The 56,716-nt window shown below is 75.3% G+C and carries 54 protein-coding genes, 2 tRNA genes and 1 pseudogene (1 of these 57 cut by a window edge); 35 read left to right on the plus strand and 22 right to left on the minus strand.

Annotated elements, in window-relative coordinates; translation table 11 throughout:
* Positions 1-68: 68 nt before the first annotated feature.
* Complete coding sequence (locus ACQPYN_RS22955) at positions 69-2,177, minus strand: cytochrome c oxidase assembly protein (protein WP_433028098.1); 2,109 nt, start codon at positions 2,175-2,177, stop codon at positions 69-71.
* Between the two features lie 62 nt (positions 2,178-2,239).
* Here ACQPYN_RS22955 and ACQPYN_RS22960 point away from each other — a divergent pair.
* A tRNA-Arg gene (locus tag ACQPYN_RS22960) sits at positions 2,240-2,312 on the plus strand.
* Positions 2,313-2,315: 3 nt separating this feature from the next.
* On the opposite strand, the gene ACQPYN_RS22965 is transcribed toward ACQPYN_RS22960, so the two are convergent.
* Both ACQPYN_RS22965 and ACQPYN_RS22970 read right to left on the minus strand, forming a co-directional pair.
* Positions 2,316-2,675, minus strand: a complete 360-nt coding sequence (locus ACQPYN_RS22965; protein WP_433028101.1) for an alpha/beta fold hydrolase — start codon at positions 2,673-2,675, stop codon at positions 2,316-2,318.
* Positions 2,651-3,142 (minus strand): alpha/beta fold hydrolase, encoded by a 492-nt coding sequence (locus tag ACQPYN_RS22970; protein ID WP_433028104.1) that lies wholly within the window; start codon positions 3,140-3,142, stop codon positions 2,651-2,653. Before ACQPYN_RS22970 ends, ACQPYN_RS22965 begins: the two co-directional genes overlap by 25 nt.
* A 24-nt stretch (positions 3,143-3,166) precedes the next feature.
* On the opposite strand from ACQPYN_RS22970, the gene ACQPYN_RS22975 reads away from it, so the two are divergent.
* The 4 genes from ACQPYN_RS22975 to ACQPYN_RS22990 all read left to right on the plus strand — a co-directional run bounded on the left by ACQPYN_RS22975 (position 3,167) and on the right by ACQPYN_RS22990 (position 6,346).
* Positions 3,167-3,712, plus strand: coding sequence for a TetR/AcrR family transcriptional regulator (locus ACQPYN_RS22975; protein ID WP_433028107.1), 546 nt, complete (start codon positions 3,167-3,169; stop codon positions 3,710-3,712).
* Between the two features lie 146 nt (positions 3,713-3,858).
* A complete protein-coding gene (locus ACQPYN_RS22980) occupies positions 3,859-4,215 on the plus strand; it encodes an ArsR/SmtB family transcription factor (protein ID WP_433028110.1) in 357 nt (118 codons plus the stop codon).
* Complete coding sequence (locus tag ACQPYN_RS22985) at positions 4,215-4,826, plus strand: SRPBCC family protein (protein ID WP_433028113.1); 612 nt, start codon at positions 4,215-4,217, stop codon at positions 4,824-4,826. The genes ACQPYN_RS22980 and ACQPYN_RS22985 overlap by 1 nt, the downstream gene beginning before the upstream one ends.
* A gap of 95 nt (positions 4,827-4,921) precedes the next feature.
* A complete protein-coding gene (locus ACQPYN_RS22990; protein WP_433028116.1) occupies positions 4,922-6,346 on the plus strand; it encodes a WS/DGAT/MGAT family O-acyltransferase in 1,425 nt (474 codons plus the stop codon).
* Here ACQPYN_RS22990 and ACQPYN_RS22995 read toward each other — a convergent pair.
* Positions 6,343-7,824, minus strand: coding sequence for a gluconokinase (locus tag ACQPYN_RS22995; RefSeq protein WP_433028119.1), 1,482 nt, complete (start codon positions 7,822-7,824; stop codon positions 6,343-6,345). The two genes, ACQPYN_RS22990 and ACQPYN_RS22995, sit on opposite strands and share 4 nt — an antisense overlap.
* Positions 7,824-9,287 carry an SLC13 family permease gene (locus tag ACQPYN_RS23000; RefSeq protein WP_433028122.1) on the minus strand — a complete coding sequence of 488 codons (1,464 nt, stop codon included), beginning with the start codon at positions 9,285-9,287 and terminating at the stop codon, positions 7,824-7,826. Before ACQPYN_RS23000 ends, ACQPYN_RS22995 begins: the two co-directional genes overlap by 1 nt.
* A gap of 89 nt (positions 9,288-9,376) precedes the next feature.
* Here ACQPYN_RS23000 and ACQPYN_RS23005 point away from each other — a divergent pair.
* The 8 genes and pseudogenes from ACQPYN_RS23005 (at position 9,377) to ACQPYN_RS23040 (ending at position 20,634) form a co-directional block, all read left to right on the plus strand.
* Positions 9,377-9,472 (plus strand) — tRNA-Sec (locus ACQPYN_RS23005).
* Between the two features lie 70 nt (positions 9,473-9,542).
* A complete protein-coding gene (gene fdh, locus ACQPYN_RS23010; RefSeq protein ID WP_433028125.1) occupies positions 9,543-12,824 on the plus strand; it encodes a formate dehydrogenase in 3,282 nt (1,093 codons plus the stop codon).
* Positions 12,821-13,927, plus strand: coding sequence for a 4Fe-4S dicluster domain-containing protein (locus ACQPYN_RS23015; RefSeq protein ID WP_433028128.1), 1,107 nt, complete (start codon positions 12,821-12,823; stop codon positions 13,925-13,927). The genes fdh and ACQPYN_RS23015 overlap by 4 nt, the downstream gene beginning before the upstream one ends.
* On the plus strand, positions 13,924-14,967 hold the full coding sequence (gene nrfD, locus ACQPYN_RS23020; protein WP_433028131.1) for an NrfD/PsrC family molybdoenzyme membrane anchor subunit: 1,044 nt from the start codon (positions 13,924-13,926) through the stop codon (positions 14,965-14,967). The genes ACQPYN_RS23015 and nrfD overlap by 4 nt, the downstream gene beginning before the upstream one ends.
* Before the next feature lie 59 nt (positions 14,968-15,026).
* Complete coding sequence (locus ACQPYN_RS23025) at positions 15,027-16,115, plus strand: permease (RefSeq protein ID WP_433028134.1); 1,089 nt, start codon at positions 15,027-15,029, stop codon at positions 16,113-16,115.
* 41 nt (positions 16,116-16,156) lie between these two features.
* The gene (gene selA, locus ACQPYN_RS23030) at positions 16,157-17,458 is read left to right on the plus strand and encodes an L-seryl-tRNA(Sec) selenium transferase (RefSeq protein WP_433028137.1); all 1,302 of its coding nucleotides are present in this window, start codon (positions 16,157-16,159) and stop codon (positions 17,456-17,458) included.
* Positions 17,455-19,259 (plus strand): annotated as a pseudogene (selB, locus tag ACQPYN_RS23035) (selenocysteine-specific translation elongation factor). The gene selA and the pseudogene selB overlap by 4 nt, the downstream one beginning before the upstream one ends.
* A gap of 118 nt (positions 19,260-19,377) precedes the next feature.
* A complete protein-coding gene (locus tag ACQPYN_RS23040) occupies positions 19,378-20,634 on the plus strand; it encodes a cytochrome P450 (RefSeq protein WP_433028140.1) in 1,257 nt (418 codons plus the stop codon).
* Between the two features lie 62 nt (positions 20,635-20,696).
* Here ACQPYN_RS23040 and ACQPYN_RS23045 read toward each other — a convergent pair whose 3' ends face one another.
* From ACQPYN_RS23045 to ACQPYN_RS23055, 3 genes are all read right to left on the minus strand, one after another.
* Complete coding sequence (locus ACQPYN_RS23045) at positions 20,697-21,434, minus strand: RNA polymerase sigma factor SigF (RefSeq protein WP_274192502.1); 738 nt, start codon at positions 21,432-21,434, stop codon at positions 20,697-20,699.
* A gap of 89 nt (positions 21,435-21,523) precedes the next feature.
* Complete coding sequence (locus ACQPYN_RS23050) at positions 21,524-21,985, minus strand: ATP-binding protein (protein ID WP_433028143.1); 462 nt, start codon at positions 21,983-21,985, stop codon at positions 21,524-21,526.
* A 102-nt stretch (positions 21,986-22,087) separates the two neighbouring features.
* Positions 22,088-22,453, minus strand: coding sequence for an anti-sigma factor antagonist (locus ACQPYN_RS23055; RefSeq protein ID WP_274192486.1), 366 nt, complete (start codon positions 22,451-22,453; stop codon positions 22,088-22,090).
* Positions 22,454-22,751: 298 nt separating this feature from the next.
* Here ACQPYN_RS23055 and ACQPYN_RS23060 point away from each other — a divergent pair, with 298 nt between their 5' ends.
* Positions 22,752-23,081 carry a WhiB family transcriptional regulator gene (locus ACQPYN_RS23060; protein ID WP_328305892.1) on the plus strand — a complete coding sequence of 110 codons (330 nt, stop codon included), beginning with the start codon at positions 22,752-22,754 and terminating at the stop codon, positions 23,079-23,081.
* Positions 23,082-23,104: 23 nt separating this feature from the next.
* On the opposite strand, the gene ACQPYN_RS23065 is transcribed toward ACQPYN_RS23060, so the two are convergent.
* The gene (locus ACQPYN_RS23065) at positions 23,105-23,581 is read right to left on the minus strand and encodes a proteasome activator (protein ID WP_433028147.1); all 477 of its coding nucleotides are present in this window, start codon (positions 23,579-23,581) and stop codon (positions 23,105-23,107) included.
* 118 nt (positions 23,582-23,699) lie between these two features.
* On the opposite strand from ACQPYN_RS23065, the gene ACQPYN_RS23070 reads away from it, so the two are divergent.
* Positions 23,700-24,509, plus strand: coding sequence for an ATP-binding protein (locus ACQPYN_RS23070; RefSeq protein ID WP_433028150.1), 810 nt, complete (start codon positions 23,700-23,702; stop codon positions 24,507-24,509).
* Here ACQPYN_RS23070 and ACQPYN_RS23075 read toward each other — a convergent pair.
* Complete coding sequence (locus tag ACQPYN_RS23075) at positions 24,506-25,588, minus strand: DNA topoisomerase IB (RefSeq protein WP_433028153.1); 1,083 nt, start codon at positions 25,586-25,588, stop codon at positions 24,506-24,508. The two genes, ACQPYN_RS23070 and ACQPYN_RS23075, sit on opposite strands and share 4 nt — an antisense overlap.
* A 113-nt stretch (positions 25,589-25,701) precedes the next feature.
* Here ACQPYN_RS23075 and ACQPYN_RS23080 point away from each other — a divergent pair, with 113 nt between their 5' ends.
* Genes ACQPYN_RS23080 through ACQPYN_RS23090 form a run of 3 tightly spaced genes read left to right on the plus strand, consistent with a single transcriptional unit; the run spans position 25,702 to position 28,008 of the window.
* On the plus strand, positions 25,702-26,013 hold the full coding sequence (locus ACQPYN_RS23080) for a hypothetical protein (RefSeq protein WP_433028156.1): 312 nt from the start codon (positions 25,702-25,704) through the stop codon (positions 26,011-26,013).
* Between the two features lie 43 nt (positions 26,014-26,056).
* Positions 26,057-27,157: a 4-alpha-glucanotransferase gene (locus tag ACQPYN_RS23085; RefSeq protein WP_433028159.1), complete on the plus strand. Its 1,101-nt coding sequence runs from the start codon at positions 26,057-26,059 to the stop codon at positions 27,155-27,157.
* Positions 27,106-28,008, plus strand: a complete 903-nt coding sequence (locus ACQPYN_RS23090; RefSeq protein ID WP_433028162.1) for a 4-alpha-glucanotransferase — start codon at positions 27,106-27,108, stop codon at positions 28,006-28,008. The genes ACQPYN_RS23085 and ACQPYN_RS23090 overlap by 52 nt, the downstream gene beginning before the upstream one ends.
* Before the next feature lie 13 nt (positions 28,009-28,021).
* Here ACQPYN_RS23090 and ACQPYN_RS23095 read toward each other — a convergent pair whose 3' ends face one another.
* From ACQPYN_RS23095 to rfaE2, 3 genes are all read right to left on the minus strand, one after another.
* The gene (locus tag ACQPYN_RS23095; RefSeq protein ID WP_433028165.1) at positions 28,022-28,972 is read right to left on the minus strand and encodes a type IV toxin-antitoxin system AbiEi family antitoxin domain-containing protein; all 951 of its coding nucleotides are present in this window, start codon (positions 28,970-28,972) and stop codon (positions 28,022-28,024) included.
* An 84-nt stretch (positions 28,973-29,056) separates the two neighbouring features.
* Positions 29,057-29,881: a glycosyltransferase family 2 protein gene (locus tag ACQPYN_RS23100; protein ID WP_433028168.1), complete on the minus strand. Its 825-nt coding sequence runs from the start codon at positions 29,879-29,881 to the stop codon at positions 29,057-29,059.
* The gene (gene rfaE2 / locus ACQPYN_RS23105; RefSeq protein WP_433028171.1) at positions 29,878-31,434 is read right to left on the minus strand and encodes a D-glycero-beta-D-manno-heptose 1-phosphate adenylyltransferase; all 1,557 of its coding nucleotides are present in this window, start codon (positions 31,432-31,434) and stop codon (positions 29,878-29,880) included. Before rfaE2 ends, ACQPYN_RS23100 begins: the two co-directional genes overlap by 4 nt.
* Positions 31,435-31,577: 143 nt before the next feature.
* Here rfaE2 and ACQPYN_RS23110 point away from each other — a divergent pair, with 143 nt between their 5' ends.
* Positions 31,578-31,973 (plus strand): STAS domain-containing protein, encoded by a 396-nt coding sequence (locus tag ACQPYN_RS23110; protein ID WP_433028174.1) that lies wholly within the window; start codon positions 31,578-31,580, stop codon positions 31,971-31,973.
* An 8-nt stretch (positions 31,974-31,981) separates the two neighbouring features.
* Here the strand turns inward: ACQPYN_RS23110 and ACQPYN_RS23115 are convergent, their stop codons facing one another.
* The 7 genes from ACQPYN_RS23115 to ACQPYN_RS23145 form a co-directional block, all read right to left on the minus strand.
* Complete coding sequence (locus tag ACQPYN_RS23115) at positions 31,982-32,668, minus strand: SDR family oxidoreductase (protein WP_433028177.1); 687 nt, start codon at positions 32,666-32,668, stop codon at positions 31,982-31,984.
* Positions 32,665-34,065 carry a PfkB family carbohydrate kinase gene (locus ACQPYN_RS23120; protein ID WP_433028180.1) on the minus strand — a complete coding sequence of 467 codons (1,401 nt, stop codon included), beginning with the start codon at positions 34,063-34,065 and terminating at the stop codon, positions 32,665-32,667. The genes ACQPYN_RS23115 and ACQPYN_RS23120 overlap by 4 nt, the downstream gene beginning before the upstream one ends.
* Entirely contained in the window at positions 34,062-34,673 is a 612-nt protein-coding gene (locus ACQPYN_RS23125) for a D-sedoheptulose-7-phosphate isomerase (RefSeq protein WP_433028183.1), read from the minus strand. The genes ACQPYN_RS23120 and ACQPYN_RS23125 overlap by 4 nt, the downstream gene beginning before the upstream one ends.
* The gene (locus ACQPYN_RS23130; protein WP_433028186.1) at positions 34,670-35,914 is read right to left on the minus strand and encodes a glycosyltransferase; all 1,245 of its coding nucleotides are present in this window, start codon (positions 35,912-35,914) and stop codon (positions 34,670-34,672) included. The genes ACQPYN_RS23125 and ACQPYN_RS23130 overlap by 4 nt, the downstream gene beginning before the upstream one ends.
* A 112-nt stretch (positions 35,915-36,026) precedes the next feature.
* Positions 36,027-37,094 carry a glycosyltransferase gene (locus ACQPYN_RS23135; protein ID WP_433028189.1) on the minus strand — a complete coding sequence of 356 codons (1,068 nt, stop codon included), beginning with the start codon at positions 37,092-37,094 and terminating at the stop codon, positions 36,027-36,029.
* Between the two features lie 52 nt (positions 37,095-37,146).
* Entirely contained in the window at positions 37,147-38,211 is a 1,065-nt protein-coding gene (locus ACQPYN_RS23140; protein WP_433028192.1) for a glycosyltransferase family 9 protein, read from the minus strand.
* Positions 38,208-38,741: an HAD-IIIA family hydrolase gene (locus ACQPYN_RS23145; RefSeq protein ID WP_433028195.1), complete on the minus strand. Its 534-nt coding sequence runs from the start codon at positions 38,739-38,741 to the stop codon at positions 38,208-38,210. The genes ACQPYN_RS23140 and ACQPYN_RS23145 overlap by 4 nt, the downstream gene beginning before the upstream one ends.
* A gap of 234 nt (positions 38,742-38,975) precedes the next feature.
* Between ACQPYN_RS23145 and ACQPYN_RS23150 the strand changes: the two genes are divergently transcribed.
* The 5 genes from ACQPYN_RS23150 (at position 38,976) to ACQPYN_RS23170 (ending at position 43,327) form a co-directional block, all read left to right on the plus strand.
* Entirely contained in the window at positions 38,976-39,446 is a 471-nt protein-coding gene (locus ACQPYN_RS23150; protein ID WP_433028198.1) for an ATP-binding protein, read from the plus strand.
* A 245-nt stretch (positions 39,447-39,691) separates the two neighbouring features.
* Complete coding sequence (locus ACQPYN_RS23155) at positions 39,692-40,429, plus strand: SigB/SigF/SigG family RNA polymerase sigma factor (protein ID WP_274191699.1); 738 nt, start codon at positions 39,692-39,694, stop codon at positions 40,427-40,429.
* Complete coding sequence (locus tag ACQPYN_RS23160) at positions 40,426-41,427, plus strand: glycosyltransferase family 9 protein (protein WP_433028201.1); 1,002 nt, start codon at positions 40,426-40,428, stop codon at positions 41,425-41,427. Before ACQPYN_RS23155 ends, ACQPYN_RS23160 begins: the two co-directional genes overlap by 4 nt.
* Before the next feature lie 192 nt (positions 41,428-41,619).
* A complete protein-coding gene (locus ACQPYN_RS23165; RefSeq protein WP_433028204.1) occupies positions 41,620-42,429 on the plus strand; it encodes a DUF2127 domain-containing protein in 810 nt (269 codons plus the stop codon).
* A 52-nt stretch (positions 42,430-42,481) separates the two neighbouring features.
* A complete protein-coding gene (locus tag ACQPYN_RS23170; protein ID WP_433028207.1) occupies positions 42,482-43,327 on the plus strand; it encodes a DUF1206 domain-containing protein in 846 nt (281 codons plus the stop codon).
* Here the strand turns inward: ACQPYN_RS23170 and ACQPYN_RS23175 are convergent.
* Positions 43,309-44,370, minus strand: a complete 1,062-nt coding sequence (locus ACQPYN_RS23175) for an MFS transporter (RefSeq protein ID WP_433028209.1) — start codon at positions 44,368-44,370, stop codon at positions 43,309-43,311. The genes ACQPYN_RS23170 and ACQPYN_RS23175 overlap by 19 nt on opposite strands.
* A gap of 255 nt (positions 44,371-44,625) precedes the next feature.
* On the opposite strand from ACQPYN_RS23175, the gene ACQPYN_RS23180 reads away from it, so the two are divergent.
* From ACQPYN_RS23180 to ACQPYN_RS23200, 5 genes are all read left to right on the plus strand, one after another.
* Positions 44,626-45,513: a YhjD/YihY/BrkB family envelope integrity protein gene (locus tag ACQPYN_RS23180; RefSeq protein WP_433028211.1), complete on the plus strand. Its 888-nt coding sequence runs from the start codon at positions 44,626-44,628 to the stop codon at positions 45,511-45,513.
* Positions 45,510-46,328 carry a carotenoid biosynthesis protein gene (locus ACQPYN_RS23185; RefSeq protein ID WP_433028213.1) on the plus strand — a complete coding sequence of 273 codons (819 nt, stop codon included), beginning with the start codon at positions 45,510-45,512 and terminating at the stop codon, positions 46,326-46,328. The genes ACQPYN_RS23180 and ACQPYN_RS23185 overlap by 4 nt, the downstream gene beginning before the upstream one ends.
* Positions 46,325-47,491, plus strand: a complete 1,167-nt coding sequence (locus ACQPYN_RS23190) for a glycosyltransferase (protein ID WP_433028215.1) — start codon at positions 46,325-46,327, stop codon at positions 47,489-47,491. Before ACQPYN_RS23185 ends, ACQPYN_RS23190 begins: the two co-directional genes overlap by 4 nt.
* Positions 47,488-48,234 (plus strand): NAD(P)-binding protein, encoded by a 747-nt coding sequence (locus tag ACQPYN_RS23195; protein ID WP_433028217.1) that lies wholly within the window; start codon positions 47,488-47,490, stop codon positions 48,232-48,234. The genes ACQPYN_RS23190 and ACQPYN_RS23195 overlap by 4 nt, the downstream gene beginning before the upstream one ends.
* Before the next feature lie 181 nt (positions 48,235-48,415).
* Positions 48,416-49,366, plus strand: a complete 951-nt coding sequence (locus ACQPYN_RS23200; RefSeq protein WP_433028219.1) for a phytoene desaturase family protein — start codon at positions 48,416-48,418, stop codon at positions 49,364-49,366.
* A gap of 264 nt (positions 49,367-49,630) precedes the next feature.
* On the opposite strand, the gene ligD is transcribed toward ACQPYN_RS23200, so the two are convergent.
* A complete protein-coding gene (ligD, locus tag ACQPYN_RS23205) occupies positions 49,631-50,629 on the minus strand; it encodes a non-homologous end-joining DNA ligase (protein ID WP_433028221.1) in 999 nt (332 codons plus the stop codon).
* Positions 50,630-50,658: 29 nt separating this feature from the next.
* On the opposite strand from ligD, the gene ACQPYN_RS23210 reads away from it, so the two are divergent.
* The 6 genes from ACQPYN_RS23210 to orn all read left to right on the plus strand — a co-directional run.
* Positions 50,659-50,847 (plus strand): hypothetical protein, encoded by a 189-nt coding sequence (locus ACQPYN_RS23210; protein ID WP_433028223.1) that lies wholly within the window; start codon positions 50,659-50,661, stop codon positions 50,845-50,847.
* Positions 50,848-50,917: 70 nt separating this feature from the next.
* Positions 50,918-52,954 carry an SDR family oxidoreductase gene (locus ACQPYN_RS23215; RefSeq protein WP_433028225.1) on the plus strand — a complete coding sequence of 679 codons (2,037 nt, stop codon included), beginning with the start codon at positions 50,918-50,920 and terminating at the stop codon, positions 52,952-52,954.
* A complete protein-coding gene (locus tag ACQPYN_RS23220; protein WP_433028227.1) occupies positions 52,951-54,576 on the plus strand; it encodes an AMP-binding protein in 1,626 nt (541 codons plus the stop codon). Before ACQPYN_RS23215 ends, ACQPYN_RS23220 begins: the two co-directional genes overlap by 4 nt.
* Positions 54,577-54,699: 123 nt before the next feature.
* Positions 54,700-55,206, plus strand: coding sequence for a PH domain-containing protein (locus ACQPYN_RS23225; RefSeq protein WP_433028229.1), 507 nt, complete (start codon positions 54,700-54,702; stop codon positions 55,204-55,206).
* Positions 55,203-56,675 (plus strand): PH domain-containing protein, encoded by a 1,473-nt coding sequence (locus tag ACQPYN_RS23230; protein WP_433028231.1) that lies wholly within the window; start codon positions 55,203-55,205, stop codon positions 56,673-56,675. Before ACQPYN_RS23225 ends, ACQPYN_RS23230 begins: the two co-directional genes overlap by 4 nt.
* Positions 56,676-56,685: 10 nt before the next feature.
* Positions 56,686-56,716: the start of an oligoribonuclease gene (gene orn / locus ACQPYN_RS23235; RefSeq protein WP_433028233.1), read on the plus strand. Its footprint extends 644 nt past the window's final position; 31 of the gene's 675 nt are visible here — the first part of the coding sequence; the start codon lies at positions 56,686-56,688; the stop codon falls past the right edge of the window.

A 56,716-nucleotide genomic window follows, 5' to 3' on the forward strand; every position in this document is an offset into this window, starting at 1 on the left:
GATCGCGTCCGTTCCCCGGTGCGTCGTCTACTGTACGCGACCCCGTGGGAGGGGTCGGCGACCCGGGGTCAGTGTCGGCGTCGTCCCAGGTCGGCGGGCGCGTCCTCGTCCCCCGGCACCGCCCGGGGCTCCGACGTCTCCTCGGCCGTCTCCGCCGGCGCCGGCCGCCCGGTGGTGGCGAGCGACTTCAGCATCGCGTTGTAGGCGTTGAGGTCGCGGTCTCCGTCACGGTCGGCACGGCGGTCGTCCCGGCGGGCGGTCCGCTCGTCGGCGCGCGACCACTGCACGAGCAGGGCGATCAGCACGATGAGCATCGGGAGCTCGCCCGTGGCCCACGCGAGGCCGCCGCCGGTGGTCTGGTCGGCGAGCCGGTCGACCCACGGCATCTCGAGCTGCTGGTAGAAGCCCGCACCGATCACCGTCGCGGAGCTCATCACCGCGATGCCGAAGAAGGCGTGCAGCGGGATGGCGACGAAGAGCAGGCCCAGGCGCCCGATGGGGGGCAGCTGCCGGGGGCTGGGGTCGATGCCGACGATGGGCCAGAAGAAGATCAGGCCGACGAGCAGGAAGTGGATGTTCATCGCGATGTGGGCCCAGTGGGACTCCAGCGCGACGTCGAACAGCCCCGAGAAGTACAGGGCGTAGAAGCTGCCGACGAACAGCGCCAGGGCGACCAGCGGCTGGGTGAGCACCCGCGCGACCGGCGAGTGGACCGCGGCGAGCACCCACTCGCGGGGACCCGGAGGTGCCCCGGCACCCGCCGGGGGCAGGGCCCGCAGCAGCAACGTCACCGGACCGCCGAGCACCAGCAGGATCGGGACCAGCATGTTCAGGATCATGTGCTGGCCCATGTGCACGCTGAACGTCACCGGCGCGTAGCGACCGATGCCCGACGACGTGGCGATGAGCAGGGCCAGGCAGCCGAGGAGCCAGGACAGGGTGCGGCCCACCGGCCACGCGTCGCCCCGGGCGCGCAGTCGCCGCACCCCGGTGACGTACAGACCGGCGAGGACGAGCGCGAGCGTGCCGAACAGCAGGTCGAACCGCGACTGGGTGAGCAGGCCCGCGACCGTCAGGGGCTCGTCCACGGCGTAGCCGACGAGCGCCTCGATGCGCGTGGGCTCGGGGGCGGGCGCCGCGGGCGGTGGAGTGCGCCCGAGGGCGACGGCGACACCCATCGTCGCCGCCATGAGGAGGACCTCGAGCCCACCGAAGCGGATCATCGCGGCAGTGCTGCCCGCCTCGATGCCGGGGAGCGCGTGGCGCCGGTGCCAGGCACCGAAGGCTCCGAGGGCAACGAGGGCGAGGGCCTTGACCAGGACGAGGACGCCGTAGGTGCTCGTCAAGAGGTCGGCCGGGGAGATCCGGACCAGGACGTTCAGCACGCCCGAGAGCGCGAGCACCACCCAGCAGACGAGCGCCACCGCCGAGAACCGGCGGGCTGCGAGGGCCGGGTGCCGGCCGCCGGCCACGAGATGGGTCACGACCGCGGCGAGCCCGCCCACCCACACGGCCGCGGCGAGCACGTGCAGCAGGAGGCTGTTGGTGGCGACGTCGTGGTCGCTGCCGCCGGCCGAGTGCCCGGTGAGCGCGAGCGGGAGGAGCCCGGCGAGCGCGACCCCGAGACCGACCACGGCGGCCCCCCACCCGAGCACGAAACGGGTGACGCCGAGGGCGACGAGGGCGATCAGCGCGGTCAGGGCCCACGACGTGGTGCCCTCGATGCCGGTGACCGCGACCGAGAGCACCCGGGCGTCGAGCATCTGGGACACCGGGCGGCCGTAGGCGTCGGCCGCGCTCAACGGGATCATCAGCAGCGCCGCCGCGGACCAGGCCGCCGCGCTCCACGACGCGACCCGGACCGCGCGGTAGCCGTCGGCCGAGAGCCAGCCCGAGGACGCGGGCGGGGTGAAGAAGGCCGCCAGCATGAGGAAGCCCACGGTGGACGCGGCCGCCATCTGGCTCACCGCCCGCACGACGGGCAGGGCGTAGACCGTGACGGGGCCCGGGTCGGGGAGCCCGAGGCGGGCGAACGTGGCCGCACCCGAGAGCGTGCTCAGCGCCAGCGCGACCACCGCGGCGACGGCGAGCAGGGGCGCGACCTGCGCGACGAACAACGCCCCGGGGGTGGAGGGGCGTGCCGGCGCGTCGGCGGGCGGCGGGGTCGTCGTGGCCACGCCTCCAGGGTAGGTCGCCGCCGTCGGAGCGCCGTGCGGTCCGGTTAGGCTTCCCCGCGCCGGCCCCCGTAGCTCAACGGACAGAGCATCGGCCTTCTAATCCGACGGTTGCAGGTTCGAGTCCTGCCGGGGGCGCCGTCAGCCGCCCGACAGGAAGTCGAGCACCTCGCGGGTCACCCGTTCCGGCTCGTCCTCCATGAGGAAGTGGCCGGCGTGCGGCACGACGACGAGCCCGGCTCCGGGGATGTCCGCGGCGAGGCGTTCGGCGTAGCCGACGGGCTGCCACCGGTCCTCCGCGCCCCACACGATGCGGACGGGCATCGCGATGTCCCCGAGCCGGTCGGTGAGCTCCTCGGTGTATCGGGAGTCGTAGTGCCGGACCTGGTGCTCGAAAAACGAGGTGCGCCCCAGCGCCGTCCGGTGCGGGGCGAGGTAGGCGCGCAGGTCGTCGTCGCCCATCGTCCCCGCGACCGTCATGCGGAGCTGTCGGGTGAGCATCTCCTCGAAGTCCGCCGCCGACAGGGCGGCGTAGCTCTCGAGCCGGTCCTGATGATCTCCCGCCAGGTCTCCGACGGCCACGAGTCGTAGCTGACCGTGTCGATGAGCATGAGCCGGCGGGCCCGCTGGGGGTGCAGGACCGCGATCCGCTGCCCGATCGCGCCGCCGATGTCGTGGGTGATGAGGCTGGGGCGCTCGAGGCCGAGCTCGTCGAGCAGGCCGACCAGCAGGTCGGTCTGGGCGGCGACGGAGGTGTCGCGGTCGAGGGGCCGCTCGGAATCGCCGTACCCGAGCAGGTCGTAGGTGACGACGCGGTGGCCTGCGGCCTCGACGGCCGGGACGACGTGGCGCCATTCGTGGGACCAGGACGGCGTGCCGTGGACGAAGACGACGGGCTCGCCCTCGCCGCGATCGCGGTACGCGAGCCGGACGCCGTCGACGAGCAGGTTCCGGTCGAGGAAAGTCATACTGGGTAGACTAGTCTACCTAGCATGACGGACAGACTCCCGGCCCGAGCCCGGATCCTCGACGCCGCCTCGGAGCGCTTCTACGCCCGCGGCGTGGCGGCGACCGGGATCGACGTGATCATCGCGGAGGCGGGCGTCGCGAAGATGAGCCTCTACAACAACTTCGCCTCGAAGGCCGACCTGGTGTCGGCCTACCTGGAACGACGGCACCAGGAGTTCCTCGCGCGGCACCGGGGCCGCGTCGAGGCCCTGCCCGCGGGGGCGGGCCCCGGCGCCCGGGCGCTGACGGTGTTCGACGCCTACCTCGACGGGATCGACGACCCGTTCCGGGGCTGTGGGCTGCTCAACGCCGCGGGCGAGCTCCCGACCGGCGACCCGAACCGCGAGACGGTGGCGCGCCACAAGGCGGAGGTCGAGGACCTGCTGGTCGCCGCCCTGGGGGACCAGGAGCTCGCCGAGCACCTCTCGCTGCTCCTCGAGGGCGCCATGGTCCGCGCCGGGTTGGAGGGCGACGCGGACCGCGTGCGCCGGGCCCGCCGGCTGGCCGCCGACCTGATGGGCGAGGACTGAGCCGGACTCCCGCGAGGGTGGCCGCCACCGTCGGGGCGCGCTCACCGACGACGACGCCGGCCTCGTCGTCGACCACCCCGGGATCGCGCGCCGGGCGTTGCAAGCAGCCTCGACTTATATAAGTCATCGCTGCTAGGTTCGGCGACGTGCACGCCATGGACGTCCTCGGCGACCCGGTCCGCCGCCGGATCCTCGAGCTCCTCGCCGACGGGGAGCTGGCGTCCGGGGCGGTCGTCGAGCACATCCACGAGGAGTTCGGCATCTCGCAGCCCGGCGTCTCGCAGCACCTGCGGGTGCTGCGGGAGAACGGGCTGGCCTCGGTGCGGGCCGAGGGCACGCGCCGGCTCTACTCGGTCGACGCCGAGGGGCTCCGCGAGGTCGACGCGTGGATCGGGCGCTTCCGGCAGTTCTGGGAACAGCGCCTCGACGCCCTCGGCACCGAGATCGCCCGTGGCAAGCGCGAGCGCAGGCGTTCGCCCACCCCCGACCCCGAGGACGGCTGATGGACCTCTTCTCCGAGCTCGACGCCATCCACCGCCGGGTCGACCTCGACGCGGTCGACGGCGACACCGTCCGCGTGCTCCTGCGGCGCCGCTACCCCACCGAGCCGGCCGACCTGTGGAGCGCGCTGACCGAGCCCGACCGCATCGTGCGCTGGTTCCTGCCCCTGCACGGCGACCTGCGCGAGGGCGGCTCGTTCCAGCTGGAGGGCAACGCCGGCGGGGACATCCTGACGTGCACCCCGCCGCAGCTCCTGCGGGTGACGTTCGGGCACGAGACCAGCGTCGTCGAGCTCCGCCTGGCGCCCGACGGCGAGGACACCGTGCTCGAGCTGGAGCACACCGTGCCGCTGGCGATGGCCGGCAGCGCCGCCGGCGCGCTGTTCGTCGGCCCCGGCTGGGACGGCGCGCTCATGGGGCTCGGGCTGTTCGTCCGCGGCGAGGCCGTCGGCGACCCCGTCGCGGCGGCGGCCTCGCCGGAGGTCGTCGAGTTCAACCGGCACTCGATCGACCGCTGGGTGGCGGCCGCGGAGGCGAGCGGTGCCGCGACCGCCGAGGAGATCGAGGGCGGGAAGCAGGCCGCGCTGGCCCAGTTCGTCCCCGACCCCCGGTGACGACCCCGGTGACCACGACACGAACCCGCCAGTAGGTCAGACTGGCGGTGGCGCGCTCGGCCGGACGGCCGACGGGGTGGTCGAGAGGGGTGTCGATGGCGACGATGTCGTTCCGGGACGCGATGTTCCTGCTGGCGGAGTCGCGGGAGCGGCCCACCCACGTGGGCTCGCTGATGCTCTTCGACCGCCCCGAGGGCGCGGGACCGGACTACCTCGCGAACCTGCACCGGAGTCTCGTGTCCGGCGACGTCGACATCGCGCCCCTGTTCCGCCGGCGGGCGACCCGCGGCGTCTCGACGCTGGGCCAGTGGGCCTGGGTGAACGACGACGACATCGACATCGAGTACCACGTGCGCCTCTCGGCGCTGCCGGGTCCGGGCCGCATCCGTGAGCTGCTCGAGCTCGTCTCCCGCCTGCACGGCAGCCTCCTCGACCGGCACCGGCCGCTGTGGGAGTTCCACCTCATCGAGGGTGTGGAAGGGGACCGCTTCGCGGTCTACAGCAAGATCCACCACGCGATGATGGACGGCGTCCGCGCGATGAAGCACCTCGAGAAGGCGCTGACCACCGACCCGGAGAAGCGGGACATGGCGCCGTTCTGGGCCGTCGACCCGCGGCCGGGCCGCACCAGCCGGCCGGTCGGCGAGCCCGCGCCCGGGCCGTCGGGATGGGTCGGGTCGGCGCGCGAGTACGTCGGCGGCGCGCTGCGCACGGCCGGCACGCTCGCCGAGGGCGTCGGGCAGTCGCTCAACGTCGGGCCCGCGCTCGTGTCGTCGGCCTACCGCGGGCTCGTCGAGCACGACCTGGCCCTGCCCTTCGAGGCGCCCCCGACGATGCTCAACGTCCCGATCACCGGGGCGCGGCGGTTCGCCGCGCAGTCCTGGCCGATCAAGCGCATCCAGCGGGTGCGCGAGCGCACGGGCACGACGGTCAACGACGTCATGCTCGCGATGAGCGCCGGCGCGCTGCGGCGCTACCTCGAGGCCCACGAGGGGCTGCCCGAGAAGCCGCTCGTGGCGGCGCTGCCCGTCGCGCTGGCGGACTCCGGCTCCGGCAACGCGCTCGGCGCGATCCTGGTGAACCTGGCGACGGACGAGCCCGACCCCTCCGAGCGTCTCCGGAAGATCCGCCAGTCGGGCCTCGCGGCCAAGGAGAACCTGCAGGGCCGCGACCCGATGACGATCGCCGCGCTCTCCGCCGTCGTCGCGGCGCCCATCGGCCTCGGCCTGGTGCCGGGGTCCTCGGCGATCAACCAGGGCTTCAACCTGATCATCTCCAACGTGCCCGGGCCCAAGGACCCGCTGTACTGGGAGGGCGCGCGGCTCGACGGGATCTACCCGATCTCGGTGCCGCTCGACGGGCAGGCCCTCAACATCACCGTGATGTCCTACGCGGACAGCATGGAGATCGGCGTGACCGGCGACCGGCGTGCGGTGCCCCACCTGCAGCACCTGCTGGGTTACCTCGAGGACGCGCTGGTCGAGCTCGAGGCCGTCGCGGACGAGGCCGACCCGACCTAGGCCCCCAGCTCGGCCGTGACGTCGCCGAGCACGTCGTGGACCTGCTCGAAGAGCGGCAGGCGGGCGGCGTACACGGCGGCGTCGGGGCCCGGCCGGAGGGTCTCGCCGAGCGGGATCTGCTCGGCGGCGTCGACGAGCCCCTCGGGGCCCGGCGGGAGCAGCCCCACGCCCTGCATCCCGAGCAGCGCGGCCCCGAACGCGGAGCCCTGGTCGACGGTCGGGAAGCCGACGGGCAGGTCGAGCGCGTCGGTGAGCAGGCGGCGCCACAGCGCGCTGCGCGCGAAACCCCCGGTCGCGCGGACCTCGTCGACGGCCAGGCCCGCCTCGCGCAGCGAGTCGAGCACCAGGCGCAGCTGCAGGCAGACGCCCTCGAGCAGGGCGCGCGTGATGTGGCCGTCGGTGTGCCGTCGGTGCAGGCCGACCAGCGCGCCCGCGCCGCCGATGTCCCAGTGCGGGGCGCGCTCGGGCAGCAGGTGGGGCAGGGCCAGCAGCCCGTCGGCGCCCGCGGGCGCGGCGGCGGCCGAGGCGAGGAGGTCGTCGACGTCGCGGTGGAGCGTCTCGCGCGCCCAGGCGAGCACGAGGCCGCCGTTCGTGATCGCCCCGCCGACGACCCACCGCCGGTCGGCCAGGCCGTAACAGAACACCCGGCCGCGCGGATCGACGGCGGGCCGTTCGACGGCGACCCGCAGCGCGCCGCTGGTGCCGATCGAGCAGGCCGCGACGCCCGGGCGGACGGCGCCGACCCCGAGGTTGGCCAACGGCCCGTCCCCTCCCCCGGCGACGACGGGGACGCCGGCCGGGAGGCCCCAGTCGCGGGTCGTGAGCTCCCCGACGACGGCCGTCGGGGCGACCGGCTCCCCCAGCGCGTCGGCGGTGATGCCGGCGATCGCCAGCGCCTCGGGGTCCCAGGCGCCGGTCGCGACGTCGAGCAGGCCCGTGCCCGAGGCGCACGAGGTGTCGGCGACCCGGGCGCCGGTGGCCCGGGCGAGCACGAACTCCTTGATGCCGCCCCAGGTGTGCGCCGCGGCGTGCAGGCTCGGGCGCGCGCGGCGCAGCCAGGCGAGCTTGACCATCGGGCTCATCGGGTGGATCGGCGTGCCGGTGCGCCGGTGCAGCGCGAGGGCGCCGTCGCGGGCCCGCAGCTCGCGGGCGACGTCGGCGGCGCGGCTGTCGGCCCAGGTCAGCAGCGGTCCGACGGGGTCGCCGCGGGCGTCGAGGGCGAGCAGGCCGTGCATGGCGGAGCTGAACGACAGCGCCGCGATCCGCCCGGGGTCGACCTGCGCGACGGCGTCGCGCACCGCGTCGCCGACGGCTTCCCAGAGCGCCTCCGGGTCCTGGACGGCGGCGCCGGGCTCGGGCTCGTCGAGGTGGTGCGGGGCCTCGCCGTGCCCGTGGTCGGTGCCGTCGGGCGCGAAGGCGACGGCCTTGGTGGCGGTGGTGCCGATGTCGACGCCGAGGACCAGGTCGGGCTCCGGCATCAGACGACGAGGCTCGCCAGGAGCACGAGCACCAGCCCGACCACCGACACGATCGTCTCCATCACCGACCAGGTGCGGAACGTGTCGCGCACCGACATGCCGAAGTACTCGCGGACCAGCCAGAACCCGGCGTCGTTGACGTGCGAGAAGAACACCGAGCCCGCACCGATGGCGAGCACCACCAGCGCCGGGTTGACGGTCGGGTCCACGGCGAGGATCGGCGTGACGATGCCGGCCGCGGTCACCGTGGCGACGGTCGCCGACCCGGTGGCCAGGCGGATGAGGACGGCGACGAACCAGGCGAGCAGGAGCACCGGGATGCCGACGCCGGCCGCGGCCTTGGCGAGCGCGTCGCCGATGCCGGAGTCGATGAGCACCTGCTTGAAGCCGCCGCCGGCGCCGATGATCAGCAGGATCGAGGCGGCGGGCACCAGGCCCGCGGCGGCGAGCGAGGACACCTCGGAGCCCGACAGGCCCCGTCGGAACCCGAACGTCCACATGCCCAGCAGCAGCGCGAGCAGCAGGGCCACGATCGGCTCGCCGACGAACTCGGCCACGCTCTTCACCGTGCCGTCGGGCAGCGCCACGTCGGCGAGGGTCCGCAGGAGCATCAGCACGACGGGCAGCAGGATGGTCACCAGCGTCGCGGTGAGCCCGGGGCGGTTCGGCGGCGCTGCCCCGTCGCCGGTCTCCGTGGCGAGGTCCGTGCCGCCGCCGCCGCCCCCGCCTGACGAGCCGGAGCCGGAGCGCGATCCCGCCGGCACCGTCGCGGCCATCAGCCCCGCCGGTGGGGAGGCCGTCGCCCAGCGCGAGGCGTACGAGACGAACAGGGGCCCCGCGACCGCGACGGTCGGGATGGCGAGGACCAGCCCGAGGAGCAGGGTGAGGCCCAGGTCGGCGCCGAGGGCGTCGACGGCGACGAGCGGGCCGGGGTGGGGCGGGACGAAGGCGTGCAGCACCGAGAGCCCGGCGAGCGCGGGGATGCCGACGCGCAGGACGGCCGAGCGGCCCTGCTCGTCGCGCCCGTCGGACCCCGCCGGGAGCATCCGCACCGCGACGACGAAGACCACCGGCAGCACGAGCACGACGCCGATCTCGAAGAACAGCGGGATGCCGAGCACCATCGCCAGCCCGGCCACGGCCCACGGCAGGGTGCGGTAGCTGGAGCGCCGCAGGATCGTCTCCGCCAGCAGGTCCGCACCACCCGAGTCGGCGAGCAGCTTGCCGAGCATCGTCCCGAGGCCGAGGACGATCCCGACGTCGCCGAGCGTGCTGCCGACGCCGTCGGTGAACGACTCGACGGTGCCCTCGGGACCGAGGCCCGCGGCGAGGCCCAGGACGAGGGAGCCGACCATCAGCGCGGGGAAGGCGTGCAGGCGTAGTCGCGAGGTGATCAGCACGATCACCAGCACCACGACGGCCGCGGCCGTCACCACCAGGCGGGTGTCGCTCGCGGTCCACACGAGGGGCCTGTTTCCCCGCGAGCGCGTCCGCCTGAACCTCGGCGTGCCCCGAACTGCGCGGCCCGGGGGGCCCACCTAGGCTGCGGTGCGGAGGCGTCAGGGTGCCTGGTGGCCCCCGCGGTCTTCAACACCGTAGTGGTCGAGCATCTCGGCCAGGCGGGTTCGATTCCCGTCCGCCTCCGCCAGAACCCGGGTCCAGACGACGTGCCCAGGCCGCACCATCCGACCATCCACCACATCTCGGAGGGTTCCTGCATGGGGGCACGCACCTGGCTGGGCGAGTGGCCGATGTTCCGGCAGGCCACGGGTTCGGACCCCCTCGGTCGCGGGTCCGCCGTGCAGTCCCCCCGGACGCAGGCCCTCGGGCCACGGACGTCGGACGCCGACGAGGTCGTCAAGTCGGTCTGCCCGTACTGCGCGGTGGGCTGCGGGCAGAACATCTACGTCCGCGACGGGCGCGTCACCCAGATCGAGGGCGACCCCGACTCCCCCGTCTCGCGCGGGCGTCTGTGCCCGAAGGGGTCGGCGTCGACGTCGCTGGTGACCTCGCCCTCGCGGGTGACGACGGTGCGCTACCGGCGTCCGTACGGCACCGAGTGGGAGGACCTCGACCTCGACACGGCGGTCGACATGATCGCCGATCGCGTCATCGACTCCCGCCGCAAGGGCTGGCAGGACACCGATGAGGACGGCCGCGTCCTGCGGCGCACGCTGGGCTTCTCGAGCCTCGGCGGCGCGACGCTGGACAACGAGGAGAACTACCTCATCAAGAAGCTGTTCATGGCGCTCGGCGCGATCCAGGTGGAGAACCAGGCGCGTATTTGACACAGCGCCACCGTCCCCGGTCTGGGGACCAGCTTCGGTCGTGGCGGCGCCTCGAACTTCCAGCAGGACCTGCAGCACTCGGACTGCATCGTCATCGAGGGCTCGAACATGGCGGAGGCCCACCCCGTGGGCTTCCAGTGGGTCATGGAGGCCAAGGCGCGCGGCGCCAAGATCATCCATGTGGACCCGCGGTTCACGCGCACGAGCGCCATGGCCGACCTGCACGTGCCGTTCCGTGCGGGCGCGGACATCGCCTTCCTCGGTGGCCTGATCAACTACGTGCTCACCGAGGGCAAGGACTTCCGCGAGTACGTCACGACGTTCACCAACGCCGCCGACCTCGTCGGTGAGGACTTCGTCGACACCGAGGACATGGCCGGGATCTTCTCCGGCTACAACGCCGACACCGGGCGTTACGACCCGATCAGTTGGCAGCTGGAGGGCCCCGAGGGGATGGCGTACGAGGCCCCGGCCGCGGGGATGCGTGACCACTGGGAGTCGGAGCTCCGCGACCAGTCGGGCCAGAGCGACGAGGGCCGGCAGCGCGAGCACCACGCCGCGATGGCGTCGGACACCGGTGGCGGAGCGGGCGACGCCGCCCACGCCACCAGCGCCCCGGAGCGCGACGAGACCCTGCAGCACCCGCGCTGCGTCTACCAGGTGCTCAAGCGGCACTACTCCCGCTACACGCCCGAGACCGTCTCCCGGGTGTGCGGCATGGGCGTCGACGAGTTCCTGCAGGTCGCCCGGACGATCACGGAGAACTCGCAGCGCGACCGCACCACGGCGTGGGTGTACTCGGTGGGCTGGACGCACCACAGCGTCGGGGCGCAGTACATCCGCGGCGCCGCGATCCTGCAGACGCTGCTGGGCAACATGGGACGCCCGGGCGGCGGCATCCTCGCGCTGCGCGGGCACGCCAGCATCCAGGGCTCGACGGACGTCCCCACGCTCTACGACCTGCTGCCCGGCTACATCCCGATGCCGAACGCGCACCTGCACGACAGCCTGCGGAGCTTCCTCGACGCCGACGCGGCGAAGACCGGCTTCTGGGGCAACATGGACACCTACATGGTGAGCCTGCTCAAGGCCTGGTGGGGCGACGCGGCGACCGCCGAGAACGACTGGGCGTTCGACTACATGCCGCGGCTCACCGGCGACCACGGCACCTACGGGATCGTGCGCGACCAGATCGACCGGAAGACCTACGGGTACTTCGTCGTCGGCGAGAACCCGGCGATCGGTCACGCCAACGGCAAGATGCAGCGCCTCGGCCTGGCCAACCTCGAGTGGCTCGTGGTCCGCGACATGCAGATGATCGAGACGGCCACGTTCTGGAAGGACGGGCCCGAGATCGAGACCGAGGAGCTGCGGACCGAGGACATCGGGACCGAGGTCTTCTTCCTGCCGTGCGCCAACCACACCGAGAAGGCCGGCACCTTCACCAACACCCAGCGGCTGCTGCAGTGGCGCCGCGAGGCGGTGCATCCCCCGGGTGACGCGCGCTCGGAGCTGCACTTCTACTTCCACCTCGGCAAGAAGATCCGGGAGAAGCTCGCCGGGTCGACCGACGAGCGCGACCGGCCCCTGCTCGACCTCACCTGGGACTACCCCACGTTCGGGGTCCACGAGGAGCCCGACCCCGAGTCGGTGCTCGGCGAGATCAACGGCTACGACGCGGACGGGAACCCGCTCTCGAGCTACACGCAGCTCAAGGCGGACGGCTCCACGACGGCGGGCTGCTGGATCTACACCGGCGTGTACAAGGACGGCGTCAACCAGGCCGACCGTCGCAAGCCCGGCTCCGAGCAGGACTGGGTGGCCGCCGAATGGGGCTGGGCGTGGCCGGCGAACCGGCGCACGCTCTACAACCGCGCCTCGGCCGACGCGCAGGGCCGGCCGTGGAGCGAGCGCAAGGCCTACGTCTGGTGGGACGCCGAGCAGGAGACGTGGACGGGGCACGACATCCCCGACTTCGAGGCGACCAAGCCGCCGTCGTACGTCCCCGCCGAGGGCGCCACGCGCCAGGACGCCCTCTCCGGCACCGACGCGTTCATCATGCAGACCGACGGGAAGGCGTGGCTCTACGCGCCCGCCGGGCTCGCGGACGGGCCGATGCCGACGCACTACGAGCCGGTGGAGTCGCCGGTGGCGAACCTGCTGCACGAGCAGCAGGACAACCCCGCCCTCGAGCGCATCGACCGGGCCTGGAACCGGATCAACCCCTCGCAGAGCGAGGTGTATCCGTACGCGTTCCTGACCTACCGGCTCACCGAGCACCACACCGCGGGCGGCATGAGCCGGTTCCTCGGCTACCTCTCGGAGCTGCAGCCGGAGTTCTTCTGCGAGGTCTCCCCCGCGCTGGCCGCGGAGCGGGACCTCGAGCACCTGGGGTGGGCGACGCTGATCTCGGCCCGCACGGCGATCGAGGCCCGGGTGCTCGTGACCGAGCGGATGAAACCGCTGCGGATCGGGGACCAGGTGGTGCACCAGATCGGGCTGCCGTACCACTGGGGGTCGAACGGACTCTCGACCGGCGACCCGGCCAATGACCTGCTCGGCGTCGTGATGGACCCGAACGTCCACATCCAGGAGTCCAAGGTGGCCACCTGCGACATCCAGCCGGGACGCCGCCCCCGCGGGCCCGCGCTGCTCGACTTCGTCGAGTCCTACCGGCGCAAGGCCGGGGTGGAGCCGGGAGGCAACACGTGACCAGGTTGTGGGACGCCTTCTCCGGAGCGGCGACGTCGCTGTCCGGGCCGCTGCCCGACCCCAGCACCGACGCCGGGTGGTCGACCGAGCACCCGAAGCGGGTCGGCTTCTTCACCGACACCTCGGTGTGCATCGGCTGCAAGGCCTGCGAGGTGGCGTGCAAGGAGTGGAACCTGGTGCCCGACGACGGCACCGACGCCTCCGACCTCTACCGGCTCACCGGGATGTCGTACGACAACACCGGTGACCTCGGCGCCTCGTCGTGGCGTCACGTCGCGTTCATCGAGGACGTCCGGCCGCACGGCAGCGCGACCGCGGCGCACGGGGGCCCGCCCAGCGGCGTGCCGGTCGACTCCCTCGCTACCGGCTTCCTCCCGTCCGGGCTTCCGGCGGTGACCGACGGCGCGCCGCCGACCCCCACGCTGCGCGCCCCCCGTGACGCCGCCACCGCCCCGGCCCCGGGCGAGACCGTCGACCTGCTCGCGCTGCTGCCCGACTCCGGCGCGCACGGCCAGCAGACCCCCGACGACGAGCGGGACGTGCGCTGGCTGATGTCGTCGGACGTCTGCAAGCACTGCACGCACGCCGGCTGCCTCGACGTGTGCCCGACGGGGGCGCTGTTCCGCACCGAGTACGGCACGGTCGTCGTGCAGGACGACATCTGCAACGGCTGCGGCTACTGCGTGCCGTCCTGCCCGTACGGCGTGATCGACGTCCGGGAGGACGACGGCGGCGCCCACAAATGCACGCTGTGCTACGACCGCCTCGGTGCGGGCATGGAGCCGGCCTGCGCGAAGGCGTGCCCGACGAACTCGATCCAGTTCGGCGACCTCGACGAGCTCCAGGCCGCCGCCGACGCGCGGCTGGCGGAGCTGCACGGGCGCGGCGTGACCGAGGCGCGGCTCTACGGTCGCGACCCCGACGACGGCGTCGGCGGCGACGGCGCGTTCTTCCTGCTCCTCGACGAGCCCGAGGTCTACGGCATGCCGCCGGACCCGATCGTCACCACCCGCGACCTGCCGGAGATGTGGCGCAACGCGGCGCTCACCGCGGTGGGCCTCGGCGCGGCGGTCGTGGCGGCGTTCTGGGGAGGTCGGAAGTGACGGACGCGAATCCGGCCGAGATGCCCCAGCGTTCACGGGTCGACCACGACGCGGTGAAGCCCCGCCGTGGGAGCCGGCGCCGGGGCCGCGGCGAGGAGCTGCAGGTCCCCGAGGCCGAGTTCCGCTCGTACTACGGGCGTCCGATCATCAAGGCGCCGGTGTGGAAGAACCCCGACGTCCCGATGTACCTGTTCCTCGGCGGGCTCGCCGCGACGTCGTCGGGTCTCGGGGCCCTCGGCGGCGCCACCGATCGGCCGACACTGCGGCGGACCGGGCGTCTCGCCGCGGCGGCCGGTGCGGCCGGCGGGACCGTCTTCCTCGTCCACGACCTGCACCGTCCGCGGCGCTTCCTGCACATGCTGCGGGTGTTCAAGCCGACGTCGCCACTGTCGGTGGGCACCTGGATCCTCTCGCCGTTCGCGACGTTCGCCGCCGCGACCGCGGCCTCGGAGGTCACCGGCCTGTTCCGGCGCGCGGGCGACGCGTCCGGGGCGGCCGCCGCGGTGATCGGGCCGGCGCTCGGCACGTACACCGCCGTGCTGTTCTCGAACACCGCCGTGCCGACCTGGCACGAGGCGCACCGCGAGCTGCCGATCGTGTTCGCCGGCAGCGCCGCGGCCGCCGGTGGCGGGATGGGGCTCGTCGGGGCGTCGGTGCGGGACAACGTGCCCGCGGCGCGGCTGGCCGTGGCGGGCGCGGTCGTCGAGCTCGCGGCCGGCGAGTACATGGAGCGCAAGCTCGGCCTGCTCGGCGACGTGTACCAGAAGGGCCGCGCGCACACGCTGATGCGCGCCTCGAAGGCGTGCCTGGCGGCCGGCGCGGTCGGCGCGGTGCTGGGCCGGCGTCGTCGCTGGTCGGCGGCGGTGTCGGGGCTGGCCCTGATGACCGGGTCGGCGCTCACGCGCTTCGGCGTGTTCGACGCCGGCATCGCGTCGGCCAACGACCCCGCGCACATCGTCGTCCCCCAGCGCGAGCGCATCCGGCAGCGCCAGGCGACGACCGGCACCGACGTCGCCCCGCCGGACCGCACGTTCGCCTGACGGCACGTGGGCACCTCCCGAGGTGCCGTCGCCCCCCTCCCGTGTGACGATCGCCGATCGTGCCGGAGGAGGTGGACGTGTCGGACGCGTCGGGCGTGTCGGCGGATCCGCGCCGCACCGGGCCGCCGCCGTGGGCCGTGGCGCTCGGGTTCGGCGTGCTCGTGGTGGCCGGGCTGCTGTGGGCGAAGTGGGCGCCGTACTGGGTGAAGGTGCCGTCGGTGGCCGGGTCGCACTCGCTCGGCCCGTCGATCCTCACAGGCGGGGAACCCACGCCGCCCGGGGTGTCGCTGTCCGCGGGGCTGCGGTTCGCCGGCACCTACTTCCTCGCGATCTGGCCCGCGCTCGTCGTCGGGCTCGTGCTGGCCGCGGCGGTGCAGGTCGCGCTGCCGTCGACGTGGCTCGCCCGGCTGTTCGGGAGCGGGGTCCGCGGTGGCGTGCGCGGGAGCGCGCTCGCGGTGCCGTCGATGATGTGCAGCTGCTGCGCCGCGCCGCTGGCCGTCGGCCTGCGCCGCCGCGCCGGGGACCTCACCGCGACGCTCGCGTACTGGCTCGGGAACCCGGCGCTCAACCCCGTCGTCCTCGCCTTCTGCGCCTTCGTGCTGCCGTGGCCGTGGACGCTGCTGCGCGCGGGCGCCGGTCTCGCCGTCGTCGTGGGGGCGGTGGCCCTGGCGCGGTGGTGGAGCGGGCCGGCGACGGTCGACGCGACGTCGGTCGTGCCGTCGGAGACCGGGCCCGACGAGCGTCCGCTGCTCGTGCGCTTCCTGGCCGCCCTCGGACGGCTGTCGGTGCGGCTGCTGCCGGAGTACCTGCTGCTCGTGGTCGCCCTCGGGGCGTTGCGCGGCGTGCTGTTCCCGCTGGGCTCGACGCTGCTGACCGGGACGGGGATCGTCCTCGGTGTCGTCCTGCTGGCCGTGGCCGGGACGCTCCTGCCGATCCCGACCGGTGCCGAGATCGCGGTGGTCGCGGCGCTCCTGGCCGTCGGGGTGTCGGGGCCGCTCGCCGCGGCCCTGCTGATCACCCTGCCCGCGCTGAGCCTGCCGTCCCTGCTCATGGTCCGCGGGGTCTTCCCGCGGGGGCTGCTCGTCGCCGTGACCGGGCTCGTCGTCGGGGTCGGGGTCCTGACGTCGGCCGTCGCCCTCGGCCTGTGAGTGGTCCGTCCGTGCCGGGGCACGGGGAGGCGCAGCGCAGAATGGGCGAGGTGAGCGACGATCCCCGCCGGCGGGTGCCGCGCACCGACGCCGTGCTCGCCGACGCGCGCCTCGGTCCGGCGCTGGCGACGCTGGGGCGGGCGCGGGTCAAGGAGGTCGTCGTCGCCGCGCAGGACCGGGCGCGGGCCGGGGAGATCGCGCCGGAGGCCGTCGTCGACGAGGTCGTCGCGACCCTGCCCCTGACCTCGGCGACCCTGCGCCCGATCCTCAACGCCACCGGCGTCCTGCTGCACACCAACATCGGGCGCGCCCCGCTCTCGTCGGCCGCCCGGGACGCGCTCGACCTCGCGGCCGGGACCACGGACGTCGAGCTGGACCTGGCGACCGGCGGGCGGGGCCGTCGCGGGGCGGGGGCGTTGGGCGCGCTGGCCGCGGCCGTCCCCGACGCCGGCGGCGTGCACGTCGCCAACAACGGCGCGGCGGCGCTGATCCTGGCGGCGACGGCGCTGGCCTCCGGTCGCGAGATCGTCATCGCCCGCGGCGAGATGGTCGAGATCGGCGACGGGTTCCGCCTGCCCGACCTGCTGGAGTCCACCGGGGCCCGGCTGCGCGAGGTCGGCACCACCAACCGCGTGCACCGCGCCGACTACGCCGACGCCGTCGGTCCGGACACCGGCATGATCCTCAAGGTCCACCCGTCGAACTTCGTCGTCACCGGGTTCACGTCGTCGGTGCCGGTCGCCGACCTGGTCGGACTGGGCGTGCCCGTGGTGTCCGACATCGGCTCGGGGCTGCTGGCGCCGCACCCGCTGCTGCCCGCAGAGCCGGACGCGACCAGCGAGCTGCGGGCGGGGGCGGACCTCGTCACCGCGTCGGGTGACAAGCTGCTCGGCGGCCCCCAGGCCGGTCTGGTGTTCGGCGGGGCCGACCTCGTGCACCGCCTGCGTCGCCACCCCCTGGCCCGGGCGCTGCGTGTTGACAAGCTGACGCTCGCGGCGCTCGAGGCGACCCTGCGGGGTCCGCTGCCGCCGGTGCGGGCGATGCTCGAGGCGGACGTCGAGGACCTCCGCGTCCGGGCCACCGCGCTCGCCGAGAAGGTCGGCGGAATGGCGGTGGACTGCGCGGCCCAGGTCGGCGGGGGCGGCGCGCCGGGGGTGGAGCTGGCGAGCGCCGGGGTGGCGCTGCCCGTCGAGGCCGCCGAGGCGCTGCGCCTGGGCGCCGACCCCGTCCTCGCCCGCGTGGAGCAGGGGCGGTGCGTCGTCGACCTGCGCTCGGTGCCGCCCGAGGCCGACGCCCGGCTCGCGGACGCGATCGCCCTGGCACTGGTCCGAGCTCCGGGATGAGGGTCGTGGCCACCGCCGGCCACGTCGACCACGGCAAGTCGACGCTGGTCCGCGCGCTCACCGGGATGGAGCCCGACCGCTGGGCCGAGGAGCGCCGGCGGGGCATGACGATCGACCTGGGCTTCGCCTGGACCACGTTGCCCGGCACCGAGGAGCCCGTCGCGTTCGTCGACGTCCCCGGGCACGAGCGGTTCGTGACGCAGATGCTCGCCGGGGTCGGACCGGTGCCGGCGACGATGTTCGTCGTCGCCGCCGACTCGGGGTGGATGCCGCAGTCGACCGAGCACCTCGACGCGCTCGACGCCCTCGGGGTGCGCGACGGCCTGCTCGTCGTCACCCGCAGCGACCTCGCCGACCCGGAGCTCGCGCGGGACGAGGCGCTCGAGCACCTCGGGGAGTCGTCGCTGGGGCGGCTGCCCGCGGTGTGCGTGTCGGGGGCGACGGGTGCGGGCCTTCCGGAGCTGCGTTCGGCGTTGTCGCAGGTCGTCAGCGGGTTGCCCGCGCCGGACCTCGACGCCGACGTGCGCCTGTGGGTCGACCGCGCGTTCACGGTGCGCGGGGCGGGCACGGTGGTCACCGGCACGCTCGGGGCGGGCACGATCCGGGTGGGCGACGAGCTGGCCCTGGGCGCCCGCACGATCACCGTGCGCGGGATGCAGGCCCTCGGCGAGAGCGTCGACCCCGTCCGTGCCGTCGCCCGGGTGGCCCTGAACCTGCGGGGCGTGGGGCTCGACGAGGTCGGGCGCGGCGACGCGCTGACGACGCCCGGGCGCTGGTTGCGCGGGGACGTCGTCGACGTGCGCGTGGGACCGCCGCGGGGGCCTCGGCCGCCGTGGAATTGCCGAAACAGGTGATGCTGCACGTCGGGTCGGCGGCGGTGGCGGCGCGCGTGCGCCCGCTGTCGCGGAGCGGGGCGCCCGACTCGGACGACGCGACCCGCACGGTGCGGCTCACCCTGCGGGAGCCGCTGCCGCTGCGCCCCGGTGACCACGCGCTGCTGCGCGACCCCGGCGCGCACCGGGTGCTCGGCGGGGTGACGGTGCTCGACGTGCGGCCGCCCGCGCTGCGTCGGCGCGGAGCGGCGGTGGCGCGGGCCGGGGAGCTGGCGGGCACCGAGGGCGTCCCGGACGCCGCGGGCGAGCTCGCGCGGCGGCGGCTGATGCGTCGCGACGACCTCGTCGCCCTGGGCGCCGAGGTGCCCGCCGACGTGCCCGCGGCGGGCGGGTGGCTCGTCGACCCGGGGCACCTCCCCGTGCTGGCGCGGCGGCTCGTCGAGGCGGTCGTCGCCCACGCCGAGGCGCAGCCCCTCGAGGCCGGCCTGCCCGCGAAGGCGGCGGCGCGCGCGCTCGAGCTGCCCGATCCCCGCCTCCTGGACCTCGTCCTCGCCGAGCCGGGGGCGTCGTCGCTCACGACCGCGGGCGGGCGGATCCGGCGGCGCGACGCGGGCGGGCTGCCCGACGCGGTGCGCGCAGCGGTGGCGGCGGTGCGCGCCGACCTCGCCGACGCCCCGTTCGCCGCCCCCGAGGCCCACCGGCTCACCGAGCTGGGGCTGCGCACCCGCGAGCTGGGCGCGGCGGTGACGGCGGGGGCGCTGCTCAAGGTCGGCGACGGGATCTACCTGGCGCCTGACGCCCTCGACGTCGCCGTGGCCCGGCTGGCCGACCTGCCCTCGCCGTTCACGCTCTCCGAGGCCCGCCAGGCCCTCGGCACCACCCGCCGCGTGGCGGTGCCGCTGCTCGAGCACCTGGCCCGCCAGGGCCGCACCCGCCGCGACGACGAGGGTCGGCACTCGTTGCGGTGAGGGCATGGTCGAGTGCAAGCCCTGCGTCCTCGCTTGCACTCAACGCCAGGAAAGCCGCTTCGATCACCGGGCGTCCGGGCGCTTTCCCGGCACGTCGGGCCGCGCCAGGATCACGGGTATGGACCTGCGTCGCGACGTCGTCCTCGGTGCGCGGCTGGCCGTGGTGCGTACCGGCGGGCTGGCGCTGGCCCTCGCCGGCGATCCGGTCCTGCGCCTTCTGTACCGGCCCTGGATCGACGACCCGGCGCCCCTCCAGCGCCAGCTGCGCGAGGCCTCCCAGCCCTACGCGAGCCGCAGCGGCGTCCTCGTCGTCGCCACCGCCGCGATGTGCCGCGAGGTCGTCCGCGACCGCCGCTTCCTGGTGCGGCCGCGGAACGGCGGCTCGCTCGGCGGGGCCGTGGAGGGCGGGCGCGACCCGCTGCTCGAGCCCGTCGAGCTGTCCTTCCTCGGCATGGACCCGCCCGAGCACACGCGGCTCCGGCGCCTGGTCGGCGGCTGGTTCACCCCGGCCCGCGTCAGCTCCTACGAGCCCCTGGTGGTCGGGCTCGCCGAACGGCTGGCCGACGAGGCCGCCACGCGCGGTCGCTTCGACCTGGTCGCCGACGTCGCGACGCCGCTGCCGGCGGCGGTGATCGCCGAGATCCTGGGTGTCCCCGAGTCCGACGCGGGCGCGTTCGCGCGCTGGGGCCAGGCCGTCGGCGCCGGGCTCGGCGGCGTGCGGTCGCTGCGCGCGCTGCACCGCCTGGACCGCGCCGTCGCCGAACTGCGCGGACTGCTCGGCGGCCTGCTCGAACGCCGGCGCCTCGACCCCGCCGACGACCTCCTCAGCCACCTCGCGCGCGAGGACGTCGACACCGACGAGGCCGTCAGCCTCGCGGCGTTCCTGCTGCTCGCGGGTTTCGAGACGACGAGCACGCTGCTGGGCAACGCCGTCGCCGCGATGACCGACGCCCGGGAGCCCTGGGCGCGGCTCGCCGCGGACCCCGGCCGGGCGGGCGACGCCGTCGAGGAGAGCCTGCGGTTCGACGCGCCGATCCAGTTCACCGCGCGGACGCCGCACGAGACCCTGCGCCTCGGTGACCGCGACATCGCGCCGGACACCGTGGTCATGGCGATGCTCGGGGCCGCCGGCCGCGACCCGGCGGTGCACACCGACCCCGACGTGTTCGACCTCGACCGCCCGACGAAGGGCGAGCACCTCGCGTTCTCCGGGGGCATCCACTTCTGCCTCGGCGCGCCGCTGGCCCGGCTCGAGGCGCGGGTCGCGCTGGCGGCCCTGGCCGAGCGGATGCCGACGCTGCACCGGGAGCCGGGCGCGGCACGGCGCCGCTCCCTGCTGCTGCGGAGCTACACGACACTGCCCGTCGGCGCGTGATCGAAGCGGCTTTCCTGGCGCTGAGTGCAAGCGTGGACGCAGGGCTTGCACTCAGGACGTGCTCAGATCGCCGGAGGGTCCTGGAGGTCGGCGCGCAGGGTCGCCAGGGTGCGCGTGAGCAGGCGGGAGACGTGCATCTGGGACACACCGACGCGCTCGGCGATCTGGGTCTGGGTCATGCCGCCGAAGAAGCGGAGCATGACGATCGTCCGCTCGCGCTCGGGGAGCTTGCGCAGGGCGGGCTGGACGGTCTCGCGGTGCTCGACCTGCTCGAGCTCGGCGTCGGCGGAGCCCAGGACGTCGGCGAGCCGGCCGGACGACGGGTCGTCGACGAGCATGTCGTCGAGGCTCGAGGAGCGGTAGGCGTTCGCCGCCTCGAGCGCCTCGAGGACCTCCTCGCGGCTGCGTTGCAGGTGCTCGGCGAGCTCCCCGGCGGTGGGGGCGCGGTTGAGCTCCTGGGACAGCTGCGGCATCGCCGACCCGATGGCCAGGCGCAGGTCCTTGAGACGCCGGGGCACGCGCGTCGACCACGCCTTGTCACGGAAGTAGCGGCGGACCTCGCCGGTGATCGTCGGGACCGCGTAGGACAGGAAGTCCGAGCCGCGCTCCGGCGAGAACCGGTCGACGGCGTGGATGAGGCCGACGGTGGCGACCTGCTCGAGGTCCTCCTGGGGCTCGCCGCGCTGGGCGAAGCGGCGCGCGATGTGCCGCGCCAGCGGGAGGTAGCCCTCGACGAGGCGGTCGCGCAGCGCCTCGCGACGCCGGTCGCCCTCGGGCAGCCCGGCGTGCTCGAGGAGCATCGGGACGAGGTGCTCGTAGGAGTCCTCGTTCCGGGAGCTGCGCTGAGGTGCCCCGCCCGCGCTGCCCGTCAGCGGGCGCGCCGGCTCGCTCACGGGTTGAGCCGTTGCTTGCGCAGGTGGATGCCGAGCCACTCCGGGTCGGCGTCGAGCACTTCGGCGTCGTCGGTGAGCGTGGTGAGCACGCGCCAGCCGAAGGTGTCCTGGCGCAGCGTCGCCTCGTGGCGCACGGGCACGCGGCAGATCACGTCGATGCGGCCCTCGGCCATGACGAACCCGCAGCGCAGCTGCCCGCCCTCCCGGGCGAGGGGCACGAGCGCCGAACAGGCCTCGTCGACCGCCATCCGCAGGTCCGAGACGGCGTCCAGGTCGAAGTCCGCCCGCGCGGCCAGGTCGGCCGCGACGGCGCGCACCGACGGGATCAGTGCCGGGTCGGCGTGCACGCGGACCTCGACGGGCGTCGGGGTCTCGGCCAGGCCGGCCGACCCGGCGGCGCCGGGATCGGACGTGGCGGTGGACGTGCGATCACGCTGCTGCGGTTCCGGCGTCTGCACGGCTGCTGATCTCCGTTTCGCGGCAGGTGAGGAGGTGGATGGCGCGGTCACCGTATCGGCGGAGCCGGCGCGGGCGGCAGGGCCCCGTGCCGGTCGTCCGGCTCATCCGGCGAGCGCGGCCTCGACCGACGGGTAGAGCGCGAACAGGTCGGTCAGGCCAGTGGCCTGCAGCGGACGGCTCACCGGCCGCGAGTTCGCGACGAGGCGCAGCGCCACGTCCCGGTTCCGCGACTCGTCGAGCGCCTCCACCAGCAGGGCCAGGCCGCTCGAGCCGAGGAACTCGACCGAGAGCATGTCCAGCACGAGCACGGTGGGCTTGCCCTGGAGCTCCTCGTTCACCTTCGCGCGCAGCGCAGGCGTCGTCAGCATGTCGATCTCGCCGGCAAGCCGGATCACCGACGCGCCGTTCGACCGCTGCACGTCCACGCCCAGCGGGTCCTCCGCAGTGAGGTCGTCATCGGTGGCCACGACGTCTGGTCCCCCTCCGGTCAGTCAGGTGTGGTCCGAACTCGGCGTCGGTCCAGGGAAAACGTACTTGCCGTGCTCGTGACCCTACTCGTCACCCCCCGTGGGCAGGTGTTCACGACACCGATGACCCCCTCCTCGTGCTGTGCAGCACGTGACCGGGGCCGGCGCCGCCCACGATCGTGCGGGCCGTTGGGCCGATCAGGGGTGTTTGCCGTCGCGGGGCGAGGGGGATACCGCCGATGTTGCTGGCGCGCCGGAGACCATCCCCCGTGCGGGCGCCCCGACTGGGAGGATCGCCATGGCCGACATCCGACTCCTGCCCGGCCCCATCATCGATGAGTGGGACTGGCAGCTCCACGGCGCGTGCCGCGGGATGGACTCGAGCTTCTTCTTCCACCCCGACGGTGAGCGGGGTCCCCGACGCGAGCACCGCGCCGCCGAGGCCAAGCGGGTCTGCGCGTCCTGCCCGGTCATCGAGCCGTGCCGTCGCCACGCCCTCGCGACCCGTGAGCCCTACGGCGTCTGGGGCGGCCTGACCGAGGACGAGCGACGCCTGGCCCTGCGCGGCGGCCGCCGCACGGACGACCAGGCCGGTGCCGTCGTCTACGAGGCGCCCTCCCCCGTCTGACGGTCCTAGAGGTACTGGCGGTCCTAGAGGTACTGGCCGCCGTCGTCGCCGCCCTGCGCGGGACGGCTGCGGCCCTGGCGCATCTGCTCGAGCTGGCCCCGCGCCGCCATCTGCTGCGCGAGCACGGCGCTCTGGATGCCGTGGAAGAGGCCCTCGAGCCACCCGAGCAGCTGGGCCTGCGCGATGCGCAGCTCGGCCTGTGACGGGGCCGCGTCGGACGTGAACGGTAACGTGATGCGACGCAGCTCGTCACGCAGCTCCGGCGCGAGCCCCTGCTCGAGCTCGCGGATCGACCGCTCGTGGATGTCGGCGAGGCGCGCGCGCCCCGCCTCGTCGAGCGGCGCCGCCCGCACCTCCTCGACGAGCTTGCCGACCATCCCGGCCACCCGCATCACCGCGCCCGGGGAGGCCACCAGCTCCCCCGTGCCGGCGCCCTCCCCCGCACCCGACGCCGCGGCCGCCGCGAGGGCCGACGACGGCCGTTCGTCCTGATCACTCATGGCCCCATCATGGCGGTCCGCGCACCTCTCGGCGCGCTGGTACCCGCCGCGACGACACGGTCGCGGGCCGCGCGCTTCACCGTCACGGGAGCGGGGTATGAAGGGCGCGAGGTGAGTCGTGGAGACAAGGATCAGGCTGGCCCTCGACACCACGGGGGACGGCGGGACGAGAGTGCGTGGCGAGGCCGCACCCGACGACGGTGCCGCGGTCGACGAGGCCCCGGCGCCGCGCGTCGTGGTCGTGGCCCTCACCGGGCCGCTGTCCGAGCTCACCGCACGGCCCCTGGCCGAACGGCTCGTCGAGCTCCTGCACCGCCACGGCGGGGTCGTCGTGGACCTCTCGGGCATGAAGCTCACCCACTCCGGTGCCGTGCACGCCTTCGCCGAGGCGGCCGCGCTCGCCGGCGAGTGGCCCGACGTGCGGCTGGCCCTCGCCGCGCCGGACGCCACCACGGCCGCCCTGCTGGTGAGCTCGCGGGTCGCCCAGCGGGTGCCCGTGCACCCCGACACCACGACGGCCGTCGCCCACCTCGACGAGCGTCCGGAGCTGGTGCGCGGCTGGTGGCGCTTCACCGTCGACCCGCACGCCCCCGGTGCCGCGCGCGGGCACGTCCGGCGCGTCTGTCACCGCTGGGCGGTCGACGAGGAGGCCCGTGAGGCGGCCGAGATCGTCGTGACGGAGCTCGTCACCAACGCCGTCGAGCACGCGGCGAGCGCGTCGGTGGTCGAGGTGGAGCGCCGCGAGCATTCGTTGCGGCTCACCGTCCGCGACTTCGACCTCGCCCCGGTGCCCGAGGCCCACCTGCCGGAGCCGACGTCCCCGCGCGGGCGCGGGCTCGCCATGGTCGCCGCCGTGTCGAGCGCCTGGGGCGTCGAGCCCCACCGCGACGGCAAGACCGTGTGGTCGGAGATGACCACGACGGCCTAGGCAGCGGCGGCCTCCGGGGGCTCGCGGTGCGCGAGCAGCTCCAGCACGGCGCGCTCCACGTGGGCGCGCATCGCCCGGTCGTCGAGCGCGCCGCCCGCACGCACGGCCTCCGCGATCGTGCGGCCGTTCTCGAAGTGGCTGACGAGCACGGGGTCGACGTAGGAGCGCCGGCAGACGGCCGGGGTGTTGCCGAGCTGCTCGGCGACGGACTTCATCGTCCGCGACACCGCGCTCTTGAGCTTGCGCTCGGCGCGCGGCGCGCCGCCGGTGTCGTCGCACTCCCCCGCGAGCGCCACCGCGGCCTGCACGCCGGCGTTCCAGGTGCGCAGGTCCTTGGCGGTGAACTCCTCGCCGATCAGCTCACGCACGGCGTCGTTGACGTCCTGCGCGGTGACGTCGTGCCACGGCCCGCGGTCGCCGCCGCGTCCGCCGCGCCGGAAGGCCAGGAGGTCCTCGCCCCCGCCGCGACGGCGCTTCAGCGAGCTGACCAGCCCGTGGATGTGCTCGTCGTGCAGCGTGATCCGCCGCGGGACGCCGGACTTCGCGATGTAGCGGAACTCGACGCCGCCGTCGCGGCGGGCCACGGCGTGCTCGCGGCGCAGCGTCGCGAGCCCGAACGACGCGTCGCCGGGCGAGTCCTCGTTGGCGTACTCCTCGTGCCCGACCCGGAAGACGCCGAGGTCGAGCATCCACACCGCGCCGGCGAGCACGCGGTCGCGTCCGAGGCCCTTGCCGCGGGCGAGGCGGGCGTCGATCTCGGCCCGGGCGTCGCCGATAACGTGGCCCAGGCGCGCGACGCGGACGAACTTCTCCTCGCCCCGCTGCCGGGTCCACTCGTCGTGGTAGCGGTACTGGCGACGTCCCGCGGCGTCGGTGCCGACGGCCTGGATGTGCCCGAGCGGGTCGGGGCAGATCCAGACGTCCTGCCACGCGGGCGGGATGACGATGGCGTTGATCCGCTCCAGGTCCGCGGCGTCGGTGATCGCCTCGCCCGTCTCGCGGTCGAAGTAGCTGAACCCCTTGCCGCGCTTGCGTCGGCCGATCCCGGGCCCGTGGGGCTCGATGTGCACCAGATCCACCGGCTGGGCGTACCCGGGCTCCGCCGGGCGCGAACGCCGGTTGATCGTCACGTTTCCGGGCCTGCCCCGGTGCCGATCCCGAGCAGGAATCCTCCTCGCACCTGAAGGTGACCGTGCTGCACGAACCGTTCGACTCGACCCTGGCCCCGCCGGCCTCCGCCCCCGAGACGCTGCCCGCGCCGCGCACCCCCGACGACCTTCTCCCGCTGGCGCGTCGCGCCCGTCGTGACACCGGCTCGGCCCGCGAGTTCGCGGTCGCCCTGCTCGCCCGCGGCTGGGCCGCGACCAGCGCCGCCGCACTCTCGGGCCTCGCCGTGAGCGCCGTGACCGCGCTGTCGCGCGTCCGCCGCCCGGGCACGGCCGCCGCTTCGGTGGCCGACGACGTCGCCGCCCGCGCCCGTCGTCGCACGTCCCGCACCACCTGACATCCTGCGCTCCCCCGCCCCACCCGACCCAGGGAGTCCACCGGTGCCCGTCGAGCCCGATCTCGCCGAGCTCGCCACTGCCCACGGCATCGCGGTCCGCTACCGCGACAGCTCGGAGCGCGAGGTCGAGCTCGACCGCGACGTGGTGATCGACGTCCTCCAGGCCCTCGAGGTGGACGCGTCGACGCCGTCCGCGCTCGCGTCGGCGCTCGACGCCGTGCGGGGCGCGGACCCGGACGCGCTGCCGGCGACGGTGGTGGTCGACGAGGGGCACGAGCGTGCGCTGCCCGCGGCGGGCGTCGTGACGCTCGAGGACGGCGCGGTGCGCGAGGCGGGCACGGCGCTGCCGACCGACCTGCCCGTCGGCTACCACCGGCTGGCCTGCCGGGGGCAGGACGTCGCGCTGATCGTGGCGCCGCCCCCGCTGACGCCGCCGCCCGCGACGTGGGGGTGGATGGCGCAGCTGTACGCGCTGCGCTCGTCGGGCTCGTGGGGCTGCGGCGACTACGCCGACCTCGCCACGCTGCTGGCGCGCACGGCCGGGGAGCAGGACGCCGGCGCGTTGCTGGTGAACCCGCTGCACGCGCTCGCGCTGGACCCGCGGGTCGAGGCGTCGCCGTACTCGCCGTCGAGCCGGCGGTTCCTGCACGCGCTCTACATCCGTGTCGACGACACCGCCGCCTACGGCGCGGCGCCGGCGTCGGTGCGGGACGAGGTGGACGCGCTGCGTCCCGCCGACGGCGAGCTCGTCGACCACGACGCGGTGTGGGCGGCCAAGAACGCGGCGCTGGCGCTGCTGCGCCCGTACGACCCGGCGGCGCCGTCGGACGTCGAGGCCCTCGAGGAGGGTCAGCGGGACGTCGCCACCTGGTACGCGCTGGCCGAGCGTCACGGCAGCGACCTGCGGTCGTGGCCGGCGGGGCTGGCCCACGTCGGGGACTCCGGGGTGCCCGACGCCCGCGCCGAGCTCGCCGACCGCGTGCTCTTCCACGCCTGGTGCCTCGACCTCGCCGACGCCCAGCTCGCCGCGGCACACCGCGCGGCCGAGGGCATGGCGGTCGGGCTGATCGCCGACCTCGCCGTCGGCTGCTCGTGGGGGGCGCCGACGCCTGGACGCTGGCCGACGCGCTCGCGCCCGGGGTGACCGTGGGCGCGCCGCCCGACGACTTCAACCAGCAGGGCCAGGACTGGGCGCTCCCGCCATGGCGGCCGGACGCCCTGGCGGCGTCGGGGTACGCGCCGCTGCGATCGATGATCCGCGCAGTGCTGCGCCACGCCGACGGGATCCGCGTGGACCACGTCGCGGGGCTGTGGCGGCTGTGGTGGATCCCGCCGGGCCGCGGTGCGCGCGAGGGCGCCTACGTGCACTACGACGCGCGGGCGATGCTCGCCGTCGTGGCGATCGAGGCGTCGCGGGCCGGCGCCGTGGTGGTCGGCGAGGACCTGGGCACCGTGGAGCCGGAGGTCACCGAGGGGCTCGCCGAGCACGGCATGCTGGGGTGCGCGGTGCTGTGGTTCCAGCGCGACTCCTCGGGTGACCTGTTGCCGCCGCGGCTCTGGCACCCCGAGACGCTCGCGAGCGTCTCGACCCACGACCTGCCGACCGCCGCGGGGTTCCTGCTCGACGAGCACGTCCGGGCGCGGGCCGAGGCCGGGGTGCTCGACGACGTCGAGGAGGCGCGCGCCGCGGCCGCGCGGGACCGTGCCGAGCTGCTCGACCTGCTCGCGTCCGAGGGGTTCGGGGTGTCGGAGTCCGCGACCTCCGACGAGGTCGTGCTCGCGATGCACCGGCTCCTGGCGACGGCCCGCTCGCGCATCGTGCTCGCGGCGTTCACCGACGTCCTCGGCGACGTGCGCCAGCCCAACCTGCCCGGGACGGTCGACACCTACCCGAACTGGCGCATCCCGCTGTCCCGGTCCCTCGACGACGCGCTGACCGACCCCCGCGTCGCGGCGGTGGCGTCATCCCTACGTGAGCGAAGTTCCCGGCTATAGCCGGGAACTTCGCTCACGGGCACCGCGGGCACAGCGCGAGCGGCTCGTCCCACCCGAGAGGGCGGAGGAGCGCTTCGACCTCCCGCGCCGTCCGGCACGGGAGCGTCGTGACCTCGAGCCACCCGAACGGGACCGACGGCACACCTACGAGCACGGCTGCCACCGAGCGTCGTCGGTCGACGAGAGCAGTGCGCGGGTCGCGGTGGCCGCCGAACCCGTCGAGGCGGACGATCGCCCGCCCGCCGGGGAGGTCGTAGGCGATGTCCTCGTAGCGACGGACACCGTCGACGAGGACGGGTGCCTGCCGGGACCCGATCGGGAGCCCGTGCGCCTGCTCGACGTCGACGAGGTAGCGGTGCTCCAAGGGCGACAGGACGCCGTCGCGGAGGAGCGCCACGGCGTCCGCGACGGCGCGGCCGTGTCGTGGCGGCCTGCGCAGCTCCGCCGCACGTTCGAGAGCGAGCGGGTGGACGCCCGCGTCGAGGGCGTACTGGTGGGCGCGTCGGGACGCCTCCCGGGCGTCCGGTGCGGCCACGGCGAGGTCGAGCACGGTGTGGACCCGGTTCGTCCGCGGAGGAGCGCCCTCGGAGCCGATGTGGGCGAACGCCCGCGACCGGTGCACCTTCACCCCGTCCAGCCGGACCGCCGAACAGCCGTAGCGGACGGTCACGTGAATCGGCCGCTGGTCGTCGGGCGCCACGAATCCGTGCAGCTCGCCCGCGGTCTCATGGCTGAGGACGGCCCCGCCCCGGCAGGCGAGGAGTGCACCGATACGCCGTGCCTCTGCGGTGGGCGGCCCGGAGTAGGTCACGTAGACCCCTTCATGGAGCCGCTGCCACCGGCCTGCGTCGACGTGGGCCTGGATGCCGTGATCGGTGAAGCCACGGGCGAGCAGCTGCGTGCGGGTCACCACACCGTGCTGGTCACGAAGGAGGCGCTGCCAGAAGTCGAGGTCATCGTCCATGACCGGTTGGACGCAGGCCCACGTCCGGCGGCTCCCTCACCTTCACCCGTGAGCGAAGTTCCCGGCTATAGCCGGGAACTTCGCTCACATGGGGAGCGCGTCAACGGCCGAGACGCCGCGGTCGGGGAGGGCCGTGGGGGACTCCTGGTGGTACGCGCCCGAGGGCAGGATGCCCGCGGCGCCGCGGCGGGCCATGACCTGCTGCTGCGAGTGCACGTCCTCGCCGTGGGCGTCGGGCGGGAGGTCGCGCCAGAACTCGAACCCGCCCGCCTCGACCAGCGCGGCGCGGTCGAACATCACGCAGCCCGCCGTCCACGCGACCTTGTAGGCCACGTAGGACTCCGGCGACGGCGTCGGGCGCCCCGGCCCGTCGAGGTCCAGCGACTCGGCCAGGTGCAGCCCGTTGGCGGCGTTGTGCAGTCGCCAGCGCTCCCAGCCCGGCCCGTCCTTGACCAGCGTCTCCGGCGACACCGGCCCGTCCCACGCCGCGAACGACGTCACCTCGTGCGGCCGCCGGTCCTCGGCGTGCCCGAGTGCCTGCATCGCCGCGCCCACCACCCCGCAGCCCAGCTCGCCGAGCGCCCGGTGCAGCCGCGCCAGCACGCCCGGCTCGAGCCACACGTCGTCGTCGAGGTAGAGCACCGCCGGCGCCGTCGCGCACGACAGCAGGAAGGCGCGCTGTTCGGCCATCCCGCGCGGCGGCAGGTGGCGGTGGAGGTCCACCGAGACGCCGCGCCGACGAAGCCAGCGGATCACCGTCCACGCCGACGGCGTCTCCCACGAGGGGTCGCCGTCGGACTGGTCGGAGATCGTCACCCGGTACGCCACGCCCGTCTGCGCGGCCAGGCCCGCGAGCGTCGTCGCGAGCTCGACCGGACGGCCCCGCGTGGGGATGAGGACGTCGATCACGACCCGCTCCGGATGCGGTCCACCAGCGACGTCGTCGACCGGTCGGGCAGGTAGTCGAGGATGACGACGCGCCCGCCGTAGGCGGTGACGGTCGCGGTCTCGCGCAGCATCTCCGGGGTGTAGTCGCCGCCCTTGGCGTAGACGTCCGGGCGCAGCAGGTCGAGCAGCTCGGCGGGGGTGTCGGCGTCGAACGCGGTGACGTGGTCGACGCAGCTCAGCGCGCCGATCACCGCCGCCCGGTCCGCCAGCGGGTTCAACGGACGCTCCGGGCCCTTGAGGCGGGCCACCGACTCGTCGGAGTTCAGCGCCACCACCAGCACGTCGCCGAGGCGCTTGGCCTGGTTCAGCGACGCGACGTGACCGCGGTGCACGACGTCGAAGCAGCCGTTGGTGAACACCACGCGCCGCCCGGCCACGCGCTGGTCGTGGACGATCGTCGCGAGCGACGCCGCGTCCAGCAACGGACCCTCGGCGGCGGCGACGCGCTCGGCGAGCTCGCCGGTGCCGCACACCGAGGTCCCCGGCCGGCCCACGACGACGTCGGCGGCGGCCTGGGCGAGCTCGACGGCGGTGGCCGCCGGTGTGCCCGCGGCCAGCGCGAGCACCAGCGCGGCGGTGAACGTGTCTCCCGCCCCGCACGTGTTCGCCTCCGGCGCGGGGCGCGCGAAGGTGCGGTGCGTCGGGGAGCCGTCGTCGGGCAGCAGCAGGGCCCCGTCGCGGTCGAGGGTGACCACGACCGACGCCGCGCCGGAGCGTTCCCGCAGCTCGGGGCCCGCGGCCTCCGCGGCGGCGACGCGGTCGGGCCCGCCGAGCTCACGGCCCAGCAGGAGCTTCGCCTCCCCGGCGTTGGGGGTGACGACGTCCGGGCGCGCCGGGGCCCAGCGCGCCGGGTCGTGGGCGTCGACGACGAGCCGGCAGGTGCGCTCCCCCGGGGCATCCAGCAGCGACCCGACCAGCGCCACCGTCTCGTCGTCGACGATCCCGCCGCCGTAGTCGCAGACGACCACCGCGTCGGCACCCTCGACCGCCGTGCGCAGGGCCTCGTGCACGGCCGCGCGCCGGTCGGCGTCCAGCGGCTCCCGCGACGACGTGTCGAACCGCGCGACCAGCGCCTCGTCGGCGAGCACCCGCCGCTTGGCCGCGGTGGGACGTGAGGGGTCGGTGACGACGCCCGCGGTGCCGACGCCGAACCCGGCGAGCACCTCGCGCACCGTCGCCCCGTCGGCGTCGTCGCCGAGCACCGAGACGAACTCCGTGCGGGCGCCGAGCGCCGCGAGGTTGGCAGCCGTGTTCGCCGCGGCGCCGGGCGAGCCGTGGGTGTGGTCGACCTCGACGACCGGGACCGGCGCCTCGCGCGACAGGCGGCGCGACGGGCCGGTGAGCCACTGGTCGAGCACGGCGTCGCCCACCACGACCACGCGCGGGGCGACCGCGGCGAGACGGGCGGGCAGGTCGGCGGCCAGCGGGGCGGCGGCCAGCTCGGGCGAGTCGGGCCGCGGCGGCGGGTCGCGCCGCGCCAGGCCCTCGGGGCGTGACAATTCGGGCGCAGCCATCAGCGGACCGTCCGTCCGGGGGAACGCGGCCCGGTGCGGACGGAGGTAGCGGTACCTGCCGACCGGCGCCGTGCGAGAGGTCTCGGTACTGTCGCTCTCCGCTCCGTCTCCGACGGGGTGACCCATCCGTCTCGGGAGTGCCGATGGCCAGCGACGCGCCCCAGCCCTCGACGGGCCCCGACACCGCGGGCTCCGACGACCAGACGATCGACGCCCGCCTCCTCACACCGAGGGTGGCCGTCGTGGCCCCGGCCGGCGACGTCGACACCGCCACGGCCGGGCCGCTGCGCGAGGCGATCGGCGTGCAGGTCGGCGCCGGCGCGGTGCACGTCGTGCTCGACCTCTCCGGCGTCGAGTTCATGGGGTCGGCCGGCCTGGCGCTGCTCATCGCCGAGCGCGAGGCGGCGATCGCCCGCGAGGGCGAGCTGCGGCTCGCGGGCGTCCCGCGCACGGCGGGGCGTGCCCTGAGCCTCACCGGCCTCACCGAGCTCTTCGACACCTACCCCGACGCCGAGGCCGCGGCCGCCGACCTGCACTGACGGGTCGATCACGGGTACGAGCCCTCCTCCGACGACGTGACGACGAGCTCGCGCACCTCGCTGCCGGCCGGTCGCGTCAGCGCGTAGAGCACGGCGTCGGCGGTCTGCGCCGGGTCGTTGAGCTTGGCGTCGGCACCGGGCTTGTACTGGTCGGGGCGGTCGTCGAAGAAGTGCGTCCACATGCCGCCGGGGACCAGCAGCGTCACCCCGACCGTGCCGGCGGTCTCCGCGGCGAGCGCGCGGGTGAAGCCGACGACGCCGAACTTCGAGGCGCAGTAGGCGGTCGCGTCCGACACCGCCTTGACGCCGAGGGTCGAGGAGACGGTGACGACCTTGCCGCGGCGCTGCTCGAGCTGCGGGAGGGCGGCGCGCACGACGGCGGCCGTGCCCAGCAGGTTGACCATGACGACGCGGTCCCACTCGGCGGCGTCGACGTCGACGAGGCGCCCGCAGCGGTCGATGCCGGCGGCGGTGACGACGGCGTCGAGGCCGCCGACCTGGTCGCTCGCCCGCGCCACGGCGTCCTCGGCGGCGCGGGGGTCGGCGAGGTCGACCTCGACGAAGGCGTGCCCGGCGTCGGGCGCCTTCAGGTCGAGGACGACGGGGGTGCCGCCGGCGGCGACGACGGACTCGGCGACGGCGGCGCCGAGGCCGGACGAGCCGCCGGTGATCAGGACGGTGCCAGGGCTGGTCACGGTGTTCCTCCAGTGGGGACGGGTTCGGGTTCGAGGCGCGCGAGCAGCCGCGTGGACGAGCGGCCCGCGTGGTACGGCACGGCGACGACCTCGCCGCCCCAGCCCCGCACCAGCGGGGTCTCGGGCAGCTCGTCGGTCGCGTAGTCGCCGCCCTTGACCCAGACGTCGGGGCGCAGGCGCTCGAGCACCGTGCGCGGGTCGTCCTCGTCGAACACCTCGACGGCGTCGACGGCGGCGAGTGCGCGGAGCATCTCGACGCGGTCGGCCTCGGCGACGACGGGACGGTCGGGACCCTTGAGCCGGCGCACGGAGGCGTCGGAGTTCAGGCAGACCACCAGCACGCCGTCCTCGCCGGCCAAGCGGCGCGCGGCCGCGAGGGTGCGGGCGTGCCCTGCGTGCAGGAGGTCGAAGCAGCCGCCGGTGGCGACCACGGTCGCGCCGCGCTCGCGGGCGGCCGCGACGACGTCGGCGGGTCGCTCCGCGGACGCCGGGTCGGGCACGTCGTCGATGGCGCCCGCCCCGCCCGCGGCCACGAAGTCGGCGGCCGCGGCGACGGCGGCGCGCACCGCGTCGTCGAGTGCGGCGCCGTCGGCGAGGGCGACCGCGGCGGTGGCGGCGAACCGGTCGCCGGCGCCGCACGGGTCGCCGCCGCGGGCCGGTTCGGCGGGCGTCACGGAGGTGCCGGTGGCCCCGCGCAGCACGGCGCCGCGGCTGCCCGCGGTGACGGCGACGGCGTCGACGCCCCAGTGCTCGCGCAGCGCCTCGCCCAGCGCGGCGGGTTCGTGCGGGAACCCCCGTGAGCGAAGTTCCCGGCTATAGCCGGGAACTTCGCTCACGTAGCCGCGAGCCTCCGACATGTTCGGGGTGACGAGCGTGGCGCCGGGGACGGGCGGGGCGCCGTTCGGGTGCGGGTCCCAGACCAGCGGCACCCGGGCCGCGGCGGCGGTGAGGGCCTCGCGGACGGCGGGGTCGGCGGTGAGCCCGCGCCCGTAGTCGGAGACCAGCACCGCGCCGGCCCCGGCGATGGCGTCGAGCACGGGACGATCCACGGAGACGTCCCGAAGCCCGGCCGCGTCGACCCGCAGCAGCACCCGGTCCCCGGCGAGCATCCGGGTCTTGGTCGGCGTCATCCCCTCCGCGGTCGCGGCGACGACGTCCACACCGGTGAGCAACGCGCGCAGCGACTCGGCGTCCTCGCCGAGCGCCGTCACGAGCCGCACCGGCCGCGACGAGGAGCGCGACGCGAGCAGGGCCGTCAGGCCGGCGCCGCCCGGGCGCTCGCGCCTGCTCTCGGCCGCGAGCACCGGCGCGGGCGCGTCCGGGCACAGCCGGTCGACGGCGCCGTGGACGTCGACGTCGCGCAGGCAGTCGCCGACGATCACCAGGGGCGCGCTCACGGGACGAGCTCCTGGGTCGCGCGGGCGGGGGCCGAGACCCGCGAGGCCAGCGACCGGTCGACCATCTCGCACAGCAGGTGCACGGTCACCAGGTGCGCCTCCTGCACCGACGGGGTCTCCCCCGGCAGGCACAGCGCCTCGCTCGCGGCCTCGGCGAGCGGGTTCGGTCCCGGCCCGGTCAGCGCCCAGACGGTGAGCCCGAGCGAGCGGCCCGCCTCGGCCGCGGCCACGAGGTTGGGGCTGCGCCCGCTGGTCGAGAGCAGCATCAGCACGTCGCCGGGACGGCCGTGGGCGCGCACCTGGCGCGCGAAGACCTCGTCGTAGCCGTAGTCGTTGCCGAGCGCCGTCATCGCCGACGTGTCCGCGTGCAGCGCGATCGCCGACAGCGGCTCGCGCTCGCCGCGGTAGCGCCCGACGAGCTCGGCGGTCAGGTGCTGGGCCTCCGCCGCGCTGCCGCCGTTGCCGGCCGCGAGCAGGCGCGAGCCACGGCTCAGGCGGGTCGCGAGGTCGACACCCCAGCGCTCGATGCGTCCCGACTCCCCGGCCAGGCCGTCGAGCGTCGCCCGCAGCCCGCCGAGGTGCCGGTGCACGATCCTGTCGGCGCTCATGCGGGGCTCCCCGTGGTCAGCACGCCGGACGACCTCGTGGTCGACGCCAGGACACCCGCATATGCCTGCTCATGGGCGGCGGCGACGCGGTCCCAGCCGTACTCGGCGACCGCGCGGCGTCGCCCCGCCCGCCCGAACGCCCGGGCGCGGCGGGGATGGGCCCGCAGCGCCTCGAGGGCCGCGGCGACCGCGGCCGGGTCGCCCGCCGGGACGTGGTGGCCGGTGACGTCGTCGACGACGGTGTCCGCGAGCCCGCCGACGGCGGCCGCGACGACGGGGCGCCCGCAGGCCATCGCCTCGAGCGGGACGAGCCCGAACGGCTCGTAGGCCGGGACGCAGGCGACGGCGTCGGAATCGCGGTAGAGCGCCGGCAGCGCGTCGTGGGAGACCGCCCCGAGGAACGTGACGCGGTCGGCGACCCCCGTCCGCGCGGCGAGCGCACGCAGGCGGCGGACCTCGGGATCGTCGTCGAGACGGTCCGCGCTCGGCCCGCCCGCGACGGTCAGCTCGACGTCGCGGGGCAGGCGCCCGAGCGCGGTGATCACCGTGTCGACGCCCTTGCGCGGCACCAGCCGGCTCACGGTGAGCACGCGGAACCCGCCGCGGCCAGAGGTCGGCGCACCCTCGCCCGCCGGCGTGAAGTGCTCCACGTCGACCCCGCAGGGCACGACCGTCACCTGCTCGGCGGGAACGCCCAGCGCGGCGAGCTCGTCGGCCTCGTCGCGGCACGTCGCGAGGACCCGGTCGACCGAGGCGCCGAGATCGCTCTCGGCCGCGACCCGGCGGGCCGGGCTCGTGTCGTCGGCGCCCTGGTGGCGGCGCTTGACCGACCCCAGCGCGTGGAAGGTCTGCACGATCGGCACGCCGAGGGCCCGTGCCGCGGGCAGGGCCGCCAGCCCCGACATCCAGAAATGGGCGTGGACGACGTCGGGCCGCTCCGCGCGCCAGCAGGCGGCCAGGTCGACCGAGAACGCGTCCATGAGGTCGACGAGCTCGTCCTTCGGCAGCTCGGCCGGCGGGCCGGCGTCGACGTGGTCGACCACGACACCGGCCGCCATCGACACCCGCCGCGGCGTGCGCGGGTCGGTGCGGCGGGTGTGGACGACCACCTCGTGCCCGGCGTCGGCCAGCGCCAGCGCGAGCGCGCGCACCGCGACGTTCTGGCCACCGGCGTCGACCCCGCCGAGGCCGTTCGACGCCACCAGCGGGCTGGCGTGCTCGGAGACCATCGCGATCCGCATGCGCGCACTCCTCCCACGACCCCCCGCACGGGGTGGTCGCGTCGTCGCTCGGGTGGCGCCACGGGCGCCGGGGAGGTCACGACCGGCAGGTGCCGGTCCAGGGGGAAAGGGGTCAGCCCGCTGGCTGGAGCCGACCCAATCCACGGGCGAGGGCGGCGTCCTCGTCGACGCCGCCGGGTCCGCCCTCGACGATCTCGCTGAGCAGCCGCTCCCAGTCGTCCAGGAAGCGGTCCAACCCGTGGCGGGCCAGGGCGGAGGCCCGTCCGGCGGCACCCGCGGCGCGGGCGAGGTCGGGGTCGTCGCGATAGGTCCGCAGACCCTCGCGCAGGACCCGCAGGTCGGTGGCGACGACGCCGGCGTCGGCCGGCACGTCGACCGCCACCTCGGTGGTGGCCAGGGCGACCACCGGCATCCCGAGCATCATCGCCTCGATCAGCGACAGGCCCAGGGACGTCCAGCGCACCGGGTGCAGGTAGACCCGTCGGCGCGCCATCTCGGTGTGGAGCCGGTCCTGCGGCAGGTCGCCGCCGATCGCGACGTCCGGGTGGGTCACGGCCTCACCCAGGCGCTCGCTGCCGATCCCGAAGACGTCGAGACCGACGGTGTCGGCGAACCCGGCCAGCAGGTCGGTGCCGGTGACCCGTCCGCGGCGCACCGGCTCGTTGACGACGACCGCCGCCCGGCCGATCTCGCCGGTGTAGCGGTCGCCGGGGTCGAGCACGCCGTGCTCGATCACCCGGGACGGCGCCCGGCCGGTGTCCCACGCCAGGGCGTTGAAGTGGGTGACGTGGACGACGGGGATGTCGTCGCGGTCGGCGAGCGGGTGCCGGGTCGTCGGCACGTCGCCCTTGGGGGTGTTGTGCTCGACGAACACCGCGGGCAGGTCGACGCCGGGGCGCCGACCGGTCCAGCGTTCGGTCAGCTCGATCTCCTCGGGCCGCTGGAGCACCACCACGTCGATCTCGTCGGCGCGCTCGCGCAGCTGCTCGGGGGTGGCCTCCTCGGCCCGTGCCGGCCAGTCCCAGGCCGCCGGACGCCCGCCGCCCCAGGGGCCGCCCTCGGGCAGCACCGGGAGCAGACACGTGTGCCGGCCCTGCACGAAAGCCGTGCTCCAGGAGCCGTGCACGTGCCAGTGCAGGACGGTCCGCGGAACGGACGTCGCGGCGGGCGGGAAGGTCACCGGCGAGGTATTGGTTCCCGCCGGGGACCCATAAACTTCTCCTCCGGAACTACTACTCTCCGTAGATCAAGGCACCCACTGCGGCGACGACATGATCGGCGCGAACACTGTCGAGGCAGGGGTGACCAGGCACGGGACAGGTCCGCGCGCGTGTGCCCCGGCAGGGCGCCTCCTGATCACCGAGCAGAATTCGTCGCACTCCGTAAGGAGCCCACCGCTCCGGGGGCACGACGGGGGCGAACAACGAGACGACCGGCACACCCACCGCGGCCGCCAGATGGGCGGGTCCTGTGTTGCCCACCACCACCGCCCGCGCACCGGCCAGGACGCCGGCGAGCGCACCGAAGGACGTCCGTCCGCCGAGATCCACGCCGTCGCGTCCGGCCACCCGCGCGGTGAGCGCGGCCTCGCCCGGCGCGCCCGTCACGAGCACCCGGTGGCCGGCGGCCGCGAGGGCCGCGACGCCCTCGGTCGCGCGGTGCGGCGACCACGCCCGCGCCGGCACCGAGGCCCCCGGGTGCAGCACCACGTAGGGACCGTCGACGCCGTGTGCGGCGAGCACGTCGGCGGCCTCGCGGCGGGCGTCGTCGTCGATCGTGACCGCGAGCCGCCCGTCGTCGCCCTCGGGGAGTACGTGGCCGGCGCGGGCCGCGATCGCGAGCGCGCGCTCGGCCTCGGGAAGCTCGTCGGGCAGGTCCACGGTGGGATCGAGCGCCGGGTCGCCGGGACGGAGGCGGACGTCGAGCAAGCTGCCGGGGTAGTCGACCGAGGCCGCGGTGATCCGCCCGACGCCCGCCATGCGCAGCACCAGCGCGGTCGGTAGCGGCGACTGGTGGAACGAGGTGAGCACCACCGCCTCGTCGGCGCCCACGGCGGCGAGCGTGTCGACGACCTCCTCGGTGCCCTCGCGCGTCACCGGCGGGGGCTCGCCGTCGACCCAGGGACAGCGCCAGACCTCGACGGCGTCCACTCCGGGCAGCAGGCCGGCCGCCTGCCGGCCGCGCGGCCCGACGAGCATGACGACCTCGTCGGCGCCCGCCGCCACCGCGCGGACCGCCGGTCCGGCGAGCAGGACGTCGCCGTCGCTGTCGAGGCGGACGACGAGCACCCGACTCATGGCGCGAACCCCAGCAGCGTGACGGCCCCGGCCAGGTCGTCGGCGAGGATCCCGCGCGCCGCGGCGTCCTCGATCTCCTCGCGGCGGGTCGCGGGCGTCGGCACGAGCACCGCCCGGGCCCCGGCGGCGTCGGCGGCGCCGACGTCCGCGGCGATGTCGCCGATCACGGCCACGTGGGCGGCCGCGACCCCCAGGGCGGCGGCCGCGTCGAGCACCATCCCGGGCGCGGGCTTGCGGCAGGCGCACCCGTCGTCACGGCCGTGCGGGCACCACCGCCACACCGCGAACGGGCCGAGGATCTCGGCGACCCGGGCGTTGACGGCCTCGACCTGCCCGGTGTCGAGCAGGCCCCGGGCGATGCCGGACTGGTTGCTGACGACGCCGATCGGGACGCCCGCCGCGCGGACCCGATCCAGCGCCGCCGCCGCGTCGGGCATGGCGCGCACGGCGTCGGGGTCGCCGTTGTAGGGGACGTCGACGACGAGGGTGCCGTCGCGGTCGAACAGCACCGCACGGGGCCGGGTGCTCACGGCCCGGGAGCACACCACGGACCGCGCGGCCCCGCACGGCCCGTCCCCCCGGCGGTGTGGGGAGCGTGTGGCCCGCGAGCCGCATCGGTTTGTGGGTGGGGGGCCCGGGTACACGCCCGGAGACCGGGACCGCGCCGGTCCTGTCCGCTCGAACCGGACGTGACCGCCCTGGAGGGAACCGCGTTGATCCGTACCCACCCCCCTGAGGACCGGGGTCCGGGTGCGCCGCGTGACGTGGAAGTGCGTGTCCTGGCCCAGCCGGAGGCGCTCGTCACCGTGCGCACCGTCGCCGGCGATCTCGCGGCCCGGGCCGAGTTCCCCCTGGACGCCGTCGACGATCTCCGGCTCGCCGTGGACGAGGCGTGCACGAGCCTGGCCGGGCTCGCCCGCCCGGGCACCAAGCTCACCGTCACCTTCACGGTGGACGACGACCGGATCACCGTCACCTCGTCCGTCTCGACGACGGGACCGACCGGCCTGCCCACCACGACGTTCGCGTGGCGGGTGCTGACCGTCCTGGCCGACGACGTGCGGGTGCTCTCCGAGGCACCCACCGCTCCCGGCGAGGCGCACCGGCTGGCCCTGCGGATGACGCTGGTGCGTCCGGCGCTGGGTGCCTCGCTCGGCGCGTCCGACGACCAGGTGCCGCCCCGGGACGCCGCCGTGTCCTTCATGCCCGAGCGTCCCCGGAGCCCGGGGACGTGACGCCGTCCTCCGACCCGGCGCCCCCTCCCACTCCAGAGACGACGGATGTGACCTCCATCGACGCCATGGCCGCGACCACCACGACGAGCGACGCGGACGAGGCCGTCGCCTCCGCCGAGTCCGACGAGACCACCGGCACCACGGACACCGCCCCGCGCCCGGCGGCGGACGCCGCGAAGGACACCGGGTCCGGCGGCCGGTCGAACGGGCGGCGCAGCTCCTCGCGGGGCGAGTACGACCACCTCATGCCGAAGCTCGCCGAGCACGCGAAGCTCGAGATGGGGTCCCCGGAGCGGCTGCGGCTACGCGACGAACTGGTGCGCGGGCACCTGCCGGTCGCCCAGCACATCGCGCGGCGGTTCTCCCGGCGCGGCGAGCCGGAGGAGGACCTCGAGCAGGTCGCGACCCTCGGGCTGATCAACGCCGTCGACCGGTACGACCCGGACCGCGGCACCGACTTCCTGTCCTACGCGGTGCCGACGATCACCGGCGAGGTCCGTCGCCACTTCCGTGACCAGGCGTGGTCGATGCGTGTGCCGCGGCGGCTCAAGGACCTCAACGTCACGCTGTCGGCGGCGATGTCGCAGATGTCGCAGACGCTGGGCCGCGCCCCCAACGCCCCCGAGCTGGCCGAGCACCTGGGCATCTCCAAGGAGGAAGTGCTCGAGGCGCTCGAGGCGTCGAACGCCTACCGCAGCGGCTCGCTCGACGAGATGCTCGTCGACGACCCGGACTCCGGCAAGGTCTCCGACCTGCTCGGCGAGGCCGACGCGGCCCTCGAGCAGGTCGAGTACCAGCAGACGCTGGCCCCGCTGCTCGAGAAGCTGCCCCAGCGCGAGCGGACGATCATCAAGCTGCGCTTCTTCGGCAACCTGACGCAGTCGCAGATCGCCGAGCACGTCGGCATCTCCCAGATGCACGTCTCCCGCCTGCTCGCGAAGACGCTGGTCCAGCTGCGCGGGGACGTCGGCGACGCGCGGTGAGCTCCCGCCCGACGGCCGTCGTCCTGCGCGACCTCGGCCTGGGCGACCTGCTCGTCGCCGTCCCCGCCCTGCGGCTGCTGCGCCGGGCGCTGCCCGACCACGAGATCGTCCTCGTGGCCCCGGACGCCCTCGCTCCCCTCGTGGCCCGGATCGAGGCGGTGGACACCCATGTGAGTGATGTTCACGGCTATAGCCGTGAACATCACTCACGGGTCGACGTGGCCGTGAACCTCCACGGGCGCGGGCCCGAGAGCCACGCGCGCCTCGATGCGCTGGCCCCGCGCCGGCGGATCGGGCACGCGGCGCCGGGCTGGGACGGGCCGGCGTGGGTCGACGACCCCACGCGCCCCGAACGACACCGCTGGTGCGACCTGCTCGCCGCGACCGGCCTGGTCGACGCCGCGACCGCGCGGGACGGGGCCGACGACCTCACGCTGCCCGGACGCCGGGCCGTCGCCTCCGGGCCCGTCGTCGTGCACCCGGGCGCCGCCTACGGCGCCAAGCGCTGGCCGGCGAAGCGGTTCGCCGCGTGCGCCGCCGCGCTGCAGGCGCGGGGTCACCCGGTGGTCGTGACGGGCTCGAGCAGCGAGCACCGGCTCACCGCCGAGGTCGTGGCCCGGGCGGGCCTGCCCGTCGACGCCGACCTCGGCGGGCGCACCGACCTCGCCGGGCTGCTCGACCTCGTGGCCGCCTCCGCGCTCGTCCTCGCGGGCGACACCGGCATCAGCCACGTGGCGACGGCGTTCGGCACGCCCTCGGTGACCCTGTTCGGCCCCGTGCCTCCGACGCAGTGGGGCCCGCCCCCGGGCGGCCCCCACGTCGTGCTCGGCGACGACACGGTCCGACGCGGCGAGCGCTTCGCCGACGACCCCGACCCCGCGCTGCTCGCCGTCACCCCCTCCGACGTCCTGGCCGCGCTCCCCTCCCCCGCGGTCCCCTCCCCCGCGGTCCGGAGCATCGTCGGCCCTGTCGGTGGGCCGCGGTCGTGGACGGTGTGACGCGGCGGGCCGGCGTCCACCTCGTCGGCGACGCTTCGGTTTCCGAAGCATTCTTCGAACCCCTGTCGGTCGCCCGCGCTCGTGACGGTGTGACGCGGCGGGCTGGCGTCCACCTCGTCGGCGACGCTTCGGTTTCCGAAGCTTCGTCCGCACCCGTGTCGGGTCAGCCGTGTCCGCCTAGCATCACGAACCGTGAGACTGCGCTACGAGCTCCTGGGCTGTGCGCTGCACGGGCACGCGCTCGTCGGCACCGACGCGGCCACGGTCCGTACGCAGGACGCGCAGCTCGTGCGGGAGGACGCCGACGGCCTGCGCTGGCACCGCTGCCTGCGCTGTGACGCCTGGGAGCCCCGCGCGGCGCCCACGACACCCACCCGCGAGACCGCCCCCGAGCCCGACGAGATCGACGTCCCGCTGCGCGGCCGCCCGCTGCGCGACCGCTACGTGCTGCGCCTCATCGCCCTCGACCGCGCCCTGCACGTCGTCGGCCTCGGGCTGCTCGGCACCGCCGTGCTCCTGTTCGCGGCCTACCGCGCGAGCTGGGGCCCGATCGTGGGCCAGATCGTCGGCATCCTGCAGGCGAGCCTCGGCGGCCCGGTCGGCCACGGCGGCCCGACGCTGCTCACCGAGGTCGAGCGCGCCTTCGACGTCCCGTCCTCCACGCTCTACTGGCTCGCGCTCGTGCTGCTGGCCTACGCGGTGCTCGAGGCCGTCGAGGCGGTCGGGCTCTGGTACGCGCGGCGCTGGGCGGAGTACCTGACGTTCGTCGCCACCACCGTCCTGCTCGCGCTCGAGATCTGGGAGCTGAGCCACGGACCGACGCCGACGAAGATCCTCGCCCTGGTGGTCAACATCGCCGTGATCGTCTATCTCCTCGTCGCCAAGCGCCTGTTCGGGGTGCGGGGCGGCGGGCGCGCCGAGGAGGCCGAGCGCGCCCACGACACCGGGTGGCCCGCGGTGGAGCGGGCCGGTCCCGGCATCGATCGGCTGACGCCGCGCTGAAGACTCGTCACACGTGGGTGGTGATCGGCCGTCCGAGGTATAGGACGGACCCGTGACGATCTCGTCGGGGACGGCCCCGCCCCCGCGGACGACCCCCGACCCCGACTGGCACGACGCCCCGGGCCACTGGTCGGAGCTCCTGGGCCGCGCCGGCCTCGTCGCCTACGGGATCGTGCACCTCCTGCTGGCCTGGCTGGCCGGCGCCCTCGCCGCGCTGGGCGCGATGTCGCCCGTCGACCAGGGCGGCGCCGTCGCGATCGTCGCCCGCAGCGGCCTCCTCGGACGGGTCCTGCTCGCCGTCGCGACGGTGTGCCTCGTGACCTTCGCGGTCTGGCAGGTCCGTGCGGGCACCGTGGGGTTCCGGTGGGTCGAGGGGCGCGGCCTGCGTCGGCGCAAGCGCATCGGCGCGTTCGCCAAGGCCCTCGGCGTCAGCGGCGTCGCCTACCTGGCCGTGCGGGTCCTCGTGAGCGGCCCCGGCGACGGGTCCGACCTGCGGGTGCTCACCACCGAGATCTTCGGCCTGCCCGGCGGGCGGCTCCTCGTGCTCCTCGCCGCGATCGTCGTGCTGATCACGGCGATCTCCACCGCGTTCACCGGCGTCCGCGCGACCTTCCTCGGCGACCTCGTCCCCGAGAAGCTCACCCCCCGCCTGCGCCACCTCGCCCGCTGGCTCGGCGCGGTGGGCAACCTGACCCGCGCCGTCGTCTTCGCCGGGGTCGGCGTCCTCGCCCTCGGCGCCGTCCTCGACGACGACCCGGACGAGGTCGCGGGGCTCGACGTCGCGCTGCGCACCGTCGCCGAGCACACGCTGGGCACGACGGCCCTGGCGATCGCGAGCCTCGGCTTCGCCGCCTACGGCCTGTACTGCCTGGTCGACGCCTACGCCCGCCATCCCTGAGCCCCCACCGACACCCGGGGCCGTCGCGGCACCCACAGCCCCGCCACGGCGCCCAGGGCCGTGAGCGCGGCGCACACGGCCATCGTGGGGACGAACCCGGCCAGGAAGTCGGCGGCGTCGGCGTAGCCCCCGAGCGGCGCGAACACCGCCACGAGCAGCGCCAGGCCCAGCACCCCGCCGAGCTCGCGCAGCGTGCTGTTCACCCCGGCCGCCTTGCCGACGTCGGCCGGCCCGAGCCCGCCCAGCACCGCGTTCGCGGCGGCGGGCATGGCCAGCGAGCCGCCGACGCTCGAGACGAGGAAGCCGGGCACGAGGTCGACGTAGGAGAGGTCCGCGGACGCGGCGGCGAGCGCGATCCACGCCGTCCCCAACGCCGTGAGCACCAGCCCGACCACGAGCGGCGGCCGGTTGCCGATCCGGTCGGCCAGCAGGCCCCCGACCGGCCCCAGCACGAACAGCGCCGACGTCCACGCCATGAGCCCGAGCCCGGCCCCCAGCGGCGAGAACCCGAGGCCGACCGCGAGGAGCTGCGAGTAGAAGAAGACGCCACCGAAGACCGAGACGAACAGGCCGACGGTCGCGAGGTTGCCCGCCACGAACCCGGGCGCGCGCAGCAGCCGACCGGGCAGCAGCGGCTCGAGCGCTCGGCGCTGCCGGAGCACGAAGGCCACCGCCAGCGCCGCGGCCGCGACGAGGCACGCGAGCACCTCGACCGATCCCCACCCCGCGACGTTGCCGCGCGTCAGGCCCCACACGAGCGCGAGCGCCCCGGCCGCGAGCAGCACCACGCCGGGGGTGTCCAGGCGCGTGTCCCCGCCGCGGGACTCCGGCACCACCGCGAGCACGAGGGGCACGACGACCAGCCCGATGGGCACGTTGAGCCAGAACACGAACTCCCACCCGACGACGTCGGTGACGACGCCGCCGAGCCCGGGCCCGGCGAGCACGGCGAGGCCGGTGACGCCCTCGAGGACACCGAGGGCGCGTCCGCGCTGCTCGGGCGGGTACGCGGCGCCGACGAGGGTCAGCGCGAGCGCGGTCACCGGCCGTCGAGACGACCAGCGTGTCCAGCGCGCACATCAGCGAGGTCACCGATGCGAGCAGCAGCACCCCGGTGCGCTGTCGCGGAGACATGACCCGTCCTCCTCCGACTCCTCGCGGGGGCTGTCCCCGCACTCCTGGTGTGGGACTCGGTTCGTCGTCAGGACTCATCGGTATCGCGGTGATATCGACTGAGAAGGGCCTGTGACCCGCGCCGCGATCGGTTGTGCCACCACCACCTCGGGTACGCCCGGCCGGTGCCCCGTCGACCCGCGCCGATCGCTGCGTGCCTGGCGCTCGCCCGGGACGTCGGAGCGACGTTGCGCGGACGCGACCTCGCCGCCGTCGCGGCCGGACTGACCTACTTCGCCGCCCTCGGCGTCGTGCCGTGGCTGCTGCTCGCGGTGTGGGGCGCGGCGCTGCTCACGTCGCCCGAGACGGTCGGCGCCTACCTCGCCGACCTGCGCCTGCTCGTGCCGCCGGAGATGGGCGCGCGGCCGGTCTACGACGCCCTCGTGCGCGCCGGGCTCGACCTCGGCCCGTGGGGCGCGCTCGTCACCGTCCTGCCCGCGACGTTCTACGGCGAGGGCCTGCGCCGCGCGTGCCTGCGCCTGTCGCCGCGTCGCGACCGCTTCACCGGCTGGCGCGCGCGGGTGAGCCTGCTGCCCCTCGTGCTCGTGGTGCCCGTCCTCGCCCTCGGGGTGTTCGCCGGCGCGCCGCTGCTCGCCGACCTCGCCCGCACCGGCGGGTTCCTGGCCACCGCCGGCTGGATCGTGGTCGCCTTCCACCTCTCCTTCGTCGCGCTCGGCGTCGTGCTGGCCTGGGGGTTCGGCATCGTCGCGCCCGGCGGCCCGCGCTGGCGGGCCACCCTGATCGGGGCGTTCGGGACCGCGGCGGTGCTCGCCGGGTTCCTCCAGGGCTTCCTGCTGTTCCTCGCCCTGCCGATCGACCTGGGCATCCCGTTCGGCGGGCTCGACGTCGTCGGCGCGGCGGTCGCGATCGCCCTCTGGATGTTCGTGCTGCACGTGCTGCTGCTGACGGGCTGGGCGGCCACCGACGCGCTCGACCGGCGCCTGCGATCAGCTCCGCCCGCGGAGCCGCCCGTCCGGGAGACCGCGCCCGTCGCGGTCGGGGCCGGCCGATGAGCCACGCGACCCGCGTCCGGCCCGCCGTCACCGGCCACCCGGGCGTCCGTCCGACCCGGCACGCCGTGCCCTGGGCGCTCGGCGCCGGCGTGGTCGGCGTGCAGATCGCCTTCCCGCTCACCGGCGGCGGAACGCCGACGCTCACCGTGCTCGCGGTGGTCCTCTTCGCATGCGCCTCGGTGGTGCACGCCCTGCTCACCCGCGGCTCCGGCGCCGCCGTCGGCCTCGTCGTCGTCGCGGGCGGGGGCGGCCTGGCCGCCGAGGCGATCGGGCTCGCGACCGGCCTGCCGTTCGGGCAGTACGCCTACACCGGCTCGCTCGGCACCGCCGTACTCGGCGTGCCACTGGTCGTCCCGGCCGCGTGGATCATGATGGCCTACCCGTCGCTGATCGTCGGGCGACGTCTGACCGCGGCGCTCGGCCGGGGCCGGGGCGTCACCACCGCGATCGGGGCCTGGGCGCTCGCCACCTGGGACGTCTTCCTCGACCCGCAGATGGTCGAGGCCGGCCACTGGTACTGGCTCGAGCCGTGGCCGACGCTGCCCGGGATCCCGGGCATCCCGGTGTCCAACTTCGCCGGCTGGCTGCTCGTCGCCCTGCTGATGATCGCCGCGCTGGACCGCGTGCTGCCCGACCGCCACGACGGCGACGACCGGCTGCCGCTCGCGCTGTGGTGCTGGACGTTCCTCTCGTCGACGATGGCCGCCGCGGTGTTCTTCGGACGGCCCTCGGTCGCGCTCGTCGGCGGGCTGCTCATGGGTCTCGTCGGGGTGCCGCTGCTGGTGGTGCTCTCCCGCCGCGGGAGCGACGCGTGAAGCTCGTCGGGATCGGCACGACGCTCGCCCTCGCCTCGCTCGGCCTCACCGTCGACAACCTGCGGCGCCTGCCCGTCCCCGACCCGGCCGCGCCGCCCCCGGGCGAGCGCGTCGCGGTCCTCGTGCCGGCCCGCGACGAGGCCGCCGGCATCGGTGACGCCGTGCGGGCCCTGCTCGCGGCCGTCGACGGTTGGTCGGCCCCGGTGGAGATCGTGGTGCTCGACGACGGGTCCGCCGACGGCACCGGCGCGCGGGTGCGGGAGCTCGGCGACCCGCGGGTGCGGGTGCTCGACGGCGTGCCGCCCCCGCCCGGCTGGCTCGCGAAGCCCTGGGCCTGCCACCAGCTCGTGGGCGCGGCGCACCCGCGCACCGGGGTGTTCGTCTTCGTCGACGCCGACGTCCGCGTCGCGCCGTACGGGCTTGCCGCCACGGTCGACCTGCTGCGCCGCCGCGGGCTCGACCTCGTCTCGCCGCACCCGCGCCAGCTCGCCGAGGGCGGCGCCGAGCGCCTGGTCCAGCCGCTGCTGGCGTGGTCGTGGCTCGCGATGCTGCCGCTGCGGGCCGCCGAGCTCTCGTCCCGCCCGACGCTCACGGCGGCCAACGGGCAGCTGCTCGCCGTCGACGCGCAGACCTACCGGGCCGCCGGCGGCCATTCGCGCGGCGAGGTCCTCGACGACCTCGCCCTGCTCCGGGCGATCAAGCGGGCCGGCGGCCACGGGATCGTCGCCGACGGCACGGACGTCGCGTCGTGCCGCATGTACCGGGGCGCCGGCGAGCTGCGCGAGGGCTACGCGAAGTCGTTGTGGGCCGCGTTCGGGTCGCCGGCGGGCGCCGCCGGGGTGCTCGCGCTCCTCGGCGTCACCTACGTCCTGCCCGCCCTGGCGGCGCTGGGCGGCTCGCGGGTCGGCCTCGTCGGCTACCTCGCGGGGGTCGCGAGCCGGGCGCTCGCCGCCCGGCGGACGGGCGCCCGGGTCCGCGACGCGGTCGCCCACCCCGTGTCCGTGCTCGCGGTCGGCGCGCTGACCGTCGACTCCCTGCGGCGCCGGCGCGCGGGCACGCTGCGCTGGCGGGGCCGACCGGTCGAGGCCGGGACGGGGTCCGGGTCCGGGTCCGGGTCCGGGTCCGGGTCCGAGCAGCCATCCCAGCAGCGGCCTGCCGTGTGACCGACCCGCGCGTCGTGGTCGTCGGCGGCGGGCTCGGCGGGCTGGCGACGGCGGCGCGGCTGGCGGCCTCCGGCTCCCCGGTGACGCTGCTCGAGCAGGCCGAGCGGGTCGGCGGGAAGCTCGGCGCCGTCGAGCTCGGCGGCTTCCGCTTCGACACCGGCCCCTCGCTGGTGACCATGCCCGCGGTGTTCGAGCGACTCTTCGCCGACACCGGGGCGCCCCTGCACGACGTCCTCGGCCTCCGGCGCCTCGACGTCGCCGCCCGCTACCGCTTCGGCGACGGCGTGGAGCTCGACCTGCCCGGGGAGCGCCTGGCGATCGCGCCGGCGATGGACGCCGCGCTCGGCGACGGGGCCGGCGCGCAGTGGGAGGCGTTCCTGCGCCACGCCGAGCGGGTGTGGAGGCGACCCACGAGCACTTCCTGGAGTCGCCGGTGTCCCCGGGCGGGCTCGCCCGCCTGTCGCTGCGGGTGCGCGACCTGGTCGCCGTCGCCCCCTGGCGCAGCCTGCGCGGGGTGGGCGCGCGCCACCTCCGCGACCCGCGCCTGGGCCTGCTGCTCGACCGCTACGCCACCTACTCCGGCTCCGACCCCCGCCGAGCCCCCGCCGCGCTGGCCGTCGTGCCGTACGTGGAGCAGCAGTTCGGGTCCTGGTACGTGCCCGGCGGGCTGCGCCGGCTCGCGGAGGCGGTCGCGGACCGGTGCCGGGCGCTGGGGGTCACGCTGCGGACCGGCGAGCGGGTGACGTCGATCGACACCGCCGGCGGGCGCGTGCGCGGGGTACGGCTCGGGTCCGGGGAGGGCGTGGCGGCCGACGTCGTCGTCGCGAACGCCGACGCGGGCACGGTGTACGGGCCCGGCGGGCTCCTCCCCACGCGCCGTCGGCGCGGCGGCTGGCGCGCACGACGCCGTCGTCGTCGGGGTTCGTGCTGCTACTCGGGCTCGACGGCCGCGACCCGGCGACCCCGCACCACCGGGTGCTCTTCCCGCCGTCGCGCGCGGCCTACGACGCGGAGTTCGACGCGTACCGCGGTGCGGAGCCGCCGGCCGAGCCGGCGGTGTACGTGCACGCTCCCGACGACCCCGCGCTGCGCCCCGACGACGATTCCGAGGCGTGGTTCGTGCTGGTCACCGCGCCGCGCCACGATCCGGGCGGCGGCGTCGACTGGGACGCGCCGGGGCTCGCGGCGCGCTACGCCGAGCGCATCCTGGCGCTGATGGCCGAGCGCGGCGTGGACGTCCGGCACCGCATCCGCCACTGCGCGGTGCGCACGCCCGCCGACCTCGAGCGCGAGACCCTCTCGCCCGGCGGCTCGATCTACGGCACCTCGTCCGACGGCGCCCTCGCGGCGTTCCTGCGCCCGGCCAACCGCTCGCCGGTCGACGGGCTCTACCTCGTCGGCGGCTCCGCCCACCCCGGCGGCGGCCTCCCCCTCGTCACCCTGTCGGCCGAGATCACCGCGCGCCTCGTCCGTGAGCGATGTTCGCGGCTATCGCCGCGAACATCGCTCACGGGTGCTCACGGGAGGAGCCGGCGGCGGACCGTCACGACCACCTGGGTGAAACCGACGACCGCGAGGACGGCCGCGACCGCCAGCGCGATCGTCGCCACCGGCAGACCCGGGCTCACCAGCGCGCCGACCAGCCCGAGCGCCGTGACGATCACGCGCGACGGCCGCTCCCACACGCTCACGACGCCGACGTCGGGCAGCCGCGCCGAGGCCCGCACCGACTCCTGGAGCAGCGTCAGCACGCCCACCCCGGCCGCGAGCCACCCCGGCCCGCCCGCCAGCACCAGCGCCGCGAGGAACGCCACGTCGCCGATCCGGTCGACCAGCGGGTCGAGCACACGCCCCACGCTGTCGCGGTGTCGGTGAGCACCGCGACCGCCCCGTCCAGCCCGTCGAGCAGCGCGCACACGACCGCCAGCACCGCCCCGGCCAGCAGGCCCCACCGCCCGGCCAGGACCGCGAGGGGCACCGCCACCCCGCACAGCGCCGACGCCCCCGTCAGCACCCACGGCGGCACACGCCGGCGCGCCAGCGGCCGCACGACGACGAACACGAGCCGCAGCCACCCGAGGACCAGCCCGCGCGGCTCGATCCCCCCGTGCGCCGCCGACCACCGCGCGAGGAAGTCGTTCACTGCTCCCGCACGACCTCCGCCGGGTCCTTGTCGATGCGCAGGCCCTGGTAGCGCGGGTGGCGCAGCCGGCCGTCGGTGGTCCACTCGCCGAACCCGACCGCGCACACCAGCTCCGGCCGCACCCAGTGCTGCCCCTTCTCCCGGGGCGCATCGGCGAAGGGGCACTCGTCGGTCGCGAGCGGGTCGAGGCGGTCGCGCAGCATCGTCAGCGTCGCGGCGTCGTAGCCGGTGCCGACCTTGCCCGCGTACCTCAGCCCGTCCACCCCGGCGGCGTGGTAGCCCACCAGCAGCGCCCCCAGCCCGCGCCGCGACCCCGAGGGGTCGGTCCAGCCGCCGATGACGAACTCCTGGTCGCGCACGCACTTGAGCTTGAGCCAGTCGCGGCTGCGCCCGCCGACCACGTACGGCGCCTCGCTGCGCTTGGCGATCAGCCCCTCCCAGCCCTCGGCGCACGCCTCGGTGAGCAGGTCCGACGGGTCGCCCTCGAGGGCGGGCGAGCGGAACAGCGGCGCCGCCGCGTCGACGACCGCGTCCAGGATCCGGTGCCGCGTCGACTGCGGGAGCCGCGTGACGTCGATGTCGTCGAGCACCAGCAGGTCGAACAGGTGCGCCTCGACCTCCACCCCGGTGCGCCGCGCCCGGTTCGGGTCCTGGAGGTGCATGCGCGCCTGCAGGCTCGAGAACGTCCCGTCGGCGGCGGTGATCTCCCCGTCGAGCACGAAGCTCCCCGGCCCGTGCTCGTCGAGGGCCTCGACGATCTCGGGGTAGCTCGCGTCCATCGGCTTCTGGTTGCGCGACCACAGGCGCGTCGACTGCCCGCGCTCCCGCGTCGCGATCATCCGGACGCCGTCGAGCTTGCGCTCGAACACCCACCCCGCACCCGGCGGGTGCTCCTTCGACAGCGTCGCGAGCATCGGCGCCCGGTACCCCGCGTCGTCGGCACGGCGCAGCGCGCGCTGCTGCTCGGGCGGGAGGTCCCACACGTCGTCCGGCACCCCGCCTTCCTACCGCCTACGGTCGCGCCATGAGCGAGCAGCGCAACGAGGCCGCGAACATCGAGCAGCGCTACGTCGCCGAGCAGAACGACGAGGAGGCGCTGGTCGAGGGTCTCGACCCCGCGAAGCCCCGCGAGCAGAAGACCTCCGACGCCGTCGCTGCATCGGGTGACGACGTCGAGGAGCACGTCGACGAGATGACCGACCCCGAGCGGTGACGCCGCTGGAGTGACCCGTCGGTAACCGGCACGTGGCGGAGCGTCGTGCCCTGTGCCACGATCCTCCGCCATGCGGTATCTGGTGACCGGCGGTACCGGGTTCCTGGGCCGAGCGGTCCTCACCCGTCTGCTCCAGCGCGACGACTGCGAAGCGGTGTACGCGCTCGTCCGTGAGGGCTCACGCGACCGGCTGCTGCGCCGGCTCGCCGACGCCCCCGGGCACGAGAAGGTCGTCCCCGTCGTCGGCGACCTGACGCGCCCGCGCCTCGGCCTGCACGACGCCGAGATCGACGGGCTGGCCGGGCGGGTCGACCACGTCCTGCACCTCGGCGCGATCTACGACATCACCGCCGACGACGACACCAACCGCGCGGCCAACGTCGACGGCACGCGCGGGGTGGTCGAGCTGGCCTCCCGCCTCGGCGTCTCCTGCCTGCACCACGTGTCCTCGGTCGCCGTGGCCGGCGAGTACGAGGGCACCTTCACCGAGGACGACCTCGACGTCGGCCAGGAGTTCGGCAACCCGTACCACGAGACGAAGTACCGGGCCGAGCGCATCGTGCGCGAGGAGTCGACGGTGCCGTGGCGCGTCTACCGGCCCGCCGTCGTCGTGGGCGACTCGCAGACCGGCGAGATGGACAAGATCGACGGGCCGTACTACCTGCTCACCGCGATCTCGCTGCTCGGCCGGTTTGCCCCGGGTCAGTGGCTCAGCGCGCTGCGCCTCGCGGTGCCCGAGCTGGGCGCCACCAACGTCGTCCCGGTCGACTTCGTCGCCGACGCGATGGTCCACCTGGTCCACCAGCCGGGCATGGACCACCGCGCGTTCCACCTCGTCCACCCGCGCCCGCAGCCGCTCTCCGAGGTCTACAACGCCCTCGCCGACGCGCTCGGCGCCCCGAAGCTGCAGGCCACGATGCCCACGGTCGTCGGCTCCCTGGTGAAGCGCGGCGCCGAGCAGGCCGCCCGGGTCCCCGCGCTCGCCGCCGCCCGCGACATCGCCCTCGCCGAGCTCGACATCCCGCCCGAGGTGCTCCCCCACCTGACGTTCGGCGCCACCTTCAGCAGCGCCGAGACCCGCCGCGCCCTCGACGGCACCGGCATCGCGAGCCCGGAGATCGGCGACTACGCCCGGGTGCTCGTCGACTGGTGGCGCGAGCACCTCGACCCCAACCGTCACCGCAGGCCCCGTCCCGGCGGACCGCTCCAGGGCCGGCGCGTGGTCATCACCGGCGCCTCCTCGGGCATCGGGCGCGAGACCGCGTTCAAGGTCGCGCGGGCCGGCGGCGTGCCGCTGCTCGTGGCGCGCCGCACCGAGGAGCTCGAGGAGGTCCGCACCGAGATCGAGCGCGACGGCGGCCAGGCCTGGGTGTACTCGTGCGACATCACCGACGGCGAGTCGGTCGACGCCCTGGTCAAAGCGATGATCAACGATCACAGCGGACCCGACACGGGCATCGACATGCTGGTCAACAACGCCGGCCGCTCGATCCGCCGCGGCGTGCGTCTCGAGGTCGACCGCTTCCACGACTTCGAGCGCACGATGGCCATCAACTACTTCGGCGCGGTCCGACTGACGCTCGCGCTGCTGCCGCACATGCTCGAGCGGCGGTTCGGGCACATCGTGGACATCTCGTCGATCGGGGTGCAGACGGGCCCGCCGCGGTTCTCCGCGTACGTCGCGAGCAAGGCCGCGATGGACGCCTGGGCCGACATCGTCGCCACCGAGGTGCTCGGCGAGGGCGTCACGTTCACGACCGTGCACATGCCGCTGGTGCGCACGCCCATGATCGCCCCGACCCGCATCTACGACGCCTTCCCCACCGACTCCCCCGAGGAGGCGGCGGACAAGGTGCTGCACGCGCTCATCGACCGCCCCAAGCACGTCGGCACGGTGCTGGGGACGCTCGGCGCGGTGTCCGGCGCGCTGACACCGCGGTTGAAGGACGCCGTCATGCACGTCGCATATCGGGTGTTCCCCGAATCTGCCGCGGCCCGTGAGGGTAGTGAGCAGGAACGGCGTGACGACGACCGGACGCTCGACACGGGCCCGCTCTCGCGCGGCGCCCAGGCCATGGCCCGACTTCTCCCTGGAGTGCACTGGTGAAGACCCCGTTCGGCACCCCCACCGAGCTCGCGACCGGGCTGCGGCTGCTGACGGACGCGGGCGTCATCGCCCCGGTGGCACCGCACCGGGCCGCGTTGTTCCCGACCGCGCTGTACCGCTACGGCTTCACGCCGACCACCGCCTTCGTCGTCGGCCGCTGGCGCCACCCCGACCGCGTCGCGATCGTCGACGACCGCGGCACGGTGACGTTCAAGGAGATCCACGAGCGCACCGACCGGCTCGCCCGCGCCCTCGCGGACCGCCGCGTCGGCCCCGGCAGCCGCGTCGCCGTGCTGTGCCGCAACCACCGCGGCCCCATCGAGACGATCCTCGCCGTCTCGAAGCTCGGCGCCGACGTCGTCCTGCTCAACACCGGGCTCTCGCCGTCGCAGATGAAGGCCGTCGCCGAGGAGCAGGAGATCGGCACGATCGTCGTCGACTCCGACCTCACCGACCGCCTCGACGAGGTGCCCGACAGCGTGAAGCGCGTCTTCGCGTGGACCGAGGGCGCCGGGTGCTGGGGCGACGACACCCTCGAGGGCCTCATCGGCGCCGACGGCTCCAAGGCGCTGGCCACCAAGCCGCCGGTCGGCAAGACGATCGTGCTGACCTCGGGCACCACGGGCACGCCCAAGGGCGCCGAGCGTCCCTCGCCGAACGGCATCGGCGTCGTCAACGCGATCCTCTCCCGCATCCCGCTCTCGGCCCGCGAGCACGCCCTGGTCTCGGCGCCGCTGTTCCACACGTGGGGTTTCGCGGCGTTCCAGATCGGCTCGCTGATGGGCTCGACGCTGGTGCTGCGGCGCAAGTTCGACCCCGAGGACGCGCTGGCCCAGCTCGCCCAGCACCGCTGCACGTCGATGTTCGCGGTGCCGGTGATGCTCCAGCGCATCCTCGAGCTCGAGGACGAGGTGAAGGCCCGCTACGACGTGTCGGCGCTCAAGACCGTCACCGCCACCGGCTCGGCGATGCCCCCGGCGAAGGTCACCGAGTTCCTCGAGACCTTCGGCGACAAGCTCTACATGCTCTACGGCTCCACCGAGGTGTCGTGGGCGTCGATCGCCAAGCCCGAGGAGCTGCGCTCCGAGCCCGGCACCGCCGGACGCCCGCCCGTCGGCACCACGGTGAAGATCCTGGGTGACGACGACCAGGAGCTCCCCGCCGGCGAGACCGGCCGCATCTTCGTCGGCAACGACATGCTGTTCACCGGCTACACCGGCGGGCGCGGCGAGACCGAGGTCGTCGACGACATGCTCGGCACCGGCGACCTCGGGCACTACGACCGCCACGGACTGCTGTTCATCTCCGGCCGCGCCGACGACATGATCGTCTCCGGTGGCGAGAACATCCACGCCGGCGAGGTCGAGGGCCTGCTCGCCGACATGGACGGGGTCAAGGAGGCCGCGGTCGTCGGCGTCGACGACGAGGAGTACGGCCAGCGACTCGCGGCCTACCTCGTGCTCGAGTCGGGGGCGAAGGTCGACGCGGACGCCGTGCGCGACCACGTCAAGAACAACCTCGCCCGCTTCGCGAGCCCCCGCGACGTCGAGTTCCTCGACGAGCTCCCGCGCAACAACACCGGCAAGGTGCTCAAGTCGGAGCTCGGGTCCTCGGAGTCGTGAGGGCCTCGTGAGTGTCAGCGGCGTGGCGCCGCAGACATCCAGTGTCTGTAGGGCCACGCAGTCGACGTCGGCGAGGCCCTCGCGAGCGAGCAGACGGATGCCGGGATTGGGCAGACTGGCCCGGTGACCACGCCGGAGCCGGGCGCCTCGCGGTTGCGCGCGCCCGCGCACCGCGTGAGCCCGCGCGCGCGGTCATGGTGGGCGCTGCGGTCGGCGATCACCTCGGTCGGCCTGCTGATCCCCCAGGTCGTCGTCGCCGTCGTCCTGCCGACCTACACCTCGCTGATGATCCTCACCGGCGTGGCGACGGTCGTCCTCGGTGTCGCGCACCTGCTCGTCGTCCCCCGCTGGCGCTACGCCCTGCACCGCTGGGAGATCACCGACGACGCCGTCCACACGCTCTCTGGCTGGCTGCGCCTCGAGTGGCGCATCGCCCCGATCTCGCGGGTCCAGACCGTCGACACCGACCGCGGGCCGCTGCAGCGCGCCTTCGGCCTCTCCTCGGTGACGGTCACCACGGCCTCCGCCAGCGGTGCGCTGACGATCGACGGGCTCGACGCCGACGCCGCGGTCGACCTCGCCGACCGGCTGACGAGGGTCACGGAGCACCTCGGTGGCGACGCGACGTGAGCGTCGACGTCGGCTGGCAGCGCCTCGACCGCCGGATGCTCGTCGTCCACCCCGCCGTCGACCTGGCCAAGCTCCTCCCGGTCCTCCTGGTCATCGCGATCACCGGCGGCTCCAGCGACGACCGCTGGCGCCTCGGCGGCGGCATCGCCCTCGCCGTCGCGGTGCTCGCGTTCGGCATCTCGCGCTGGTTCACGACGTCCTACCGGATCGGCACCGACCGCGTGGAGCTGCGCACGGGCCTGCTGCGCCGCCACCACCGCAGCGTGCACCGCGACCGCATCCGCACCGCCGACCTCACGGCCAACCCGGCCCACCGCCTGTTCGGGCTCGCGGTGGTGCGCGTGGGCACGGGGCGGCGCGAGGGTGGCGACGACGCCGAGCTGACCCTCGACGCCGTGCGCCGCGTCGAGGCCGAGCGGCTCCGCGCCCTGCTGCTCGGCGAGGCCCCGGCCGACGCCGCCGCGCCGGTGCCCGAGCTCGCCCGCCTGCACTGGAGCTGGGTGCGCTTCGCGCCGCTGACGTTCTCGGCGATCGCCGTCGTGGGCGTGGTGTGGGTCGGGCTCTTCCGCCTCGCCGAGGAGTTCTCCCTGCGGGCGCCGGTCACCGAGACCCTGCGCGAGGGCGCCGGGCGCGCGCCGGTGTGGCTCGGCGCGGTCGCCCTGCTCGCCACGGCGGTCTTCGGGGCGGCCGTCGTGTTCGTCGAGGGCTGGTGGGGCTACCGGCTCACGCGTGCCGACGACGGCGGCCTCGTGCTGCGCCGCGGCCTGCTGACCCGCCGGACCCTGTCCCTCGAGGGCCGGCGCCTGCGCGGCGTCGAGCTCGACGAGCCGCTGCTGGTGCGCCTCGGCCGGGGTGCGCGCCCGCTGGCCCTGACCACCGGTCTGCGCGCCGACGGCCAGGGCGAGCACGTCGGCGCCGTCGGCCCGGCGATGCCCCGGCGCCGGGCCCACCAGGTGGCCGCCGGCGTGCTCGGCGTGGGCGAGGAGGAGGGCACGCGCGCCCTGCTCGTCCGCCACCCGCGCGCGGCCGTCGTCCGCCGCCTGACCCGGGGCGTCGGTCCGGTGCTGGTCGTCTGCGCCGTGCTGCTCGTCCGACCCGAGGCCCCGGCCGACCCCATCGTCGTGCCGGTCCTGCTCGGCGCCTCCGTGCTGCTCGCCGTCGACCGGATCCGGTCGCTGGGGCACGCGCTCACGGGCACGCACCTCGTCAGCCGCCACGGCGCCTGGGTGCGGCGCACCGTCGTCCTGCGCCGCGGCGGCGTGATCGGCTGGCGGCTCACCCAGTCGCTGACCCAGCGCCGCGCCGGGCTCGTCACCCTGCACGCGGTGACCGCCGCCGGCCGCGGCCGCTACGAGGTGCTCGACGTCGGCGCCGACCGCGCCCTGGAGCTGGTCGAGGACATCACCCCCGGCCTGCTGGCACCCTTCGTGATCGACGGCCGAGGGGCCGCGCGGCTCGTGCGCCGTTAGGGTCGACCGGGTGAGTGCCCGTCTGGTGTGGATCGACTGCG

This window comes from Actinomycetospora sp. CA-053990 (assembly GCF_050948445.1).
In the GTDB taxonomy this organism is placed as follows: Bacteria; Actinomycetota; Actinomycetes; order Mycobacteriales; family Pseudonocardiaceae; genus Actinomycetospora; species Actinomycetospora callitridis.

Coding starts and splice junctions, on each gene's coding strand:
- ACQPYN_RS22965 (WP_433028101.1), bottom strand. CDS start 2,675: ATGCTCACCCGACAGCTCCGCATGACGGTCGCGGGGACGATGGGCGAC.
- ACQPYN_RS22970 (WP_433028104.1), bottom strand. CDS start 3,142: ATGACTTTCCTCGACCGGAACCTGCTCGTCGACGGCGTCCGGCTCGCG.
- ACQPYN_RS22975 (WP_433028107.1), top strand. CDS start 3,167: ATGACGGACAGACTCCCGGCCCGAGCCCGGATCCTCGACGCCGCCTCG.
- ACQPYN_RS22985 (WP_433028113.1), top strand. CDS start 4,215: ATGGACCTCTTCTCCGAGCTCGACGCCATCCACCGCCGGGTCGACCTC.
- ACQPYN_RS22990 (WP_433028116.1), top strand. CDS start 4,922: ATGGCGACGATGTCGTTCCGGGACGCGATGTTCCTGCTGGCGGAGTCG.
- ACQPYN_RS22995 (WP_433028119.1), bottom strand. CDS start 7,824: ATGCCGGAGCCCGACCTGGTCCTCGGCGTCGACATCGGCACCACCGCC.
- selA (WP_433028137.1), top strand. CDS start 16,157: ATGGGCGAGGTGAGCGACGATCCCCGCCGGCGGGTGCCGCGCACCGAC.
- ACQPYN_RS23040 (WP_433028140.1), top strand. CDS start 19,378: ATGGACCTGCGTCGCGACGTCGTCCTCGGTGCGCGGCTGGCCGTGGTG.
- ACQPYN_RS23045 (WP_274192502.1), bottom strand. CDS start 21,434: ATGCTCCTCGAGCACGCCGGGCTGCCCGAGGGCGACCGGCGTCGCGAG.
- ACQPYN_RS23060 (WP_328305892.1), top strand. CDS start 22,752: ATGGCCGACATCCGACTCCTGCCCGGCCCCATCATCGATGAGTGGGAC.
- ACQPYN_RS23065 (WP_433028147.1), bottom strand. CDS start 23,581: ATGAGTGATCAGGACGAACGGCCGTCGTCGGCCCTCGCGGCGGCCGCG.
- ACQPYN_RS23095 (WP_433028165.1), bottom strand. CDS start 28,972: ATGGACGATGACCTCGACTTCTGGCAGCGCCTCCTTCGTGACCAGCAC.
- rfaE2 (WP_433028171.1), bottom strand. CDS start 31,434: ATGGCTGCGCCCGAATTGTCACGCCCCGAGGGCCTGGCGCGGCGCGAC.
- ACQPYN_RS23110 (WP_433028174.1), top strand. CDS start 31,578: ATGGCCAGCGACGCGCCCCAGCCCTCGACGGGCCCCGACACCGCGGGC.
- ACQPYN_RS23125 (WP_433028183.1), bottom strand. CDS start 34,673: ATGAGCGCCGACAGGATCGTGCACCGGCACCTCGGCGGGCTGCGGGCG.
- ACQPYN_RS23130 (WP_433028186.1), bottom strand. CDS start 35,914: ATGCGGATCGCGATGGTCTCCGAGCACGCCAGCCCGCTGGTGGCGTCG.
- ACQPYN_RS23140 (WP_433028192.1), bottom strand. CDS start 38,211: ATGAGTCGGGTGCTCGTCGTCCGCCTCGACAGCGACGGCGACGTCCTG.
- ACQPYN_RS23155 (WP_274191699.1), top strand. CDS start 39,692: ATGCCGAAGCTCGCCGAGCACGCGAAGCTCGAGATGGGGTCCCCGGAG.
- ACQPYN_RS23185 (WP_433028213.1), top strand. CDS start 45,510: ATGAGCCACGCGACCCGCGTCCGGCCCGCCGTCACCGGCCACCCGGGC.
- ACQPYN_RS23210 (WP_433028223.1), top strand. CDS start 50,659: ATGAGCGAGCAGCGCAACGAGGCCGCGAACATCGAGCAGCGCTACGTC.
- ACQPYN_RS23215 (WP_433028225.1), top strand. CDS start 50,918: ATGCGGTATCTGGTGACCGGCGGTACCGGGTTCCTGGGCCGAGCGGTC.